Genomic DNA, 57,671 nt, shown 5'->3' on the forward strand with positions numbered 1-57,671 from the left:
AAATACGCCAGGCCGGTCAGCACCAGGCCGAGCGCCAGCTCGCCGCCGAAACGGACGGTCGGTGTCAGGTGGAAGCCCACGGCGTGGGTCAAGAAGCTCAGACCCAGCACCGTGCACAGTCCGAACGTGGTTGTCACGGCGAACACGCCCGCGATGAAGCTCAGCGCGCCCGGAACCGGCGACCGGCGGCTCAACCGGCTGTCGAAAACGACCGCCGAGACCACGCCGACGTTGAGGACGTTCAACGAATCGAGCAGCGCCAGCCCCGCAAGCGCCACCACAAGAGCACCCACGCGCTTGGACCCCGCCCTACCGCGCGAGGTCGCCGGAGGTGGACATCGAGGCGGCGATCATGGTGCAGAGAATACGAGTCGAAGATAGGCGTGTCTGTTCGAGGCGGAGTGAGCCGGGCCCGCCGGGCGCATCACCGGGTCGGCTCGTATCCATCTCGATCCGGTCACACGGCATGGGGCACCACGGGTTTGGCCGGCCCGCGTTTGACAATGCGGGACATGAGCCAGACGCGGGAGCCGGCAATGGCGCGTGAAATATCCCGCCAGACGTTTCTGCGGGGGGCCGCCGGGGCGTTGGCCGCCGGCGCGGTTTTCGGCTCCGCCCGGGCCACCGCCGCGCCGAATCCCACCGGCTGGGAGGGGCTGTCCACCGCCATCGGCGGGCAGGTGCTGTTACCGGACAACGGTGCTTTCGGCTCCGCCAAGCAGGTGTTCAACACCAACTACAACGGCTCGACGCCCGCCGCGATCGTCACGCCGACCTCTCCGGCCGACGTGCAGAAGGCCATGGCGTTCGCCGCGGCCCACAACCTGAAGGTCGCCCCGCGCAGCGGCGGACATTCCTACATCGGCGCGTCCACGGCGAACGGCGTCATGGTGCTCGACCTGCGTCAGCTGCCCGGGGGCGTCAACTACGACGCCGCCTCCGGGCAGGTGACCGTCACGCCCGCGACGAGCCTGTACGCGATGCACCAGACGTTGGCCGGTGCCGGCCGGGGCATCCCGACGGGCACATGCCCGTCCGTCGGGGCCTCCGGGCACGCCCTGGGCGGGGGATTGGGCGCCAACTCCCGGCACGCTGGCCTGCTCTGCGACCAGCTGGTGTCGGCGTCGGTGGTGCTGCCCGGCGGCCAGGCGGTGACGGCGTCCAACGCCAGCAACCCCGACCTGTTCTGGGCGTTGCGCGGTGGCGGCGGCGGTAACTTCGGCGTGACCACGTCGCTGACCTTCGCGACGTTTCCGACCACCGATCTCGACGTGGTCAACGTCAACTTCCCCGCGGAGGCGTTCGCCCAGGTGTTGGTCGGCTGGCAGAACTGGCTGCGCACCGCCGACCGGAGCAGCTGGGCCTTGGCGGACGCCACCGTCGACCCGATGGGAACGCATTGCCGCATCATGGCGACCTGCCCGGTCGGTTCGGGCGCCGGCGTTGGCGCCAACATCGCCAAAGCCGTTGGTGTCCAACCGACGGGGACCGACAACCACACGTTCAACTACCTGGACCTGGTGAGGTATCTGGCCGTCGGGAACCTCAATCCGGCACCGCTCGGATACGTCGGTGGGTCCGACGTGCTACCCGTCGTCGACGCGGCCACCGCCCAGGGAATTGCCCAGGCGGTCAACGCCTTTCCCCGCGGGGCGGGCCGCATGTTGGCGATCATGCACGCGCTTGACGGCGCCCTCGCCGATGTGGCGCCGGGGGCGACCGCCTTCCCGTGGCGCCGGCAGTATGCGCTGGTGCAGTGGTACGTCGAGACCGGTGACGCGGCGGCGGCGACGAACTGGCTCAACACCGCCCACCAAGCCGTGCAACCGCACTCGGTCGGGGGATACGTGAACTACATCGAGGCGAACCAACCGGCTTCGCGGTATTTCAGCTCGAATCTGTCCCGGCTTGCCGCCGTGCGGCAGAAGTACGATCCCGGCCGAATCATGTTCTCGGGGCTCAACTTCTAGTGAATGGCGGGCGCGGCTGACGTCGGCTCGGGATGTGGTCGGCGAGTTCGTCGAGCAAGGCGTGATTCAACCCGAAGGCCAATTTGACCTCGTCGACGACGCGATCGATGTCGCCCGGGCTCGGGCGGAGCGCGTCAAGGCGGGCACGATAGGAGTCTTTGTACGGCTTGGGCCGCACGGGGAACTCGTAGAACGCGAGCCCGGCGCCGCGCAGATCAAAGGTGCGATCGAGGGCGTTGCGGATCAGGCGGCCTCCGGAGAGGTCCCCGAGATAACGCGTGTAGTGGTGGGCCAGCAGGGAGCCGCCCCAAGTCAGCATGGCGATCCGCTCGCCGTATGCCGTCGCCGCGGGAGAGTCGACGTCGCGCGTGCCGTCGGTGCGCCAGTGCCGCAGATCGGCGTCGATGGCGGGAAGACGCTCCAACGCCCGGTCGTACACGGCGGCGACCATGGGGTCCTTGCGGCGGGCCCGCATGGCGTTCTCGAGGGCGGCGTACACCACACGTAACCGAAGCAGGTACTCGGAATAGCCACGAGCGGTCACGCGGCCGGCCAGCAGTTCGGAGATGAAAGAGCTCTGCTCGGCGGCGACATGTTCGGCGGCCGACCCCTGCTTCATGGCGATCGACAAACGGCCGCGTGTTGGACTTTCGATCGGGCGCATGTCCTGCTCAGATTACATTGGCGATGGGCGGCAACGAGGTGACGGAGGGAACCGCAGCGCCTAGGCTCGAGTAATTGACACAGATGAAACTGGTGCGCCGCGAACCGATGGGCGGGCGGCGCCGAATTGGGGACCGGGGGAGGCCGTTTTCGTTGGCATTGCTCGTCGCACCGCAGGCCATTGCGGCTGGAGGGGAAATGGTTTGGGCGCGTTAGGTATTCGGTTTTGATTTTTCTCCGGCCCGGGCTGCCACCCGTCAGCGGACCGACAGAGCTGATTGCGTGAGCGGCGGCGACGCCCATGTCCCACCGTCGACGGTCGGGTGCGCGCCGAGCGACGACCTCCTCCCGGCCGGCACGCCCATCGATCTTGACAACTGTGCCCGCGAGCCGATCCACGTCCCCGGAAGCATTCAGCCGCGCGGCGTGCTCGCGGTGGTGCGCGAATCCGATTTCGAGGTGCGTCAGGTCAGCGCGAACGTCGCAGAGCTGCTGGGCCGCCCGGTTGACGACGTCCTGGGGCGGCATCTCTCGGCGCTGATCGGTCCCGAACAGGCCGCTCGCATCGAGCAGACGGCCAGGACCTACGGCGATTTGCGCCATCGCAACCCGATCGAGTGCTCGGTCGACGTCGGCGGCGAGCTGCGGGCCTTCGACGCCATCGTGCACCATGACGCCGGCGGTGTGCTCCTGGTGGAGCTCGAGATCGCTTACGGCGAGCGGCCGGTCTCCTTTCCGAACACCTACCAGGCGGTGCGCGGCGCGGTGGAGGAGCTGAACCAGGCCACCACGCTGACCGAGCTCTACGACACCGCGGCGCGGGCGGTCCGCGACCTGACCGGGTTCGACCGGGTGATGGTCTACCGCTACGACGCGGACTACAACGGCGAGGTCGTCGCCGAATCCAAGCGGGACGGCCTCAACTCGTTCCTCGGCCTGCACTACCCGTCCACCGACATCCCGGCGCAGGCGCGGGCGCTCTACGAAAAGAATTGGATTCGCCTGATCTCCGATGTCGACTACACGCCGGCACCCCTGGTGCCGGCGGTCGACCCCGCGAGCGGGATGCCGCTGGACCTCACGTACGCCACGCTGCGCAGCGTCTCGCCCGTTCACATCGAGTACCTGCAGAACATGGGGGTGCACGCCTCGATGTCGATCTCGTTGCTGCGGCAGGGGAGGCTGTGGGGGCTCATCGCCTGCCACCATTACGCCGGTGCGCACCTGCCGCCGTTCGGCACCCGGGCGGCGGCGGAGTTCCTCGGCTCCACCCTGTCGCTGCGGCTTGTCGACCGGTTCGAGGACGAACAGTTGCACAAACGGTTGGCCGCGCAGGCGGTGCTGGGCAAACTGACAGCCGCGACGCTCAACGACACCGAATCGTTGACGGTGGCGCTGCTCGGGGCGCCCGACCTGCTCGACCTCGTGCCCGCCGACGGTGTCGTCGTGGATATCCAGGGCGATCGCCGGGTCCGCGGGTCGGTTCCGCCGCCGGAGGTGGTCGCTGCCGTCATGGACTGGGCGCGCGGCGCGGACGACGAGGTCGCAGCGACCGAATGCTTGTCGCGGGAGCTCCCCGAACTCGGCCTCGACCCCCAGTTGGCCGCCGGCGCGCTCGCGATCAACCTGCCCGACGGCCAGCACGCCGTCTGGTTTCGGCGCGAGGTGTTGCGTTCGGTGGACTGGGGAGGCGACCCGCACAACAAGGCGATAGCGGTCAGCGAGGGTGAGGCGGTCAGGCTCAGTCCCCGCAAGTCGTTCGAGCGGTGGCGCGAAGTGGTTCGCCGCCGCAGCGAGCCGTGGACGTCGAACGACACCGAGTCCGCCGGGGCGTTGCGACGCCATCTGGTGGAGTCGTTGTACCGGCGCACGCGGGGCGCGCTGCGGGTGGCCGAGACGCTGCAGCGCAGCCTGCTGCCCAACGCGATCCCCACGCTCGACCGTTGGCACCTGTCCGCCCACTACGAGCCGGCCGCGGGAGACAACGTCGGCGGCGACTGGTACGACGCGTTCGAGCTGCGCGACGGAAGGCTGATCGTGCTTATCGGCGATGTCGCCGGACATGGCATCGCCGCGGCCGGCATCATGGCGGCGTTGCGCAACGCCCTGCGCGCACAGCTGTTCGCCGGGGCGGAACCGGCCGAGGCCCTGGGACAGCTCAATGACTTTTGCTTGCACATGCTGCCCGGCGCATTCGCCACCGTGATCGCGGCGCGGGTCGACCTCTCCTCGGGAGATGTGGAGGCCGCGTCAGCCGGCCACTTGATGCCTTTCCTGACCGACACGGTGCCGCCCGCGGTCGCAGCGCCGATACGGCTGTCGCCCCCGATCGGCATCAAGGGCGTGACGTACGCGCCGAGCACGTTCACGGTGAAACCCGGACACGGGTTGGTCCTGTACTCCGACGGCCTGGTCGAGCGCCGCGGCGAGGCGATCGATGACGGCCTCGACCGGTTGTGCGAGACCCTGAGCCGCGCCGGCCAGCCAAGCGCGTCCCGGATCTGGACGGAGATGGCGTGGGGCCACATCGAAGACGACGTGACCATCGTCGCCCTGCGCCGCCCCTGAGCTTCCCCCCGAAGCCAACCGCTAACGCGCGTCGCCGTCTACCGCTCAGCAAACGGCGAAGCTTAGGATGGCACCGCGGAGCGGTTGCGCACCAAGGGATTTGATGCGCAGAGCTAGCCGGACGCGCTCAGGATCTTGATCGCGAAGACGAGCGAGTCGCCCGGCCGGATTCCGGCGCTGGGCTGACCGTTGGGATAGCCATCCGCCGAGGTCATCGCGACGGCGACCGTGGACCCCACCTTCTGACCCGCGATGGCCTTCTGGAAGCCGGGCACAACCCCGTTGAGCGGGAAGTCGATGGAAGCGCCGCGTTGATAGCTGCTGTCGAACACCGACCCGTCGCGTCCATTGACACCCATGTAGCAGACCGAGACCGTCGCCGTGGGGGAGACCACCGGGCCATCTCCGGCGCGCAACGTGTGCACCTGTGTCTGGGTCACGCTGAACGGTGCCGTCACGTCCACGCGCGGAGCTGTCGTATCGGTGGATCCGGTGACCGCGACACTGCCGGTGGTCCCGGTCAGCGTCCAGTCGGGCGTTCCACCGCTTTGCGGTGGCGCAGTCGGGCATGAGCCGGCCGCGGTTGCGGTGCTCGGCGCGACGAGCGCCAGGACGGTCGCCGCGACACAGGCCGCGACGGAGGAATACACCAGGGAGGACTTCACCGCGGTCACGCTACAGACCGCCGATGGCGTCCCCTGCGAGCGGCCCGTGGCTACCCGCGGAACCCTTCGGGCGCGGGCTCAATTCGGCGCGCCGGCATTCCGGCCTTTCGTTATTCTTCATCCGTGTTGCTCGGAGTCCGCTAACTCTTGGCGGCCCCGCAGAAAGGGAGCGAATCGGATGCCCTCACCACGCTGGCTGGCCGCACTGAGCATTCCCCTGATGGCCGGCGCCGCGCTCGTCGGCAGCGCCGCCATCGCGACGGCGAACACGCCCCAAGACGACGCCTACCTCGCGCAACTGCACGCCGTCGGACTCAGTTGGCCACCGCAGACGGAAGAGGCGCTGATCGGGGAGGCCCACCTGATCTGTTACGACCTCACGTGGGGCTGGACGCCCCAACAGATCGCCGACGACGTGCACGCCCACTTGAACGCGCGGGGGGTCACCCTGCTGGACGTCGGAACCATGGTCGATGCGGCGCACTCGATTTATTGCCCCGGCAATGTGTGCGACGCACCTTCCCTGTGCACGTGACACCTCTTGCGGGACACCGTCCTCCGCGACCGCGGTTCGACGGAGTTCTCATCGAAGTCACGTCCGGACAAACCTCGTCGCCTCGCGCGGCGTGAAGTGCATGGAGTCTGCGCTTCTGCTAGCCGAACCGACTCGACCAAGGGAAGGTGTTCGACGCCGTAATTGCCGAGAAACAGGTGGGCAAATCCGCCGAAGTACGTTCGCGGCGTGTCTTATCCTGCTTGCGAACCGCGCCCGACAGAGTAAGGGGAATGTTGTCACTGACCCGCAGCCGACTGGTGGTGGTCGCGCTGGCAACCGTCGGGCTCATCGTGTTCGCGGCGATGTTTGTCAGCTCGAGCGCCCGGGGCCGGGCGGTGCTCGCGCCGGCGGGCTCGGTCATCGCGGGCGTCGTCGCCATTGCATGTTCGGTCCTTGCCGCCCGCGGTTCTCGAGGCCGCCAGCGCCTGGCGTGGGCCGCCATGGCTACCGGCCTGGTCGGCTGGACCGGCGGCGAGGCAGTGTGGTGCTACGTCGCGGTGGGTGGGGCTCTTCCGGTCGCGGATCTGTCGCCGGCCAACCTGGGCTACCTGATTCTGCCGCTGTGCGCGTTGGCCGCCGCGATCACGATTCCCAGCCGGGACGACGCCCGATTCGGAATCGGCCTGCTCCTCGACGGCATCCTCATCACCGCGTCGCTGCTCGTGGTTCTCGTCATTCTGCCGCTGGGACGGACGGCTCGACTTCCACTGACGTTCAGCATTCCGCAAGTGGTGTTGGCCGCCGCCGGCGGCGTGTATTTGGGGCTGGTCGCCACGGCGTTCATCGTTGTGCGCAAGTCCGAGCCGGGTCGCAAGCTTTCCCCCACGCTGATGATGCTGGGGTGGGGAGTCATCGCCGCGGCCGGGGTGGTCCACGTCTATCAAGATCGGGCGGACCAGGCGCCGAGCGACCTCGTCGTTCTCGGTTGGGTCGTCGGGATGTACTTCTTCACGCTCTCCGGGCTCACTTCTCGGCCGGGACCGGAACCCGACCTCGGTTTCTCGCAACCGTCGTCGCGCACGGCGCTTTGGTTGCCGTACCTGGCGGTCCTGCTGGCCATTACTGTTGGCGCGGTTCACTTTTGGCCGGCATACCGGGGTGAGGCGTTCGTCTTCTCGATCTGCGTGGTGCTCTTCGTCACCACCGTGGCCCGCCACATCTTGCTCCTGGACCGAAAGCAACGTCTGCTCGCGGCGGTTTCCGACGCCGCTTTACGGGACCCGCTGACCGGGTTGGCGAATCACCGCCTGTTCGACGATCGCCTCGCGCACGCGCTCCGCCTACACGTGCAGCACAACGTGCCCGTCAGCGTACTGACGGTAGGTGTCGACGATTTCAAGTTGGTGAACGACACACTCGGCTACGACGTGGGCGACGAATTGTTACGCGACGTTGGCGAGCGGATCCAGGCCAATATCAGCGATAGCCACACCGTCGCGCGGATGGGCGGCGACGAGTTTGCGGTGCTGGTCGAAGACCGTCCGGATGTGGCCGTGCAGGTCGCCAACGGGCTGGCACGGTCGTTCGAGGAGCCCGTGGCCGTCGAGGATCACCGACTGGACGTGCGGCTGAGTATCGGCGTGGCCTCGGCCGGAACAGAAGTGCTGGCGCCGAATGATCTTCTCAAACAGGCCGATGCCGCAAGGTCGTATGCCCGGCTGCCCAGCTCGAGCAACGTGCGGACGTTCACCCCCGAAATGGACGCGCAGCTTGGCCGGTTTCCGGCCCACGCCGGTGCCATCGCGCGGTTGCAACTGCTCGGCGAGCTGAGACGGGCCATCGAGAGCGATTCGCTGACCTTGCTGTACCAGCCGAAATTCGCCATGTCGACGGGGTCGGTGACCGGGGTGGAGGCGCTCGTCCGATGGCAACACCCGCGATTCGGCGTGCTGGGGCCCGACGAATTCTTGCCGCTGGTCCGCGAACACGGGCTGATACATGTGCTCACCGATCTGGTCCTGACACGGGCCGTCTCCGACGCTGCGGCGTGGTACGCCGCCGGCACCCCGGTTCCCGTCGCGATCAACTTGGGGGCGCCGTCCCTCGATGAGGATGCGCTGCCTGACCGCATCATGTCGGTGCTCGCCGAGCGCGGGATGCCGCCCAGTTGCCTCACGATCGAGATCACCGAGGACTTGATGGTCGCCGACTTCGCCAGGGCCCGCACAGTGCTCAATCGTCTTCGGGAGAACGGCATCCGGGTGGCGATTGATGACTTCGGCAGCGGCTACGCCACTCTCACGTATCTGCGCGAGCTGCCGGCCGACGAGGTCAAGCTCGGCCGGGAGTTCATAGCGCCGATCGTCCACGACGACCGCGCCGCGACCATTGCACGTTCGGTCATCGAGCTGGCGTCCGCGTTCGGCATCGCCACCGTTGCCGAAGGCGTCGAGGACAGCGCCACCGCCCAGCGGCTCAAGGAATACGGTTGTGACGCCGTACAAGGGAACTTCTTCTGCAGCCCGTTGCCGGCTTCCGAGATTTCCCGCGTCCCAGCGAATTCGACACTGGCCGCACAGTAGCGGACGGCGCGCTCGGCGGTCAGCTCACGACCGATCGCTCCAGCGAGGCCAGCGACTCAGCGAGGTAATCCTCGGCAAAGATCGGTATCGTGCCCACGCGGTCGCGGAAGTCCTGCGAGGTGCCGCTCCAGTCGTAGGTGAGGGTGACGTCGGTCCCATCGCCATGGGGGACGAGGTCGTAGCGCCAGAACCAACCGCCGGGCGCATGGTTGCCCGCGTCGTCGAGCACGCCCGGCTTCCAGCCAATCGAGCGGCCCTCATCGAAGACATCGACCAGGTTGTGCGTGACGTAGTCGCCGCCGGCCTGGGGGAGATACATGTTCATCGCGAACATCTGCCCCGCGCCGGTGATGGGGGCCGTGTCGACCGCGTCGCGGACCCAGTCCGTCGGCTCGGTGTTCCGGTGCCGGGACGGGTCGGCGAGCACGGCGAAGATGGCCGCCGGGCTAGCGGCGATGGTGCGGGTGACGACGTAACGTTCAGCGGTCATGGTTGTCTCCACGTGCCCCTGGGCCGTAGGCGGCCGCGATGGCGGGGGAGTCGAGCCACCCGGAGTAGGTGGGCCGCGCCGGCCATCCTTCGGGCGAATCGAGCCAATCCTCTTGGCGGCCCCACGGCAGGATGTCGATCAGCCCGAACGTGTGGCTCAGTTGCTCGGTGCCTCGGCCGTTGGTATGCCACGTGCGGTAGACGGTCTCGCCGTCGCGAAGGAAAACGTTGACCCCGAACCCGCCGCCGGGCGGCGCGTCCATGTCGGCGGCGAACGGGCTCTGGGAGGACGAATACCAGTCCATCCGGTTACCGACCTTGTGCTTGTAGGCGAGGGCTTCTTCGATCGGCCCGTTGGTCACAATAACGAACCCGGGCGTCGTAGTTGTCCAAAAATTCCAGCCGGGTGAACTGCGACGTAAATCCTGTGCACCCACTGCACTGCCACTCCGCGCCGTCGGACCACATGTGGTGGTAGACGATCAACTGCGAGCGGCCGTCGAACACATCCACCAGGCGGATGGGCCCGTCGGCACCCGTCAGCGTGTAGCCGGGCAGCTCGACCATCGGCAGCCGGCGGCGTTGGGCAGCGATCGCATCCAACTCGCGGGTGGCGGCCTTCTCGCGCTTGCGCAGTTCGTCGAGCGCCGTGCGCCAGGTGTGGTGATCGACGACGGGCGGCAGGGCCGTGTTTGCGGACATGGGATCCACCTTTGCTCGGAATTCGTTGGTCTTCAAAGGTCTGACTGGTGGAGCGTCCGAAATTCATCGCTGCACGCCGCGGACTTTCCGCCCGCCGGCTCCATCGGCCGTCCCCTCGACCGCCCCGGGCAGCGCCCGGCGATTACCGGGATTGCTCCGCGCGTCGGGCTAAATCCGCTGTCGCCGAACGTAATTGGTCAGCGGACTGCAGCGGTTCCGGGAATCCGATGCGGGCATAAGCCACCCCACGTGGGGTGTGGACCCGCAGGTCGAGCCCGTATCGGTCGATGCCGGCGCATACCGCGGATTCGGCGTCGGGATAGCCGCCGAACGCGCGGGCCATCGCGGTCAAGGCGTCGCGGTGGTCGTCGTTGAGGTGCGCCAGGGCCCTGGGCGCGGCCGGCGCGATCGGATCCGGCGCGGCGGCCGCGTACTGTTCACCGGTGGCCGAGTCCATCCGGCCGTATCCACCCACCCAGCGGACCCTATGTACGTTCAGCACCCAGAGGGCGAAGTCGGTGAAGTCGACATAGAGACGTGCTTCGGGCACCGCGTTGAGGTATGCGGCCCGCGCCGCGTTCCGGTCGTCGGCCAGTGGGCGAGCGACCGTGCCCGCCAACGTGATCCGGGCGCGCGCCAGTGGATCGGCTTCGGCGGCGTCCGCAACGATGGAAAGGCTCGCCCGTGGGTCGGCGGCCAGGTTACGACCATGTTCGGCCAGGTTTGACACGCACAGCACCGGGGCCCCGCCCAGCAAGCCATAGGCCACCAGCGACGCCCAGGGGTCGCCGTCGGGGGTCAACGAGGCCAGCGTGGCGGCGTTCGTGGCGGCCGCAATGGTGCGGGCGTGCTCGGCCGCGGATAAACGCTTCGAGTCGGTCGGGGGTCGAAGTGGCGGTGGCACGGAGGGTGCGCCACCGGGGTCGCCATGGTCGCGAAGTGCCACGCCCGCGAGGCTACTCGCCGACGGGTGGGCGCCTTTAGTTGATCGGCCGCCAACCGCCGAGAACGGCTTCGCGGTACCAGCCCAATCGATTGCGGACCTGGACCCCGAGGCGGTTCTGGGCGTTGACTCGGCTGTCGATGATGTGGCCGTCGTCGACGTAGATGACGACATGCGAGGCGACGCTCGCGTTTGCGTTGGGGTGCAGGTAGATCAGATCGCCGGGCCGGAAAGGACCGTCTTGCGGGAGGCGGCGGCCCATCGGGCCGGCGGTGCCATCGGCCTGCTCGTGGACATTACCGCCGAACTTGATGCCGAGACCGTAGTTGTAGACCCAGGCGGTGAAATTCGAACAGTCCAGACCGCGGCCGGGATCCCACGCCGTCAGCCCCTGCGCGCCGTCGGGGTCGGGATTCTCTGCGATCGCGCCGGCATAGGTCGATGTGGGCGGCTGCCAGCCGGGGATGTGATGGTGGCGGTATTGCAGGCCGAGGGGGTTGTCGGGGGAGTAGACGTAGCGCATGGCCACGGCGAGGATGCGTTCCCGTTTCCAGGTGGCGGCATCACAACCCGCGTCTTGCGGGGTCTCCGGCGGCGGCAGGGCGACGGACCGCGGGCCCCACCCGCGGTTGAGGTAATGGCCCTCGGAATCGGTGCGATACCAGTCGGCCGGCGGATCCTGGGTTTGCGGCAGCGCGTCGCGGTTGGCGAAATCCCCTGTCAGGGAGCTGAAGTTGCACGAGAACGGGTAGGAAAACTCGCCGTTGTCGGCGCGAGATCGCCCGTCTACCAAGGGAACAGCGAGCGCGGGAGCCGCTATGCAGAGCACGCAGAGCAGCGCCCGGGAACACCTCACGGGGTCACGCTACCGAACGAGGTATGCGGCCGGTAGCTTTCGGGGCATGAGCGACTCCGTTGTCGTGCGGGTCAAGCCCGGGAGTCGCCGGGGACCCCTCGTCGAGGTGGGCCCCCAAGGTGAGCTGACGATTCACGTCAGGGAACCGGCCGTTGACGGCAAGGCCAACGACGCCGCCATCAGGCTGCTGGCGGCCCATCTCGAATTGCCCAGGAGCCGGGTCGAATTGATTTCCGGAGCGACCTCACGACTCAAGCGTTTCCGCGTGCATCGCTGAGGGCGCGTGACCGCGCGTCACATATCGCTGTCCCGTCCCGTCTAGCGACCAGAGAGTTGGACGGATTAGTGGGAAAGGACGGCACGATGAATCGCTTGAGTACGCCCGCGCAGGTCTTCCTGATCGCGGTCACGGTTGCCTTGGGGGCGGTCACGGCCGGGATCGGGATCTGGTGCCTGGTCGATCCGAGTGGCTTCGCTGATGTCGTTGGCTTTGCGGCGCACCGGCACTTCTTGCATGACGTGGGCGCGTTCCAGCTGGGTCTGGGCGTCACACTGCTACTCGCCCTCATTTGGGCGGACGCGCTGGCGACGGCGCTCGCCGGGTTTCTCGTGGCGAACACCGTGCACACGGTCAACCACATTGTCGACCTCGACGTCGGTGGTTCCGCCACGCAAGCGTGGCTGCTCGGTGGGGTGTCGGTTGCTCTGGTGGTGGCGTTCGTGCTGCGGTTGCGCCAACTCGGCTACGTGCTGGGCTCCGTGGGCACGGCAACCAGTCCGGTGCTGGCGCCGTTCGTGCGCCAAAAGACCATCAGCCTCACCACCTTTCGCAAGGACGGCAGGCCAGGCTCCAGCCCGGTCAGCATCGTGGTGGACGGGGATCGCGCTTACTTTCGCAGTTTCGAACGCGCGGTCAAAGTGCGCCGCATTCGCCGTAACGCGAGTGTCGAATTCGGCCCGGCGACCGCATCGGGCAAGCCGACGGGCTCTGCGTTGCCTGGCCGCGTGCGTCTGCTGGAAGGGGCTGAATACCAGCGGGCGGGGCGTCTGCTCCGGCGGAAATATCCATTCCTGCACGGCGTGCTGGTGCCCTCGGCGCACCGGCTGATGCGCTCCAAGTTCGGCCGAACGATCCATGCGGAGTTGACTCCGATTCCTGATCCCGCCGCTGGCCGATAAGTTCGGGCGTCAATAGCGCTGTCGACTACCGAATGCGCTGTACCAGCGGACGTCTGGCGGTGCGCTGACATTTTCCCGCTGCGTCTCATCGACGAGGCTAGGTCGAATCGCGCTCTTGCCCAGACGCTTGGGATACCGTTCGGTGCAGCGCACCTCTCGGCTCAGCGCGCCGATATCGCTTTGTCGCTGAATTGTCTGACGAGCAGCTCGAGGCGTTCCGCGTCGTGCCCAGGGCGCAGTCGTCCGGTACGCGTGAGCGTGACCAGTCCGTGCAGCGCAGCCCACAACACTTCGGTGAGCGCGTCCGCATCCTGCTCGTCGGCGACCAGGCGCACCGCTTGGCGTAGTTCCGCGAAGCCTGCCGTCAGCTCCGGGGGAGTGTCTTGCTCGGCGAAGCGCAGGGTGGTCGCGCGGGTGAACATGGCGTCGTACACCGCCGGGTTGTCGCGAGCGAAGTCGAGGTATGCCTGCGCAATTCGGGCGAGGACCTCATCGGCGGCGCCGGCACCCAACCGGGCGGCCCGAATCGCGTCGGCGAGCTCGCCAAATCCGTCGACGGCGACAGCGTCGGCGATTTGTTCCATGCCGGCGAAGTGCTTGTAGAGCACAGGCTGGCTGTATTCGATCTCGGTCGACAATCGACGAGTGGTGACGGCGTCCCACCCTTCGGCCTCGGCCAACCTGCGCGCCGTTGTCACGATCAGCGTCCGCCGAGCGGCCCGCTCCCGCTCCCGACGATCTTCAATAGCCATACCCGACAGTAGCACGACTAGAAAATCTAGCGCCGCTATTGACACGGTAGGTCGCGGGGGTTAGCGTTGCTAGCGCTACGAGGGAGGAGCCAGACATGGCCCTGGAAGCCACACCGCCGGAGGGCGCACCGCCCGCAGCAGGTGGAGTCCGGACCGGCCGCCTAATACGAGCACAAGGAGAATCGATGTTTCAGCTCAGGATCTACACCCTGCGATCACCGGACGTGCTGCAGCAGTATGCAACGGTGCATTGGGCTCGTCACCTGGCGACCTTCGAGACGTTCGGGGTCACCACCCACGGTGTGTGGACCGAGCGGACCGGTGCCGCTAACCGACTCGTCGCACTGATCCGCTACCCACCGGGCGACGACCCCCAGCAGCTCGCGCAACGCATCATGCGCAGCCCAGAATTCGCCGCCGACATGGCCGGCTTCGACGTCGGCGACATCGTTGATGTCGAGACGAAGTTCCTTGAAGCAACGCAGTTTTCACCGATCCATTAAGGAGTGCTCGACATGACTGTCACCATCATCGGCTATACGCTCGCCGGACTGCTCGCCGCGGCCATCATCTTCATCGGCGCGCGCTTTCTGCTCGCACCGCGCGTCGCCGCCGCCGGCTACGGGGTACAGCCGGATCTCAACCAGCCGGGCGCGGACGCCTACTTGAGCGTCAAGGGCGTGCGCGACATGGCGACAGGGCTGTTCGTCGTCATCCTGATGGTCGCGGGTGCGACGCACCTGATTGGCTGGGTTATGTTGGCTGCCACCATCATTCCGTTAGCCGATGGGGCCATCGTGTTGCGCAGCGGCGGGTCGAAGTCAATCGCCTGGGGCGTCCACGTCGGCACCGCCGCCATCATGCTCGTCACGACCGCGCTGTTGCTCCTGTCCTAGAAGCTCACCATATCGACAGCGACGGGCGTCTCCGGGAGGGCGGGGGAGAGGAGGGCGGCCTAATCGTGCCCTCTCTGCCCCAACGAAATTCGCCGACGCCACGGGTTCGCCAGATGGCCCTGCCGTTCGAGCTTTACCCCGCCGCGACCCCAAGGGGTGGCCCCACGGTCGCCGCCGGGACGCATGCGGTCGCTGTCACTGCGGTGAATGCGAGGATCACCGCGACGACGACCTTCGTGACTAGACGTGACATGACGGCCTCCGTTCATCCGACCCCCTTGTCAGGACTATAGGTCGATTCGGATCATATTTCAATCACTGTTGAAATTTTCTCGTTTCCCGGGCATAGTTTGACGCGCACCGGTCCACCGGTTCACCGCACGAGCGCTGAGTGAACGAGTTCGACTGCTCTATCGTGGCTTTGCTGACGCACGAGAGCAGTCGGCGCACGTCGATTTATGGCGAAGAGCAACGAGAAGGGCAGTCACTTGGCGTCGAAAGTTCCGCCCGTCAGGGTCGCGCGAGCCGTCGAACACCTCCGCTACCAGTTGTCCCGGCTGCGCCAGCGCTCCGCTCCGCCCGCGGCGGCGATGATGGAGCTGATCCTGAACGCTTGGGTCGCTCAAGCGATCACGTCGGCGGCCGATCTTGGCGTGGCGGATGCCCTGGCGAGTGGCCCGCTGTCCGGCGAGCAGCTAGCAGACCGCATCGGCGCTAACGCCGACGCTCTGAGGCGACTCATGCGCGCGTTGATCGGCATCGGAATTTTCCGGCAACGCAGTGATGGGCGCTACGCACTCACCCCGCTGGGTGAAACGCTGCGCACCGACGCGCCCGTGTCAATGGCCGGGATGGCGCGGTGGGTTGGGTCGCCGCAACATCGCGAGCACTGGAGTCACCTCACCGATGCGATCCGGACCGGGAAAGCGGTCATCCCGGCGCTCCGCGGCAAACCGGCCTTTGAATACCTGGCCGACGAAGCGGAGCTAGCGGGGATTTTCAACACCGCCATGACCAACGTGTCCGAATTCGCGACCGTGCCCTTGACGGCCGCCTACGACTTCGGGGCGTTCGCCACGATCGTCGATGTCGGCGGGGGACACGGTCGGCTGTTGGCGGCGATCCTGGAGACGGCCCCGCAGTCGCGCGGGGTGCTCTTTGATCTTCCGGAGGTGGTGGCGGGCGCCCCGGCGCTGCTTCGCAAGCACGGTGTCGACGGCCGCGTCCGGATCGAAGAGGGCTCGTTCTTCGATTCCGCGCCGGAGGGTGGTGATGCGTATGTGCTCAAAAACGTCATTCACGACTGGCCCGAGGAAGACGCGGTGCGCATCCTCAGCAATGTCCGCGCGTCAGCTCGTGCCGGTGCACGCTTGTTGCTCTGCGAGTTCGTCATTCCCGAGCACGACCGCGACTTCCACGGCAAGTGGGTGGACCTCGAGATGCTGGTCGTCGCCGGCGCCCGCGAGCGCACCGCGGACGAATATGAGCGGCTGTTCGACCAGGCCGGCTTTCGCTTGAATCGCGTCGTCGAGACCGTATCTCCGCTCAGCATCATCGAGGGAATCGCGGTATAGCCCGCCCGACGATGCTGGACGCGGATGCGGCACCCCCCCGGACCACGCGGGCACGGATCCGTCTCGCGCCAGTGCGACGCACGGACCGAGTTCGTGGCGTTGGCCATGCCCGGCCAATCAGGCGATCTTGCCTCACCTTTGCTGCGAACGCCTTGAGGTTTCCCTGGCATAAGCGATAACGGTCCCAGTGCCGCCCCGTTCTGCCAAGATCTACACGTCATACCGCGGGCTGGAGGGGGCGCGTTGCGGTTTCTGAGCCGCCGCATGGGTTATGCGTTGTCTGCAGTCGTCGTTGCTGCGGCAGGGTTCAACGCGCTCGGACTGTGGGGGGTGGCGGCGGCGCAGCGGGCGCAGTTCGTTCTCGAAGCGGTGCTGTGCGTTGTGGCGCTGCTCGCCGGGCTGCTTGTCGTTCGGCGGGTAGCCGCCCCTGCACGGTGGTGGCGCGTGACCCTGCTGGCAGCCATCGCCACCTTCCTCGCCGCTGAGGCCCTCTCTCAGCCAGTCCGCACAACCGATAGCGGCGCGACGGCCCCAGCGTCTGCGGTCATCGGCTATTTCGTTGCCGGACTGCTCTTCGGTGCGGCGATACTTCTGCTGGTACGGTCCGGCCGCCCAGGGCAGGCGCGAACGTGGATCGGGGGACGGCAGAGCGTCATCACCACCGCCCTTGATGGATTGTTGGCGACTCTGGCGTTCTTCCACCTGGTCTATGTCGCCCGGCTGGGGGCCGTGCACGGAGCCGCGTTGCCAAGGTCGACCAACACCGCAGTCGTGACCGGTATCGCGGTAGTCGAGCTCGTCGTGGTGGTGAGCGCCCTGCTGCTGGCGATGTGGTATCCGCCGTACCGGCCGGGCCGGACGAATTACATGCTGCTTGCCGCCGCGGTGATCACCCTGACGTCTTCCGACCGGCTGCTGGCTTACCTTCGCAGCGTCGGAGTGAGGCAGCTGGACTTGTGGGTGGGCACCGGGTTCGTGATGGCTCCACTGCTGATCGCATGGAGTTTGTTGGATTTTCCACCACGCGCCCGGCCCGAACACGAGGACGAAATGCCGACCAACTGGGCGCAGCTCACCCTGCCCTACGTGGGTTTCATGGGTAGCACCGCTCTCGTCACCTTCCACGAGCTCATCGGACGCCATGTCGACCCCATCTTCATCGGCACGTACGTTGCGATGGCCGTGCTCGTCTCGACCCGCTACCTGGTGGCGATGCGCGTGCAGCGGACTCTCACCGAAGAGCTCATCGACGCCAAAAGCCGCCTCGCTCATCAGGCTCATCACGATCCGTTGACCCACCTGCCCAATCGATTGTTCTTGGCGCAGCGGCTGGACGAAGCGATAAGCCATGGACCGTTCGTACTGATCTTCGTCGACATCGACGATTTCAAAGAGGTCAACGATCGCTTCGGGCACGCGGCCGGTGATGAGCTGCTATGCGCGATCAGCGGGCGGCTCAGGGATTGCCTTGACCCCGAGGACACACTGGCTCGTGTCGGCGGAGACGAGTTCGCCATCCTCATCACGGGTGTCGTGGAGTCACCCGAACTCGTCGCCGATCAGCTGCGGCTTGCGCTTCGCAGCCCGTTCTCGGTGCACGGCACGTCGGTTCGGGTGCGCGCCAGCATGGGCCTGGTCAGTCCCGGATGTGACGGTCTGCCTCGGACCTCCGATGATCTCCTGAGGCAGGCCGACATCTCGATGTACACCGGAAAGCGCCTAGGCAAGGACACCGCGGTGGTCTACCGGCCGGCGTTCACCGTGGCCGAGGATTTCCCGACGGCGCTTCGGCAAGCGAATGGCGCTGCTCCACAAGGCTTTCGGCTGAAGTACCAACCCATCGTCGGCCTTCCGCAGGGCAACCCGGTCGCCCTCGAGGCGCTTGCCCGCTGGACCACACCGAGCGGCATTCAGATTCCTCCCCAGACCTTCGTGTCCCTGGCCGAGGCCAACGGCATGGGGGCAGAACTCGACGCCCTGGTACTCGATCGAGCTTGCGCGGACATCAAATCGTCTGGCCTCGAACTGGACGTTCATATCAACATCGGCGCGGCGCGATTGGGCAGCGTCGAATTCGAACGGGTGATCAGCCGCACGCTCGCCCGGCACGGGTTGCCGCCACAACGCGTCGTCCTGGAGATCACCGAGACGGTGCCCATTGTGGATCTCGCCGACGCCGCGGCGGCCATCAGGCGCCTCAACGGCCTGGGCCTCAGAGTGGCCCTGGACGACTTCGGCGCCGGATACAACTCGCTGACCTATTGGCACGAGTTGCCGGTGCAGATCGTGAAACTCGACCGCGGGCTGGCGACAGGCGTCGAGCCGGGACGTAACCTCACGCTGTATCGCTCAGTCATCGGGCTCTGTGAAGCCCTGGGCCTCAAGGTTATTGCTGAGGGAATCGAAACCGCCGAGCAGGCTGAGACAGTCTTCATGGCCGGATGTGGCCTGGCGCAAGGCCATCTGTTCGGTCGGGCCGCCGACCTGACTGATTTCGTCGCGTCTTAGCCGCTTCGACTCGGGTGCGTCGGTCCGAGCTCGCAAGCGGTCGCTGGTCAGGACGCGATGAACGCGAGCAGGTCCGGGTTGAGGACATCCGCGTGCGTGGTCAGCATGCCGTGCGGGTAGCCGGCATAGGTCTTCAACGAGCCGTCCTGAAGGAGGTCGACCGCTCGGGGCACCGCGCTGGCGAACGGAACGATCTGATCGTCGTCGCCGTGCATCACCAGGACGGGAACGGTGATCGTCCGCAGATCTTCGCTGTAATCCCGCAGCCAGGACGCCACGGTCTCGTAGTGAGCGTGGGCGCTACCGGACATGCCTTGGCGCCACCAGTTCGCGATGACCGCCTCGGACGCCTTCGCACCTGGGCGGTTGAATCCGTAGAACGGCCCCTCTGGCACCGCGCGGAAGAACTCCGATCGATTGCCCAAAACACCCGCACGCACCGCGTCGAACCACTCCTGGGGTTGCCCGCCCGGATTGCTCTCGGTCTGCGCCATGCTCGGCGTTGGGGAGGACACCAGCACCGCCTTGGCGACCCGCTCCTGGTGGCGAGCCACATAGCAGGCCACTTCAGCACCGCCGGTGGAGTGTCCGATATGGACCGCGTCGCGCAGGTCGAGGTGGTCGGTCAGCGCGGCCAGATCGGCCACCCAATGCTCGATGTCATTGCCGGTCCCGGCCTGCTCCGATCGGCCATGCCCACGCCGGTCGTGAGCAATCACCCGATAGCCGTGGTGTAGGAAGAACATCGTCTGCGCGTCCCAGTCGTCGGCCGTCAGCGGCCAGCCATGGCTGAAAACGATCGGTTGGCCAGCGCCCCAGTCCTTATAGAAGATCTCGACACCGTCCGAGGTAGTAATGGTGGGCACAGACGTTCCTCTCGCAGTCGACTCGCCGCTATCGAATGACAGTCAACCGCAAGCCAAATCTTTTTGCCTGCTAGGTCTGCGACAGTTTGGCCGCTGCGACCTGTCGCGTGTCTTCACACCGCTTTGCGTGGGAACTACGCACATCGATGTTGCTGCGAAATGGATTGGTGCACATTGTGGAGACGGCTATGACCGCGTGCGTGGGGTCACGGCGGCAACGTCAGCGGCGCCGCTGGGGGCGCCAGGACGCGGGTTGTACTGTATCCAAGCGACTTTCGGAGGTTCACGATGACACCACCCAACGACGACACCTGGGGTCCGGCCACCGGAGTGGGAACCACGGCCACGATGGCGGCGGCGGCGAGAGCCATCGCCACCAGGGATGGGGATATCGATGATCCTTTTGCCGAGAAGTTGGTGCGCGCGGTCGGTGTGAGCTTCCTGACCCGCTGGGCTACCGGCGAGCTCGTCGCCTCGGATATCGACGTCGCGGGCAGCTCATGGGGCCTGGCGCAGATGCCCGCATCCATTGCGGCCCGCACGCGGTACTTCGACGAGTTGTGTGCCGATGCCGCAGGAGCGGGCATCCGTCAAGCCGTGATCCTCGCCTCGGGCCTCGACGCCCGCGCCTACCGGCTGGATTGGCCTCCAGGGATGACGGTGTTCGAGGTCGATCAACCGGCCGTCATCGAGTTCAAATCCACCACACTGGCCAAGCTCGGTGCCGTGCCAAAAGTTGACCTACGCACGGTCGCCATCGACCTGCGCGACGACTGGTCGACGGCACTGGTTACAACGGGTTTGGACGTCAACAAGCCCACGGTATGGATTGCCGAAGGCCTATTCGGCTATCTGACACCAGCGGCCCAGGATCGGCTGCTCGATATGGTCACCGCCCTGAGCGCGCCGGGCAGCCGACTCGGGAGTGAGGCCGTGCCGAATACCGCCGACATGGACCCCGACGCGGCGCGCCAACGGATGCGCGAGGCCACTGCCAAGTGGCGCGAGCACGGCTTCGAACCCGACTTCGACGTGGTCCAGTTCGAAGGCGAGCGCCACGACGTCGGGGCGTACCTGGATGCGCTCGGGTGGGCGTCGGCCGCGACGCCGATGGCCCGGCTGCTCGCCGGCTACGGGTTGGAGGCGATCGCACGGGCCGGCGATGATCGACAAACGATGAACGGCGTCAACTACTACACGTCGACGCTGGGCGTCGACCGTTAGAGGCATCGCGGGGAGCGGGACTCGCCGGGCGCTCAGCTGGGGCAGGCGCGTGCCAGGGCGGCCATCTCGTCGCCGAACTCCTGGTTGACGCGGGCCACTGCTTTCGCCGACGGCGGCAGTTCCGTTTTCATGGGGTCTTGTTTGCCTAGGTCATCGTTCATCTGGTTGGCGTCTTTCATGAATTCTCGGGCCAGCGCCGCGGCTCGTTGCGCGTGGGCCGACAGGCCGGGCGCGGTCACCTGATCGGCCCGTCGCTGGAGTCCGTCGAGCCACGCCTGGTAGTCGGCATCAGTGGGTACCGAGTTCTGTTCGTAGGAGCCCGGCGGCGCGAACCGCGTCTTGGCCTTCAACGAGGCCTGCATGTCGCGGTTGAAATCGATGAATTGCCGCACACTCCAACAAGGTTGCGCCCGCTGATCGATGCGCCACGCGACGAACAGACCCGCGGCGGCGACGGCCACGCACCATACCGTCAGCAATCGCCGGGCGGCCTTGCGTGAACGGAGACTGTTTGTGGCCACTCGATCAACCTAATCGAGGATCGGGCCGATCAGCGCATAGCGGCCCGCGCCGTCACGCGTGGGGGCAGAAGATGCCCAGGATCTGTTGGCAGTTGTCCCGATTGATGAGTGCCGGCGGGGCCGGGGGAGGAGGTGGCGGCGGGTTGTCGCCGTCCCAAATGTTTTGGGCGACATTGCCCTGCCCGAAGTAGACGTAGTAGTAGGTGTGGCAGATGTTGTTGTCCCAAATGACCGGATTGGTGACGTGGTTACCGGTCGGCGGCAGCGGCTCGCCCGGGCACCAGCGGTGGGGGCCGCCATCGGCGTTGGCGGTGCCCGCGCTGAGACCGAGACCCGCAATTCCCAACCCGCCGGCCACCAGGGCCGTGGTCGCCAGTCGCACGATTCGTCGCAACATCATGGTCCTATTCCGTTCGGTGGCGGCCTGAAGTATGAGCCGCTCTCAAGCGGAAGTAAATAGCGCGGCAGCCGCTACCGATCCCAAACTTGTCCAGCGGTCGCGGTGGCCGCTGGACGGCGGTGTCGTCCTCGCCGCGGTCGCACCGCGTGGGGGCTCGGCGCGCCCGCCCCGGTCGAACTGCCGTCCCGCCCGGCGCGGGCGAGGTGGGGCACTGGCGCGGAGCGCGACTCCGTGCTGTGAACGTTAAGGATCGTTACCGCAATCGTGATTTTCGCGTTCGTATCATTGATTTCACGAGAATCGGAGCAACGCCGATCGGCGTCCGCGAGTCTGGGGGCTGATATGACGATCGCAATCGCCGCGCGCGAGCCAGTCGAGTACGACGTGTCCCAAGCGCATGACGACGTCACTTCGGCGATCGCCAGGGTCAACGCCATGCCCTGGCGGGGGGACATCGTTCTCGCCGAATTGAAGCCGCGCTGGCGACCCACCGAAGAGGAGATCGTCCGCGCGGCGATCACGGTGATTCTGGTAGCTCTCGTGGCAATGATCGGCGTCGCCGCAGTCGCGATCTTGACAATGGGGTAGTAGTGGAAAGTCGGGGGCGGCCCCGCCTCGTTGTTCGCGGTACATCCGTTATGCTGCCGGTGCTTCCGAAATGTCGGTGCGCAGTTCACTCGCGAATGGCTCTTGCAGAGGACAGCTCTCAGCCTTGCCCAGATCAATGTCTGCCAGCGGGGCTGCGGTTGCGGTCATCGTCCTCGCCGCCAGCACGCCGACCACGGCCTGCAGCCATCGGCCGCCATCTAAAGCGGGCGCCTCGGTCACCTCAACAACCACACCCGCCGGTGCCGCGGCGGCGCAAAGCGACTCACTGACGTTGGCCGGCAGAGTTTTCGCGCTCCACGACGTCCAATGCCGCGGCATGGGTGCCTCGGTGCTCGTCACGGCCAAAACGCAGTCCGGCGACAGTGTCATCGTCGACGCCGCGGGCGGCAAGGTCGAAACTCTCGACTTCAGCGCCGACGGTGTCGACTACTTCTGGGAGCCGACTTCGACCGGAGGAGCACCGACCCCGACGCTGACGCAAGACGGTGACAAGTACACGGTGACTGGCAAGATCAAACAGCTTCACGACTACACCAAGCTCAGTGATTTCACGTTTAGAGCAGCCTGCCCGCATTGAGCATTCTCGCCCGACGCGCATTGCCTGCCACGGACCGGGATCGACTTGCGCCAAGGCCGGCCGTCGGAGATGCGGCGGCCGGGTAAAAACCTGACACCAGCATGATTGCCTGGGCACAATGTTGGATCAGAAGCGCTCGGGGTCGCTTCGCACTTAGCGAATATTGAAGTTGGGCGGCTAACGGGACCGATGCGAAGGACAAGGGGAGGGGGCGGGCTGACAGGCCGGCACGCATTAGCGGTTCTGGCGCTGTCCGCGCTGACGACCGGGTGCACGGTGACCGTGGGCGGGACGGTGGTCGCGGCTCCGACGATGGGTCATGCGCCTCAACCGCTTCCAACGAGTGCGCTGTCTGGATTGCTGCTCAGCCCGACGGAAATTGGCTCGATCATGTCCGCCCGGATGGAGGTGGTCGATTCCGGCGACACCATGTACACCAATCGCCCCCTCGCCGATGGATGTTTGGTTTGGGCCGAGGCGCAGGACTACTCCTACCAAGGCAGCGGCTGGACGGGTGTGCGCGTGCAGCAACTGAAGGACCGCCGCGAGAACGCAGACCATATTGCCTACCAGGCGGTGGTGGCGTTCCCGGCGGGCTTAGCCGCCCATGACTTCTACGCCGGCCAGGTGACGGGCTGGGCGAACTGCGATGACCGGCGCATCGATCTGCATGACCCCGGAGATCCCGTCGCGCACTACTGGACGCTGAGTAAGGCCCGCGTCGAGGACGGCGTTTTGACGATCACGCGGGTTCAGGAAGAAGGTGGAGGATCCTGGGCGTGCCAGCGAGCGTTGACGGCCTCCAATAACGTGGTCGTCGATATCAGCGCCTGCGCCGAAAATGTCGGCGACCGCGGTGTTCAGATCGCCAAAGAAATCGCAAAGAAGATCCTCTGAGCGTTGTCGACGCGCCGGGTCGCCCGGCCGCGTAATAGAGCGGCGCGTTCGATGCCCGACAGCGCCAGAAAGAACTCGGTGGACGCGGTGACCCGGTTAGGAAACCGGTACCGTGGGTATCACCTATCGTGAGCCACGCTGCTAGGGGGGTCTGTCACGCCGATGAATAGCTATTCCGCTACCCCAGTGGTAGACGCCGGCGCGCCACACCACGTGCTTCGCAATGGCGAACGCCTTATCGACCCCGACGAGGACCCGTTCTACCGGGCGCCGGTCGACTATGAGCACGCCGAACCCGGTACCGTTCTCCGCTCACGCGACGTGGAGATCGGGTTTCTCGGCCGTATTCGCCAACCCGTGACTGCCACGCAACTGCTGTACCGCACCACCAACCTGCATGCGCAGCCCGAGGTCGCCGTCACGACTGTGCTTCTCCCGGCGCAACGCGATTCCCAGCGGGATTGCCCTGTCCTCTCTTACCAGTGCGCGATCGACGCCATCACGCCGCGTTGTTTTCCCTCGTACGCGATGCGGCAGGGCGCCGGCACGATCGGCGCGTTCACGCAAGCCGAGTATCTCTTGGTCAGTGCGGCTTTGGCCAATGGGTGGGCGGTCTCTGTACCTGACCATGAAGGCTGCCACGGCATGTGGGGCGCGCCCGTCGAGCCGGGATACCGGATATTGGACGGTCTGCGTGCCGCGATGCGCTGCCAGCGTCTGGCATTGTCACCGTCGGCACCGCTCGCTCTCTGGGGGTATTCCGGTGGCGGCCTGGCGTCGGCGTGGGCCGCTGAAGTGTGTCAGCGCTATGCACCGGAGCTGAATATCGTTGGCGCCGTTCTTGGTTCGCCCGTCGGAGACCCGGAAAGCGTGGCGCGCCGGCTCAACCACGGTTTCTTCGCCGGTCTGGCGGCGCTGATGATTTCGGCGTTGATCCAGGTCTTCCCGGACGCACAGAGAGTCGTTGACGAACACGCGAACGACGACGGCAAAGCGCTGCTCGACGAATTGCAGACGATGACGACGGCCCAGGCGGTGTGGCGGCTTCGCAACGCGGATATCGGCTCCTACGTCGACATGACCGCCGACGACCTCTGGGACTTACCGGAAGTGCGCCACATCTTTGAGGAAACGAAGCTTGGCAAGTCCAAACCCGAACCGCCAGTGTTGGTAGTTCAGGCGGTGCACGACGGGATAATCAGCGTCGATGATGTTGATGCACTGGTCGCGGAGTACGAACGCCTCGGCGCAGCAGTCACCTACCACCGCGACCGGTTCTGCGGTCACCTACTGTTGCACCCACTTTCAGCGCCGATGACCTTGCGCTGGCTCGACGACCGATTTACCGCCCGGCCGACCAGTGAGCACAAGACACGTACCGTCTGGCCGACGATCTTCAACCCGTCGACGTATCTGGGCATGGCGAAGCTCGGCGTCATCACGGCTAAAGTCATTCTCGGACGGTCTGTCTAACGTCAACCGATGCGCGGAATTAACCGCGGTTAAGGGAATCGCGCGTTCATCGGCATCTGGTTGGGCGAAATTCGACAATGCCTGCGTTGAGCCACCCACTCGGCGGCTGGGTTGAGAAGCGTCACGCACGGGGGTAGAGGATTCCTCCCATGCAGACGCGTACTTTACTTGACATAATGTCGCTTATCGGCACAACGGAATAGGCCGGTCGTGAACAAGAGTGGCTCCTTGCGGGTTCCGACCTGCGACTACCTGGTCGAGCCGGCCGCCGGCCAACGTGCGCGCCCATACCCCTCGGTTACCTAATCGGGTGTGCGTTCAGGGCATCGAGTGTGCGTCTACGGCGGCGACACGCCGATCGGCGCCACCATAGGCGCACACTCGACGAGCGCCGAGTTGCAGAAGTTTTGGAGCCGACACCCCCGATCCCGGCTTCCGCCTACCCGGCCCCAAAACGTCACCGTGACGAAATCACATGGGGCTCAGCGGTATTGCGTCACTCACCGGCACGAAGCATGCATGAAAGCATCCGGCCGGCCCGCGAACCGCGCACCGGTGAGAGGGCTTCGAGCGTGCACTCACGGCGACGACACGCCGACAAGTGCCGCCATGGGCGCACGCTCAATGGCGTGAAGCGACGAACCCCGGATCCCCGCTTCCCCGCCAAGGACCTCCCCAATGCGTCACCGTGACGAATTACCCCATCCCACCCGTCGGGAGGTCAGTTCGATTTGTGACCCCAGCGCTTGCGGGCCGCGTTGCGATGCGTGTCGGTCGACCAGAGATGGCCGCAATCCGAGCACTGCAGATGAACCAGCGTGCCCCTGTTGCTCAGGAGATACTGCCAGTGCGTATCGCAGTTGCGGGTGCTTCGACAATCGCCACACCTGGTGCGGTGATCGCAGCGCGGACACGGCAGCCATGCACGCCGGCCACGGTCGGCCGTCGGATCAATCGGTAGCACGAGCAATCGTCCGTTCGGGCAACACGCCGGCGCGGACCAACTCGTCGTAGACCCGCTGCTGCTCCTCATCGAGATTCGAATACAGCATTTCGTATGCCTTTTGTTCCCCTTCAAGCACCGCGACAGGGTCCCAGTCGTCACCCGTCGCTTCGAGCATTGCGCTGCGTCTGCGCGCCTCGTCGAGGGTCAGGTCGTAGCCAAAGTCGAGGTCGGCCATCGCGCTCCCAGCCATTAGATATGCAAACGAACGGTAAGGATGGCCTAATTAGCGGCCCTCAGGCTATGAACTGGGTCACCATTGTCGCTTGACGTTGGTCACACCGACTCCGGCGCGTGCGGCACCGAGAACCCGACAAGCCACGCCGTGACGACGCGGCCGTCGGGCTGCCACCGGTCCCGGAGCCGGCCCTCGGACCCCTGTCCCCCACATCCGGCCCGTCACGGGCAATACGTCACCGTGACGAATGTTGCTGCAGTGCAGGATGATTGACGAGTTATCCCTCGTCGGCAGGCCACGATCTCGAGCGGATTCAGGCGGATCGTTTCTCACGCACTCAGGCGCAGGTAGCGGTCAAGCCGCCGCAGGGCCTGTGCCGACGCCCGCCCCGGGGCAGGCTGCAGCGCGCTGTCGACTCGCGCACGGACAGCATCGACGTCGAGATCCATTCCGATCGCGACAAGGCGATTGGCGGTGACCCCCCGCGGCGCAGGCCCGATGTGGATTGCGCTTCCTACCAGATTGACGACATAGCCATGGACGGTCGCGCGGTGGCGCACGGCCACGATCCCTTTCAGCCTGAACACCTGTGGCGGCGGATCTTCGAGAAGGTCGAACAGGGCATCGGGGTCGACGCATCCCGAGCTGCGGACGGCGACGGCGTCGGCATGGACGTGGTCATGGTCATGCTCGGGCTCCAGATCCAGGAACGAGAGTTGCCCAACTTGGCCGGACGTGGCGGACGCATCGAAGAGTAGCTCCGGGGCTATCCGGCCACCCGTCGTCGCCACGACATGTACGCGCGGGTTGCGTTGCGCGGCACGCTGTGTGACGCGTTGCACCATCGCCGCCCGCTCGCCCTCGGGCACCTGGTCGAGCTTGTTGACGACGATCAGCGACGCCGCGCCGTAGCGCACCGGCGGCAGGGCGCCGCAGTCGACGGTGTCGAAGTGGTTCACGGCGTCGACGACGTCGACAAGCCCGCCCGGGCGAATCCCGCGGATCTCACTGAAACCGATGATCCGCGCGATAGCCACTGGGTCGGCTAGTCCGCTCGCCTCGACGACGATGGCATCGAGGCGCCGAGCCGGGTTAGCCAGCTTGATGAGTGCGTCGTCGAGCCCACCGCCGTCGGGTAGGCAACAAATGCATCCTCCGGCGATCGACGCCGGCTCGTCGACCTGGCCGGCCACCAAGGCGGCGTCGATGTTGATGTCGCCGAAGTCGTTGACCACCACACCGATTCGCGTGCGAGGATGACGTAACAGGTGGTTGAGCAACGTCGTCTTGCCGGCTCCGAGATGACCAGTGAGCGCGATGACGGGTACCGCGGCCACGCTTCACCCTCCACATCGACGTCCGGACACCCGATGCTAACCGGGGCAGCTTGATCGGTGTGCTCGGCGCCGAATCGTAGTCCAGCGTTGCCGGCAAATACGTTCGAGACGGCGAGGCTGACATCGACGCCTAGCCGGTCGTCCGGTCAGCCGCCGGGCGCCGACCAGTGCACCACCTTCATGGCGGTCATCTCGTCGAGTAGCTCCGGCCCAAAGCCGAAGCCCGTGCCGCTCGCGCGGCCGGGTTCGGAGGCTCCGCCCGGCGCGCCGCCGAAGACGTCGTTGATCTTGACGGTGCCGACGGGAAGGCTGCGCCACGCCTCCTGGGCGTGCGCCATGCTGCCGGTCAGAACGGTGGCCGCCAGGCCGTACCGGTCATCGGCGGCTTCGGCCAACGCGGCGGCGAAGTCCGGCACCACGCGTACCGGCGCGATCGGACCGAACGTTTCCTCCCGCATGACGAGCATGTCGGGCGTGCAGTCGGTCAACACCGTCGGCGGGTAGAACGTACCCGGACCGGGTCGCGGCTCGCCGCCGACCAGAACGTGGGCCCCAGCGCGGGTGGCGTCTTCGACATGCCCATGCACATGCTCGCGATGGCGATCGTCGACCAGCGGTCCGATGCGGTCGGCCCACGCGATCGCCTCGTCGATCAGCGCGTTGAGGAACGCATCGGCGATCGATTGCACGACATAGACCCGCTCCACCGAAACGCAGATCTGCCCGGCGTTCGCGAAGGCACCCAATGCCGTCTGGCCGGCCGCCCAAGCCGGATCCACGTCGCCGTCGACGATCAAGGGATCGTTTCCGCCGTTCTCCAGCAGGGCCTTGGCACCCCGCTCGGCGCACGCCCGCGCGATCTCTCGGCCAGTCGCGCTGCTGCCCACGTGCGCGACGACATCGACCAGCTCCGCGCCCGCCAACCGTTCCCCGACGGTGCCGTCGCCGTCCACGATCTCGAGGACGCCGGCGGGCAGCCTGGCCGCCAGCAGTTCCGCGAACCGCCGCCCGGTCTGGGGGCTGCGCTCGCTGGGCTTGTGCACCACGGTGTTTCCGGTCACCAGGGCCGCGCCGAGCAGTCCGGCCGCGACCGCCACCGGATCGTTCCATGGCGTGATCACCGCAACCACGCCGCGCGGCTGGGGAACCATCACGTCGGTTGCCGACCAGCCACCCTGCAGGGTGTGGCCGCGGTGCAGCGGGCCGAGTTGGGCGTACTGAAGAAGCGTGTCGATGCCCGCGTCCGCCCCGCCGCGCGCGTCGGCGGCCAGCTTGCCGGTCTCCCGCTCGTTCAGTTCGGCGAGTTCGTCGGCCGCGGCCCGGACGTCGGCCGCCGCGGCCGCGACGGCGGCGGCACGTTCCGCCGGCGATGTGCGGGCCCAGTCGTTGGCGGCGGCCGCCGCGCGACTGACCGCTTCATCACAGTCGGCCGGCTCGGTGATCGGCACCTGGGTGACGGTGTCGCCGGTGCGGGGATCCAGGACGCTGATGATTTTGGTAAGGGTCGAAGCCACGCCAGCGGATACCCTGTCGCCGGCCCGATCAATCAGCCGCCGTCAAGAATCGCTGGTCAGCGCGGTGAAGAAGCCTCGGAACACTGTGCCGATCCGGTATGGTCGGCGTGTCCGCCGGCGAAAGGGATAACAGGCTTCGATGGCAAAACGGTTACCCGACAACGCCTTTACGTCCTCGCGGGCGGTGGACCCCGGCCTGCGCAAAGCTGCCCGATTCCTTCCGCGTGGGTATTCGCTCCAGCGTGGGCTGAAAGTCCAGCGGGCGATCATGAACTTCATCGGGGCCCAGGGGCGGCTGCGCGACGTGCCCGAAGCGGCGGTCAACGAGCACGTCACGGTTCGTCTGCATCGTCCGGTCGATCTTCCCGACCGCGCGCCGGCCATGTTGTGGGTGCACGGCGGCGGGACGATCATGGGTCGCGCCGCGCAGGACGACAAGTTTCTGCGCAAGCTGTCGACTCGCACCGGTGTCGCGATCGCGGCGGTGGAACATCGCGTGGCCCCCGAGAATCCGTATCCGGTTCCGGTCGAGGACTGTTACGCGGCGCTGCGGTGGCTCGCGCGCCAACCGTGGGTGGACCCGGACCGACTCGCCATCGGCGGGGCCAGCGCCGGCGGGCTGTTCGCGGCCGCGGTGGCGCAATTGGCTCACGACCGCGGCGAAGTCGAACTCGCCTTTCAGATGCTCGTGTATCCCATGCTCGACGATCGAACGGGCGCCGAACCCAGCGGTCAGCGGCGCATCATGTGGGCCGAGACCGACAACCAATTGGCGTGGCGCTGGTATCTCGGCGGCGCCGACGCCCAGGAGGCGGCCCCGGCGCGACGGGACGATTTGTCCGGACTGCCGCCGGCATGGATCGGGGTCGGAACGTTGGACCTGTTCTACGAGGAGTGCCTGCAATACGCGCGGCGCTTGCGTGAGGCGGGGGTCGCCGTGCACGAGGAGATCGCCCCCGGCGCCTTTCACGCCTTCGACCAGATCGTAGAAAAGGCGCCCGTGTCGGTGAAGTTCTTCGCCAGCCAGTGCGATCACCTTCGGGACGCCCTCGCCGCGTCCGTGGCATAGTCCGCGCGGTTGCGAATGCCGGAGAGGCTGTCTACGAACACATTTCACCCAGGCGTCTAGCGGGCGACGCAACGTCCGCACGTGCTCGGGCGAGCCAATGCCGCACTTTTGACTGCAAAATGTGCAGAATGTGCAACTATGGACGCCGTGGTCGTCAACCAGATGGGTCTACGCGAGCGCCGTCGCCGCCAAACGAGCGCGGACATCCGCGACGCCGCGGTGCGCCTCACGGTGGAACGCGGCTACGACAAGGTCACCATCGACGAGATCTGCGCCGAAGCCGGTATCTCGACGCGCACCTTCTTCAATTACTTCCCGAACAAAGAGTCGGCGATCGCCTACGGTCCGTCCGACATACCCCCCGAACTGGTAGCGGATTTCGTCGCCGCGGGCCCGGCCCCGTACTCGGTTGTGCTTGCGGAGCTGATCACGCTCGCCGCCCACCATCTTCGCGACGTGCCTCCGCGCCGCGAACACGCGGCGCATATGCTCGAGCTCGCCAAAACCTCGCCGGCGGTGTTGGCTGCATTCCTCGCCGATCTGGAACGGTTTCAAACTCACTTGACCGACGTCATCGCCCGCCGCCAGGGCATGCGACCCGACGACGAGATCGTCGCGCTGATCGCCGCACTGGCGCTGACCGCGGTGCGCTCCGGCATCGAGCGGTGGTCGAGGGGCGAGGGAGATCCCGACGACACGCCGATGCCCTACGTGGAGCGCGCCGCCGCGCTCGTCAACAGCATCTTCACCGAGTGACCTGAAACACCGAGCGCAATCGTTGCATGGTGTGCAACAAATGCACAGTATGTACTATGCTCTCTTTGCGGTACTCGAGAACGCTTTCGCGTCACACGGCACGTGTCGCACCGGGGCGAGTCTTCGGGATGCCGCACCTGAAGACCATCGAACCTGTACGAACCGAGGCGACCGCCGAAACCGTTGCGGCGCAACGTAAGCCGTCGCGCACGACTGACCACATCACGATCGGGTGATGAGGAAGGGAATTCCCTAGGTGCAGATCTCGAAGGTTGTGCGTAACGCATGGTTGCCGCTGCTGATCGTCGCGGTCCTGGTGGTCGGTGGCTTCGCCGTGACCCGGGTCAAGTCGTTCTTCGGCGCCCACGACACGGGCATCATGACGAGCCCACGGCTGGACGATTCCAAGCCGTTCAAACCGAAGGTCGTCAAGTATGAGGTGTTCGGCACGGCCAGCACAGCCAACGTGAACTACTTGGACTTGTCCGCCGACCCGAAGCGGGTCGACGGCGCGCCCTTGCCCTGGACGCTGGTGCTCAGCACGACTGCCCCATCGGTCTTCCCGAACCTGTCGGCCCAAAGCGACGGTAATTCTTTGGGTTGTCGCATCACCATCGACGACGAAGTCAAGGCCGAAAACCAAACCAACGGCGTGCACGCCCTGACCTTCTGCTTGGTGAAATCCGCATGAGCGCACACTTCGATGACGCCCGCACCGACACGATTCCCGTGGCCGACGAACCGGTGCGGGAAAAGATTCCACGGATCATCCGAACGTTCGCCGTGCCGATCATTCTGGGCTGGATCGCCCTCATCGCGGTGCTCAACGTCGTCGTCCCCCAGCTGGACGAGGTCGGCAAGATGCGCTCGGTGGAGATGACTCCCGACGACGCGCAGTCGGTCGTCGCGACCAAGCGCATGGGCGCGATCTTCAACGAGTACAAGTCGAACAGCTCGGTGATGATCGTGCTCGAGGGACAGAATCCCCTCGGCGCCGATGCCCACACCTACTACGACGAGATTGTCAGGAAGCTCGACGCGGACAAGAAGCATGTCGAGCACGTTCAGGACATGTGGAGTGATCCGCTGACCGGGGCGGGCGCCCAGAGCAACGATGGCAAGGCCGCCTACGTCCAGGTGTATTTGGCCGGTAATCAGGGTGAAGCCCTCGCCAACGAATCGGTCGAGTCGGTGCAGAGCATCGTCAAGAGCGTTACTCCGCCGCACGGGGTGAAGGCGTACGTCACGGGGCCCGCGGCGCTGTCGGCGGATCAGCACACGGCAGGCGACCGTAGCCTGCAGCTCATCACGGCGGCGACGTTCACGGTGATCATCGGCATGCTGCTACTGGTCTACCGGTCGGTCGTCACCGTGCTGCTCACACTGGTGATGGTGGTCCTCGAGCTCTCGGCCGCGCGAGGAATGGTCGCGTTCTTGGGTTACTACAAGATCATTGGACTCTCCACGTTCGCCACGAACCTATTGGTCACGTTGGCGATCGCGGCCGCCACCGACTATGCGATCTTCTTAATCGGGCGATATCAAGAGGCCCGCGCGGTCGGCGAGTCGCGTGAAGACGCGTACTACACGATGTACAAGGGCACCGCGCACGTGGTGCTCGGGTCGGGTCTGACTATTGCCGGCGCGACCTTCTGCCTGCACTTCACCAACCTGCCCTACTTCCAGACGCTCGGCATACCACTGGCGATCGGCATGGTGGTCGTCGTGGCCGCGGCGCTCACGCTTGGGCCCGCGGTGATTTCGGTGGCGACCCGCTTCCGTAGGACGCTCGAACCCCGCCGCACACAACGCATTCGCGGCTGGCGCAAGATCGGCGCCATCGTGGTCCGTTGGCCCGGACCGATCCTGGTCCTGACTATCGGGATCGCCCTCGTGGGCTTGCTGACGCTGCCCGGATACCGCACCAACTACAACGACCGCAACTACCTGCCGGCCGATCTGCCGGCCAACGAGGGTTACGCGGCCGCGGATCGGCACTTCTCGCAGGCGCGGATGAACCCCGAAGTGCTGATGATCGAAAGCGACCACGATCTGCGCAACTCCGCCGACTTCCTGGTGATCGACAAGATCGCCAAGACGGTCTTCCGCGTGCCCGGAATCGGCCGCGTGCAGGCCATCACCCGGCCGCAGGGCACGCCGATCGAGCACACCTCGATCCCGTTCCAAATCAGCATGCAGGGCGTCACCCAGCAGATGAACCAGAAGTACCAGGAAGATCAGATGGCCGACATGCTGCACCAGGCCGACATGATGCAGACGACCATCGACAGCATGACCAAGATGCAAAGCATCACCGTGCAAATGTCCGAGGACATGCATCAGATGGTCAAGAAGATGCACGACATGACCATCGACATCAACGAATTGCGCCAGCACATGGCCGATTTCGAGGACTTCTTCCGGCCGATCCGCAGCTACCTCTACTGGGAACGGCACTGCTACGACATCCCGGTCTGCTGGTCGCTTCGTTCGGTTTTCGACGGCTTGGACGGCATCGACATCATGACCGACGACATCGAGAGCCTGCTGCCGATCATGGACCATCTGGACACGCTGATGCCCCAGATGGTGGCGCTGATGCCGTCGATGATCGAAAACATGAAGGCCATGAAAACGACGATGCTGACCATGTATTCGACCCAGAAGGGTTTGCAGGACCAGCAGAACGAGGCGCAGAAGAACTCCAACGCCATGGGTAAGGCGTTCGATGCGTCCAAGAACGACGACTCGTTCTACCTGCCGCCGGAGACCTTCAACAACGCCGAGTTCAAGAAGGGGATGAAGAACTTTATCTCCCCCGACGGCCACGCCGTGCGCTTCATCATCAGCCATGACGGCGATCCGATGTCGCAGGAAGGCATTTCGCACATCGGTGCCATCAAGAAGGCCGCCTACGAAGCGCTCAAGGGCACGCCGCTCGAGGGCTCGAAGATCTATCTCGCGGGCACGGCGTCGATCTACAAAGACCTCAGTGACGGCAACACCTACGACCTGCTGATCGCCGGAATCTCTTCCCTGTGCTTGATTTTCATCATCATGCTGCTCATCACCAGGGGCGTGGTGGCGTCGGCGGTCATCGTGGGCACCGTCCTGCTCTCGCTGGGCGCATCGTTCGGCCTGTCGGTGCTGATCTGGCAACACCTCATCGGCATCGAGCTGCACTGGATGGTGCTCGCAATGTCGGTCATCATCCTGCTGGCCGTCGGCGCGGACTACAACCTGCTGTTGGTGGCGCGGTTCAAGGAGGAGATCTACGCCGGCCTGAACACCGGGATCATCCGATCGATGGGCGGCACGGGTTCGGTCGTCACCTCGGCGGGACTGGTGTTCGCCTTCACGATGATGACGATGGCGGTCAGTGAGCTGACGGTCATCGGCCAGGTCGGTACCACCATCGGATTGGGTCTACTGTTCGACACCCTGGTCGTACGGTCTCTCATGACGCCGTCCATCGCCGCGTTGCTGGGCAAGTGGTTCTGGTGGCCGCAACGGGTGCGGCAACGCCCGGTTCCGTCGCCGTGGCCCAAGCCGAGTGACCAGAAGGCAGCCGAGGAGACCGAATCATTGGCTCCCGCTAGGTAACCCACTCCGGTTGCCCGCCGGTGTCGACCGCGGAGAAGTCCTTGTGGCCCAGGCCGGCGGTGGTGCCGCCGTCGACGACGAACTCCGATCCGGTCGAATAGCTCGACTCGTCGCTGGCCAGGTAGACGACGAGGTTGGAGACCTCTTTGGGTTGGGCGATCCGGCCCAACGCGGTCTGGAAGATGTCTTCGGGGACCCACTCGGTCATCGGCGTCTTGATCAGCCCCGGATGGATCGAGTTCACCCGGATTCCGCTGGGCCCGAGCTCAAGTGCGGCCGACTTGGTCAGCCCGCGGACGGCGAACTTCGTTGCGGTGTAGCCGTGGCAGGCGATGGTGCCGGCGATGCCCTCGATGGAGGAGATGTTGATGATCGACCCGCGCCCGGCTTCCTTCATCGGCTTCACCACGGCGCGGATGCCCAGGAACACACCCGTCAGGTTGATGTCGAGGATGCGCTGCCACTCCGAGAGCGCGTAGTCCTCGAACGTGCCGATGTTGATGATGCCCGCGTTGTTGACGAGCACGTCGAGATGGCCGAACTCGCTGAGCGCGGTGGCCACCGCCGCGTCCCAGTCCTCGGGCTTCGTCACGTCGAGGTGCAGATAGCGGGCCGCGTCACCGACCTCGTCCGCCACCGCCTTGCCCTCGTCGTCGAGGATGTCACCGAACACCACCTTGGCCCCCTCGGCCACCAGTGTTCGCACGTGTGAGGCCCCCATCCCCCGCGCGCCGCCGCTGATCAACGCGACCTTGCCCGCCAACCGTTCTGCCACTGCGATTCTCCTGTCGTGTGAGTCCTAAGCACCATACGTACAGGAGTCAACGTATGGCCATTGGCCTATTTTTTGTCCGACCACCGGAAAACCATCAGGCAGGCGATCAGCCCGCCCACGCTCCACGCGGTCAGCACGACAAACGTCGGCCAGTGCTCCCAGCTGCCGGCCGGCTCGAAGGCAGCCATGTTGGGCGGCAGGAGCACCGATCGGAACCCTTGGGCCATCCACTTCACCGGGAAAATGGAGCCTAGGGTCAACATCCACGCCGGCAACGCGGCCAGCGGAACGTACGTGCCCGACACGAATTGCAGGGCAACCCCCGGTCCGTTGGTTATCACCGCCGCTGAAACCGCGGTGCTTGCGAAATTGCTGACGAAAATGCCTAGCAACGAACAGCTGACGATGCCCATGAGGAATACCCAGGTCAGGGTGAACCATCCGAAGGCATCCGTCGGCAGATGAAGTTTGAAGACGAGCACACCCACCGATAGCAGAACGACGGCCTCGGCCAGGCTGGCGACGGCAACCAGGGCGATCTTTCCGACGAAATACGACGACGCGGTCGTTGGCGTCCCCCGGAGCCGTCGCAGTGCGCCGCTCTCACGGTCGGCGGCAACGCTGATACCGAGGTTGATGAAGGAGGTGGACAGGATCCCGTATGCGAGAATGCTCGCCGCGAGAACGGCGCCGGTGCTGGTGTCGCTATGCGGCATCTTCGTCGAGAAGATCGAACCCAACAGGATGCCGATCACAGCAGGCATCGAAAACGTGAGAACCAATTGCTCCGGCCGCCGGTAGAACATTTTCAGCTCGGGCACGATCCTCGACACCCCGATGCGAAGCGGACTCGGGAGCGCCGCCTCACCGTGGCGCTGCGGTGCTGGACTGCGCACTTGGTCGATGCCCATCACGTCTCGCCGATCAGCTGCAGGTAGGCGTCTTCGAGCGTCGGGCGAGAAACCGTCAGCTGGGCCAGTTCTGCCCCGTCCTTCGACCGCTGCCTGATCAAGTCGGTCGGGCGGTCCGTCTGCTGCACGTGGACACGGCCCGCCTCCACCCACCGGACCGTAGCGGCGGAACTGACGTACTCGGTCAGTTTTGCCGGTGAGTCGACCGCCACCACCCTGCCGCCGGCCAGGACTGCGACCCGGTCCGCCAGTGCGGCGGCCTCTTCCAGGTAGTGGGTCGTCAACAGGATGGTCGTGCCATCGCTCGCCAGCAATCTGATGAGATCCCAGAATCGTCGCCGGGCGTCGGGATCGAAACCGGTCGTCGGTTCGTCCAGGAAGAGCAATTCGGGCATGCCGATGATGCCGAGCGCGACGTCCAGGCGACGACGCTGCCCACCCGACAGCGTCCTCACCCTAGAATCGGCCACCGAGGACAGCCCGACGAGTTCAAGGGTCTCCCCCGGATTACGCGCCCTCCCATAGCATTTCGTCAGCATCCCGACGGTTTCCGCCACGGTCAGCATCCCCGCGTCGCTGACTTCTTGCAACACGATGCCGATCTTGGCGCGCCAGCTGCGGCCGGCGGTTCCCGGATCCTCACCCAACACCCGCACGTAGCCGGCGTCCCGTTGTCGATGGCCCTCGAGGATTTCGATCGTCGTCGACTTTCCCGCGCCGTTGGGGCCGAGGATGGCGAAGATCTCGCCATGGCCGACGTCCAGGTCCACATCGCGCACCGCCGACAAGTGCCCGTAGGCCTTTGACAAACCTCGAACGTGCACGGCGGCAGACGGCTCCGGAGCCATCTCCGCGGTTGGCTCAGGCTTCTCAGCCAGCCGCTCGGGTCGCGCCGACGGCGCCCGCCCAGGAGAACTCACGCCCGCGATCCCCCCGAATCCCGCTCGTCGACCGGCGTTTCGAGGTCGACCAGAAGTGCCCGCAGTTCCTCCTCGGACAACTGCTCCACCAAGCGGTCGATCTCGCCCGCTGCGGGGTGTTCCGGCCGGTGTTCGGTGACGGCGGATGGGCCGGTGAGTTGAAGCCGGCTAAGTATCCGAGCGGCCAGCTCGTTGACGCTCACGCCCCTGAGCAGTTCCAGGACGGGAAGATCGACGGCGAACTGTGCGTGGATCCGGGCTCTGAAGTCCATTGCCATCATGGAGTCCAGGCCGAGGTCGTCGAGGGCGTCGTCGGGTCCGATGTCGGCCGGGGCGAGGTCGAAGACAGCGGCGCCGATTTGTCGAACAATGCGAGCGACCATGTCCACCCGGTCGGCTTCCGGGCATGCCGCGAGGGAATCCAATACGGACGTCTCACCATCGGTTTCGGCGGGCGACGGTTCCGCCTCCCCCAGCTCGGAGAACATCGCCGGCAACTGTCCGACGAGGCCGACGCGACGGGCCCGTGTCCAGTCGGCGGTGATGGCGACGACGTTGGCAACTTGCTGATTGATCAGCCGGTCGAGGATCTGGGCACCCGCGGCTGGCGTGATCAGCTCGATCCCCCGTTGTGCGTAGATCTTTTCGAGCTTGAGCTCTTCGACCATGCCGACCGACCATGGACCCCAACCGATGGTCAGCGCCGGCAGTCCCGCGGCCCGTCGATGATGCGCGAAGGCGTCGAGGAACGCGTTGGCGGCGGCGTAGTTGCCCTGACCGGGTGATGCGATGACCGACCCCGCGGACCCGAACATCACGAAGAAGTCCAGCTGCTGCCCCTTGAAAGCGTTGTGCAACACGCGGGTACCGACGACTTTGGGCGCCATCACCTTGGCGAAGTCCGCTTCGGTCATGTTGACCAAGAGTTGGTCGTGGACAGAGCCTGCGGCGTGAACGATTCCACGCACCGGCCGGCCGTCGTCTCGGATGTGCTCACTCAACCAAGCCTGCACCTGGTCGGCGTCGGTGATGTCGACGCCGGCGGTCGCTACTCGGGCGCCGAGGCGCTCGATCTGCCGGATCGCGTCGACGGTTGACCGGTGCTTGTCGTCTTGGGGCAGCGACGCCCAGCAGCTCCTTGGCGGCAGGACACTTCGGCTTAGCAGGGCGATATGCCGCGCTCCCCGCTCGGCAAGGTAGGTCGCGACGACGCGACCGAGCGCTCCCGCTCCACCCGTGACAACGTAGGTGGCATCGGGTGCGAGTTTGGTCGGGAAGGCTTTCGAGAGGCTGCTGGTCGAGCGAAGGCGCGGGACGAACGTGGTGTGCCCGCGGATGGCGATCTGATCCTCGGCGTCGTCGTCGAGAATGTGGTCACAGATGCGCGTTGCAGCCTCGAGGTGATCATCGGCGGTGGCGATATCGATCAGCCCGCCCCATTGCTTGACCAATTCCTGGTGGCCCACGACGCGGCCGAGCCCCCAAATGGCCGCTTGGTCGACCGCGAGCGCTTCGGTTCCCAGTGCCGGTTGCGCGTTTGCGGTGATCAAGTAGAGGCGGGGCTGGACGGTGTCTTGCTCCGCGAGGAATTTCACGATATGCAGGACCGTGAAAACGCCTATGCGGTCGGCGCTTTCGACCGAGTCATGTTGATCCGGTTCGGCGTCCGGATGTGCGGGCATATCCAGCGGCCAACAGTCGATGATCCCGGCAAGGTTGCCTTCTTTGCCGCAGTGGGTTTCGAGCAACTGACGTAACTGGCGCGGCTGTCTGGGATCGACCGCGTACCCGCCGTCGAATGCGGCGAGCGCTTCGACGGGCCGGTGCTCGACCACGCGGACGTGGTGCCCCTTGCGGCGCAGCTGCTCCGCGAGCGCTGAGCCGACACCACCCGCATCGACGAAGATGAGCCACGACATGCTCTCTGCGGCGATCGAGTTCTCCCGCTCATCGTGTGGAACACCGGTGTGCGCAACCCACTGGAGCTCGTAGAGCCCCTTGTCCACCCGCTCGGGCGACATGTGAGACGACGCAGCGAGCGATTGCACGGTGAAGCCGTTGAAGACAGCGAGCGGCTGCCCGCCGGTGAAGGTGACGGTGATGTCGCTCTCGATCTCGTCGGCGGTGGCCGACACGACCCGTACATGGACGGTCATGTCTTCCTGCGCTGAGCCGTATACGGCGATTCGCCGGATTCGAACGGGGAGGTAGGGATTTTCGCTGGCCTCGCGCCCCAAAATCGGCGCACCAAGGAGTGTCTGGAAGGCGCCGTCGATGAGGGCCGGATGGAATCGGTATCGGTCGACTTCGCCGCGCAACACTGCCGGAACGACGATTCGCGCCCTCGCCCAACCATTTCCGGCAGTCGCCCCGGAAATGGTCTGGAACGCCTCGCCATACGTCAAGCCGACGGCTTGGGTACGGGCGTAGAACTCCTCGCCGCCGATCGTGGTGGTCTCGCCCCCGCCGATGAGGCTGTCGCAACGCTCAGGCGATCTCGGAAGTATGTTGAGTTCAGCGGTCGCCGTCAGCGTCCACTTCAGTTCCCCGCCCGCGGTCGCAGTGAAGGCGGTGAATTCCAGTGCGCCAGTGTCCTGGTCGAGGGTCGTCCTGAGTATGGGGTCACAAGTGTCGTCGAGAACGAGAGCCCGTCTCAGCGTCAGGTTCTCAACGCTGTGGTCCGCCGTACCGTAGGTTTCCTGCCCGGCCGCCAGGGCCATTTCGATGAATACCGCTCCGGGTACCAGAACACTGCCCTGAACCCGGTGATCCGCGAGGAAAGGCAACATCGCGGTGCTCAACTCCACTTCCCAGGTGGGATGCACCGCGCCGCCCACCGGTTGCCCGAGCAGGGGATGCACCGGGTTGTAGTGCAGGTCCTCCGCGGCTTCCTGGGTCTCGTTCCAATACCGTTTGGACTGCCAGGGATACAGCGGGAGTTTGAGCGGCCGCCCCGCGTCCCGGGGGTACAGCGCTTCCCACCTGAGCGGGCGACCCTCGCAATGCAGCGCGCCAACGCAATTCATCAGCGAGCGGCCATCGTCGGCGTCGCGCCGCTGCGTTGGCAACACCACCACGTCGGCCTTGTGGGCTGAGGCGATCTCGATGATGGATGTCGCGAGTACGGGATGCGGCCCGAGTTCGACGAAATGGGTGTATCCATCGGCAAGCATTCGGCTGACCGCGGCCTCGAAAAGTACTGTGGCGCGCGTGTTCTGCCACCAGTACGCGTCGCCGGCGGCGTAGCCGTCCAGGCGCTCGCCCGTCACGGTGGAGTACAGCGGGATGGCCGCAGGGCCCGCAGAAAGCCCGTGCAACGCGATGCGGAGGTCGTCTCTGACCATATCCATGTAGTGCGTGTGATACGGCACGTGCACGTCGAGAAACCGGTTGAAGATTCTGAGCTCGTCGAGTTGGCGCGCGATACGGTCCAGGGCGTCACCATCACCTGCGATCGTGACCGCCGAGGGGCTGTTGACCGCCGCGATGGATACACCGGTCCCGAGGCCATCGACCGCCCCGCTTTCCATGAGCGATTCGGCACCCAGACCGACGGCCAGCATGCGGCCCAATCCTCGGGTGCGCTGTTGCAAGCGGCTTCGGTGGAAGATGACGCGGATCGCCTGTTCGAAGGTGAGAACACCGGCCAGATAGTGGGCGGCCACCTCACCGGCGCTGTGCCCCACCACGGCGTCGGGGGTGATGCCGAATTCTTTGAGCTGCTCGGAAAGCGCGACCTGGATCGCGAAGTTGGCGGGCTGGGCAACGTCCGTTTCCGCCATGCGGGATCGTGTTTCGTCCGCGCGGAGTTCGTCGATCAAAGACCAATGGGTATAACGGGATAGCTCGCGATCGCTTCGCGCGATGCTGTCGGCGAAGGCGGGATAGCTGTCGAGCAACCCCCGGCACATCTTCCACCACTGGGGCCCCATGCCGGTACAGACGAACGCCAACTTCGGCGCGGCCGGAGGCGTGCGGCCGACCGGGCTTTGTCCCTCGGCCAGGGCTTGGAGTTGACTCAGGGCATCGGCGACACCGTCCGCGACGATCGCGCGGCGATGCGTCAGGTGGGTGCGGCGCCGGCTGAGCGTGTAACCGAGGTCGCGCAGAGAGATGTCAGGGTGGGCGGTGACGTGCTCCGCGAGCCGATGGGCCGTCGCCGCTAACGCCTCTTGGGACCGCGCCGAGATCGGCAGCAGGGCCAACGGCAACTGTTGAGACAGTGTCCGGTCGTCTCGCGCGGGAACGGGCGGCTCGGCAAGCACGACGTGAGCGTTGGTGCCGCCGAAGCCGAAGGAGTTCACCCCCGCGACGCGTCGCCGGCTGCCGGGAAACGGACGACCGGTCGCCGGTATCTCGATGCCCGAATTGGCAAGCGGTATCGGGTCATTGAGGTGCAGACTCGCCGGGATGTACCCGTGTTTGAGCACCAGCGCCGCCTTGATCAATCCGGCGACCCCCGCACCGGCCTCCAGGTGGCCGATATTGGTCTTGACCGAGCCGATCAGCAGCGGATCGGCCGGCGAGCGGTCCGCGGCCAGCACGTGGCCTAGCGCCCCAGCCTCGACCGGATCGCCGACGGGGGTGCCGGTGCCGTGCGCCTCCACGTAGCCGACCTCATCCGGACGGATACCCGCTCGGCGCAGCGCCGTGAGGATGGCCGCCTCCTGCGCCGCAGCGCGGGGCACGGTGATGCCGTCGGTGCGGCCATCCTGCGACACCGCCGACCCGAGGATCTGAGCGTAGATCTCATCACCGTCGGCCAGCGCCCGTTCGAGCGGCTTGATGACGACCACCGCGCCACCTTCTCCGCGCGCGTAGCCGTCGGCGGAGCGGTCGAAGGCCTTGCAGCGCCCGTCCGGACTGAGGAATCCGCTCTTCGACTCGGCGATGGCGGTGTTCGGTCCGATCATGACATTGACCCCACCGGCCAGCGCGAGATCACATTCACCGTTCCAAATGCTCAGCGCCGCAAGGTGGACGGCGACCAGTGAGCTCGAGCACGCCGTGTCGATCGTCATACTGGGTCCCCGGAAATCAAAGGCGAACGAGATCCGGTTGGCCAGCATGGTCATCATCATTCCGGTGGCCGAATGGGCTTTGAAGCGGTACCGGCTGGCGCGACCCTGATTCTGCAGAAGTTGGTAGTCGAGGGTGAAACCGCCGACGAAAACGCCTACTTCGGTTCCTGCGAGGCTGTCCGCGGATATTCCGCCGTCTTCCAGCGCCTCCCATGTGGTCCGCAACAAGAGGCGTTGCTGCGGATCGATCAGGTGCGCCTCACGGGGAGAGATCCCGAAGAATTGAGGGTCGAATTGGTCTATCTCACTGAGGAACCCGCCTCGACGGGTGACCATCTTGCCGACCTTGGCGGGGTTCGGGTCGTAGTATTTCGCGGCGTTCCAACGTGATTCGGGAACGATCCCGGTGGCGTCGGTTTCGCTGCAGATCAACCGCCAGTAGCTCTCCGGGTCCTCGGCACCGCCTGGAAACTGACACCCGATTCCGACTATCGCCAAGGGATCGCGGATCCCGGTTGCGGCGCGCATGCTCATCCTTTCGACCTCAGACGTTGCACCGGACCACGCGCCCTCGAGGAGCGCGTTGCGTACGCAGTCCGTGCCCGGTGTGCGCGCCGATGGGTAGCTCGTCCTCTTGCCCACGCGGGCGCTGGCCCGTTGCCGGCGAGTCCACTGATCTCAACCGTGAGAACCGGGTCGTGCGCGAATCGTTTTCGGATCAACGTGCTTCTAGTACGGGTGCGGCGCCGAGAATCCACTCCCGGCTGATCGGATTGATTTCCTGCTCGCGGCGGTAGATGGATCGCAGTTCCCGCAGAAAAGAGTCGCGTTGCCACGTCTGTACCTGCTGCATGACCCCGTCGTCGGAGAACCGGTCGCACTTCTGTGAAACCACCGTCTCCGCGAGCTGGCCTGCCAGCTGGTGTAACAGCCTGGTGTTCGCCTCGAACTGTGCGGCGAAGTCCGGACTTTCTCCGATCATCGCGGTGTGCAGGCTGACCATGAAGTTCAACGGTGAGTACAAATCGACGAACCCCGCCGATGGAGGCGCCCCCTCGATTGCGGCCCATTCTCGGAAGAACATCTGCATACGATTGCTGAGCTTGATCAACCCTTCCAGGTGAGGCACGACCTGTGGATCGTCGGCGACCGTGACGAATCGCCCGTTCCGGTAAAGCAATCCGATGAAACCCCAGTAGAAGGCGATATCCCAAATCACCTTGGCCGACATCACGGCGGGCGAGCCCATGAGGGTGTACTGATCGCAGTACACGGCGAGCCACATGTCGGTCAGGGATCGGAATAGCGAGTCGCTGATTCCCGACCGCGCGACGACATCATCACCGTCGAGTTCGCGGACGATCATGTCGGTGATGAGGCCATTACCGATCGCCACGAGGTCCAGCCCCGACGAGTACAACGGATCCAGGAAGATCCCCGAATCTCCGGTGAGACACCACCGGTCGCGGCCGTCGTACACCTTGGTGACGCCGTGACTGTAGTTCTTCATCACCCTGAAGTCCTTGATCAAGTGTTCGTTCTCCGCCAGGACCGCGGCGCACTGCGGCTCGTACTCGGCGAGCCACGACCGAGCTTTGGTGAGGGTGTTGAATCGGTCGAACCGGTGAGACGCCGGGTCGGCGACGATGCCGACGCTCGTGGATCCGGACGCGAGCCGGATCAGCCAAACCCAGTAGCCCTCCCCCATCAGATGATTCGTGGAGAGTGCGCGATCGCCTTCTACGATGCGGGCCTGCCAGGCCGGGTCGTCGCTCCACCGGCCGATGTCGATTTCAGCGGCGACACGCAACCACACCGCATTGCAGTTGTGTTCGTTGTTGCGCCGTAAGCCCAGTTGGCGGGCCAGTGCACGATTCCGTCCGGACGAGTCCACCACCCAACGCGTGGTCGTCCGGGTGATGGTGTCACCGTTCTGGATGGAAACGGTGTGCGGGTGTCCCCCAGCGCCGCACTCGACCGTTACCGCGCGGCCGCGGCGGATCTCGATGCCCGCCGATCGGCAACGTCGGTAGAGCTCGTTCTCCAGCCTGCCGCGGTCGATTTGATATGTCACCTGAGGGATGAAAGAGGAACTGCCGAGTTCCAACCGCTCGGTGATATCGGTGTTGGCACCGTGGGAGAAGAACATTCGCAAGCCCATTTTGCGGATCTGTGAGGTGTGCAGGTGGTCAGCCAACCCGATGCGTTCGCGGAGGTAGTGGGCGGAAACCTCGACCGTCGACTCGCCGACCGTGTGGGTGATCTCGGGCACTGGATGTGAGTGGGGCGAGATGACGGCGATTCGGGTCCTGGGCCTGACGGTGCGAATCTCGAGCGCCAGGGTCAGTCCGGCCGCACCACCTCCGACGATCGTGACGTCATGGTCAGGGCGACTCTGGTCGGCATCCAATCGGGTCTTGAGCCTTCGCAACAGAGAGTCGCGCGCCTCGGGGCTCAACTGCGACAGTTGCGCGCGCACGTCCACACGTCCACCTCTTGCAAACCCGGAGAGATTAAGTTACTTAATAGTTAAGTACGTTACACGAAATGAGGACTCTCGCAAGCCTGGAAGCACAGGGCGCCGACAGGTCGGTCCACTGACGGGCTTGAGGCCAGATGCGCTGCGGCAAAGACGATCTCAACGGCTAGTCAAGCTTCATGCGGGACGAAGCCGACACGGGCGCCATGCGACGAAAGGCCGACAATTAGGCAGGGAGGTGGTTCGGCCGCGAGACGCCCGCGATGGCCAAAGCGCAAGTCAACCGGTGCCGCGGATCGGGCACGTCCACGCGACAACGCTCCGAGGAACCATCGAAAACCTGACCTCAGGACCTCATCATGCCTGCAGCAACTGCCGTACATTTCTTCCTCGAATTGGCCGTCATTCTCGGAACATGCCGGTTCGTCGGGCTGGTCGCCCAACGCATGGGACAACCGCAAGTCGTCGGCGAGATGATTGCCGGGGTTCTTCTCGGCCCCTCACTCCTCGGCCGGCTCGCGCCCGGTGTGCAACACGCCTTGTTTCCGCCGGGGCAGGCGAACGTGGTGCTGTACACCGCAGCGCAGATCGGCCTGGTGCTTTACATGTTCCTCGTTGGGCTCAGCTTCGACGTCAACCTGATCAGACACCGCGCCGGAACCGCGGCGGCCGTGTCGGCTGCGGGCATCCTCACACCGCTTGCGCTGGGAGCCCTTGTCGCCCTACCTCTGTTGAAAAGCGGAGTGCTGTTCGGAAAAGGCGTCTCGCTCGGGTTGGCGATGATGTTTTTGGGAGCATCGATCGCGACCACCGCGTTTCCCATGCTCGCGCGCATCATCTTCGAACAGCGCCTGTCCGGAACCGCACTGGGGACGCTCGCCCTGATCTGCGGGACGATCGACGATGCGCTCTCTTGGTGCATCCTCGCGGTGGTGCTTGCCATCCATCGAGGCACTCCGACTACTGCCGCGACGGCAATTGTCGGGGGCGTCTTGTACACCGCATTGTTCCTGACGATCGGCCGGAAAGCCCTGGCCGCCCTCGGCGCGAGATCCGAACGCCGCAACGCTGTCAGCGCATCGACCTTCAGCGTGGTTTTGGTGTTGCTCATGACGTGCGCATGGTTCACCGACGCCATCGGCATCTACGCGATATTCGGCGCTTTCGTTGTGGGGGCGGCAACGCCGTCCGGCTTTTTCGCCCACCAACTCACCGCCAGGCTCGAGCCTTTGGTGACCACGTTGTTGCTTCCGCTGTTCTTTGTCTACTCGGGCCTGAACACCCAGATCGGCCTGGTCAACACGCCGAAGCTGTGGGCGGTGACCTTGGGAATGCTCCTGCTGTCGATTCTGGGCAAGGGCGTTTCATGCACCGTGGTCGCGTGGCTACGGAAAGTCCCTTTTCGTGAATCCGTTGCACTCGGTTCACTGATGAACGCCCGCGGATTGATCGAACTCATTCTGCTCAACATCGGACTTCAGGCCGGCATCATCACCCCGACGCTCTTCAGCATCCTGGTGTTGGTAGCCGTCGTCACGACCCTCATGGCCACACCGATATTCGAGTTCGTCTATGGGCGGCACCGGGCGGGCGAGGCATCCGCCACCCCTCGGTCAACGATCCACGACGTCGAAGACCGCCGCGGCGGAGGTGACGGCCTTGTCCCCGTTCCCCTCGTCGTGGAGCAACATGCGCACACCGACACGGCCGGTCCCGCCGCGGTGCGCAACTCCCTCGACCCGGAAGGGGCCCACTTTGCCCCGCGACATGAACATGACATGCCAGCTGACCACCTGGAGCTTTCGGGTCCCCGCGACGCCGGCGGCGAGATCGATCGCCGCCGTTTCTAGGACGACGTGCTGCGGGCCGATGTGCAGCGCGGCGTCCGGGGAAGCGAGTTCGGTGCTGAGCTCGGGCAGCACCCAATGGCCGTCGTCGCGCCTGCTGGCCCCGAAGGCCTGCCACAGCGGCGGCAGGTCCGGCGAATCCTCGATCACGAGCTCTGTGCCCGAAACGTCCATCCGGCCCAGGCCTTCCGGCGGAGTGCCGATGATCGCTCCTTGTCCCTCGTTGAAGGCGATCACCCGGTCCGGGTTGTCGGCGTCGACGATCTTGCACCGTCCGTATCCCATCGTGCGGCCCTGGTGGACGATGCCGGAGCCGACGATCTCGACTCGCTCGACGTCGTAGCCGGGGTCGACGATCTGCACCGACGCGATGACCGGGTTCGGCACCGCGACCATGTCGGTCTGGCACCCCTCGGGGGACGAAATGGCCAACGGCGCCACCATGATTCCCCCGGCCTCGTTGCGCATGTCGCGACGGATGATGACGGTGTCGTCGGCCTCCCCGAGGTCCATCGAGGAGTGTTTGCGGCCGATGTAGCGGTAGCTGAGCAGGCCCGTCCAGCGTCGATAGAGTTCGTCCCGGTAGGCCTCGGAGTCTCCCGCCAACTCCCGGATGTCACGAAGCTGGTCGTTCAATTCGGGCCTCCTTCAGGCTTTTCCGTGCCGCACCTGGTTGAATGGCACGCCCCGGTCGGCGGCAAACTCACGCGGAAAGTTCAGGACCCGCTCGCCGATCACGTTGCGCGCCATCTCCGTGGTTCCGCCACCGATGCTGGCGATCTGACGGCCCAGGTAGCGGGTGCCGATGTCGAGCAACCCAGAAGCGTCATCGACCGCGGCCGCGGTTCCCGCGACGGCCAAGGCGGTGTCGGTTTCGACGTCGTGCACCTCGGCCATGTCGAGCCGGATGATCGATCCCGCGGCGGGCGGCAGCGAACCACCGGCCACGGCGTGGAAGACGTGCTCGCTGAGTTGTCCGTGCACGGCCCGGTGCACCAGCGCCCGGCCCACCATCTCTTGAACACGTTGGCTCCCAGCCTGCTTCGACTTCTCTAACACCGAAAGCAGGTCGACAGAGACATCTTCGGCTTCGGCGATGCCAGGCCCGCTGGTGTACTCCGATCCGTCGCCCATACTGCGGCGTTCGTGGTAGAGCTGGCGCGACGCGACGTCCCATCCTTTACCCGGCTCACCGACGACGGCATCGTCACCAACGTCGACGTCGTCGAAGAACTCCTCGCAGAACTCGACGGAGCCGTTGACCTGCTTGATGCGGTTGATCGTGACACCGGGATGCCGCAGCGGAACCAGGAACATCGTCAGGCCTTCGTGTTTGGGCGCGTTCCAGTCCGTCCGCGCCAGGCACAAGCCGTAGTCGGCAGCGAACGCCCACGTGCTCCACGTCTTGGCGCCGTTGATGATCCATCGTCCGTCCCTGCCGTCGGCGCGGGTGAGGACGCCGGCAAGGTCCGATCCTCCACTGGGTTCCGACAGCAGCTGCACCAGCACTTCGTCGCCGCGGAGCGCAGCGGCGATGTGGCTGCGCTTCTGTTCCTCGCTGCCCATGTCGAGGATCGTCGCGCAGCAGATGGCGAAGGACGGGACGTTGAGCATGAGCGGCGTCTCGTAGGCCAGGGCCTCGGCATCGAACGCCTTCTTGTATTCGTAGCCCAAACCGAGGCCGCCGTACTCGCGCGGGAAGCAGATGCCGGCGAATCCGCCGTCGTACAGCTTTCTCTGCAGTTCACGCGCGCGCCGCCAGGAGGCAAGCTCGTCGCGCTGCAGGTCCATCGCATCTTCGGAATCAAGCCGAGGGAGGTTCGCGGCCAGCCACGCCCTGGCCCGGCTCCGGAATTCTGCGACCGACTCGGAAGTCACCGGATGGCCTCTCGTTCGCGCGTCGACCTTGTGCTGGGCGACTGTACAGCACCGTTACCGCGGCTGTATAGCTTCGCGCCGGCCCCGCGGCGCCGCGACCCCGTGTCCGACGCCGGGGTCACTGGCACGTAATCTGCGGTACTCAACATGACCGCGACGCATCCCTTCGACGACGCCATCCGCCTGGACACCGTCGACGCCAACTCCAGGCGCGGCCGGACCCATCCGGAATGGGCCAACATGGTGGGGCCCTTCGGGGGCATCACCGCCGCGACGATGCTGCACGCCGTCGAGTCGCACCCGGATCGGATCGGCGAGCCGCTGGCGTTGACGGTCAACTACGCCGCGCCCATCGCCGACGGCGATTTCGACATCGCACTGCGACCCGCACGCACCAACCGCAGCAACCAGCACTGGATCGCCGAACTCAGCCAGGACGGTGACGTCAAGACAACGGCGACCGCGTTGTTCGCCCTGCGCCGCGACGGATGGGCCGACACCGAAAGCCAGCCACCCAGCGCCCCGGACCCCGAGCGGCTGCCGTCGACCGACCCCGGCCTGGTCCGCTGGACCAGCCTCTACGACATGCGGTTCGTCGAGGGTCCGATGCCCGGCAAAGACGGGCAACCCAGCCCCTCGTCGACCACCACCTTGTGGGTGCGCGACGGCGCGCAACGCCCCGCCGACTACCCGGCGCTCGCCGCGCTGTGCGACATCTTCTACCCGCGGGTGTTCCTGCGACGCGGCGGCTTCGTTCCATCCGGGACGATCTCGTTGACGACCTATTTCCACGCCGACCAGCACCAACTCGATGCCCTCGGTGATGACTTCGTCCTGTGCACCGCCCACGCCAACCGCTTCGCTCTGGGCTACTTCGACCAGAGCGCGCAGGTGTGGACGCGGGCGGGCACGCTGCTGGCGACCACCCATCAGGTCGTCTACTACAAAGGCTGACAGGTTTACACTTCGCCAGTGAAACGTCACGCTGGGACGCACACCGAAGGAATCGAGCCGCAATGACACAGCGCGCGCAGGACGCAGTCGCCGACGCGGCCACACTGCTCGAGATCGAATCCATCAAGCAGCTCAAGGCTCGCTACTGCCGACACCTCGACACCAAGGACTGGGCCGCGTGGCGCACCGTCTTCACCGATGACTTCGTCAGCGACACGGCCGAGGCGGGCGGCAAGGTCATCGAGGGCGCGGACGAGTTCGTGGCATTCACCCGCAAGGCCCTGGGGCGGCCGGCCCAGGCCACCGCGCACCAGGTGCACGCCCCCGAAATCATGCTCACGTCGCCGACCACCGCGCGCGGCGTGTGGGCGTTGCAAGACGTCGTTCGCTTCGGAGCCGGCGTGACGTTGGTGGGTTACGGGCACTACCACGAGACCTACCAGAATGTCGCCGGGCAGTGGTTCATCAAGACTTCCAAGCTAACTCGGTTGCGAGAGGATATCGTCACCCCCGTGTTTTCGCTCTACGTCTCCGACCGAATCCGCCGCGCGATCGGCAGAGCCGCCGACCGACTGATCGGACAGTGATAACGCCGTGACTGCCTCTACCGTTTTGGTCACCGGCGCGTTCGGACAAGTCGGCAAGCGTTGCACCCAGATCCTGCTCGAGCGGGGACGCACCGTCATCGCCATGGATCTGCGGAACGACAACACCGTCGCCGTCGAGCGCGAGCTGGCTGCCGGCCGGTACCCCGGGACGCTCGTTCCGGCCTACACCGATCTGCTGGACGCCGACGCGGTGCGCGAGCTCGTCGCGACGCGTCAGCCCGATGCGGTCGTCCACCTAGCCGCGGTCGTGTCCCCGCTGTCGTATCGCAAGCCCGCAATGGCCCGCAAGGTGAATGTCGGCGGCACTGAGAATCTCTTGGCCGCGTGCGCCGCGCTCCCCCGCCCGCCGTTGTTCCTGATGGCGTCCAGTGCTGCGGTATACGGGTCGCGCAATCCCTACCGCCAGCCGGAGCGAATCACCCCGGACACGCCGGTAAACCCCATCGATCAATACGGCCAGGACAAGGTTCTCGCCGAGGCGGCGATCCGCGCCAGCGGCTTGCCGTATGCGCTGTTCCGCCTGGGCGGGGTCATCTCGCCGGATACCCACACGACGGTCAACAGCGACTCCCTGCTCCTGATGCGGTCGATGCCCGGCGACAACCGCATGCACGCCGTGGATGCGCGCGACGTGGCGCTCGCCTTCGCCAACGGCGTCGACCGGGAGTCGACGATCGCGGGCAAGGTGATACTCATCGGCGGCAACGAGTCGTATGTGCTCACCCAACGCGAGCTCGAGGACGGACTCATGGAGGCCGTCGGTCTGGGTGGCTTGGGCCCGTCCGCCAGCCTGCCCGGCGATCCCGCCGACGATCGCGGTTGGAGCTTCACCGGCTGGTACGACACCACCGAAGCGCAGGCGCTGCTCAATTTCCAGGAGCACGACTGGTCCGACACCCTGGCCTGGATCGCCGAAACGCAGGGCCGCATGCGGACCGTGGTGCGAATGCTGAGCCCGATATTGCGCCCGGTGCTGCGTGCCGTTCTTATGGTGCAACGCCGCCTCGAGGGCCGCGGGCCATACGCCGACCCGTGGGCGCTGATCGAAAAGAAATATGGGACCGCCGCGCTGGCCGCGGTCGACTAGCGGGTCGCCACCTTCGGTCTACCTGAGTGACGCGAAGAAGACCGCGGCCTTGCGGATCGAGTCCTCGACGGGTTCCGGCTTCCACCCGAGTTCGCGTTCGGCCTTGCCGTGGTCGAGCGGGGACATCAGTTCGGCCATGCGGATTCCGGCGTAGGCGAACGGCAGGTCCCGGCGCAGCAGCACCGCCGCCGCGTCGTTGACCCGCGCACCGGCGCGCAGCACGGACATCGGGATGCCGATGCGCGGGGGGCGCCTGCCGACGGCCCTGGCCGCGATCGCGTGCAGCTCCCGGATGCTCATATAGCGGTCGGAGACGATGTAGCGCTCGCCGTTCCGTCCCCGTTCCGCCCCGAGAAGCATTGCCCTCGCGGCATCTTCGATGCCCACCACCTCGGCCGAATATCCGAAATAAAACGGGAACCTTCCGGTGGCGACCAGCGCAAGCAAGGAGCCGTGTGGGGTGGGCGCCCAGTCGCCGGGGCCATAGGTGGTGGATATGCACATCGCCACGGCGGGCAACCCCTTGTCCCGCGCGTACGACAGCAACAGGTCTTCGCCTGCCACCCGCGCCTCGATGTACGGGCCGCCCTGGTCCCAATTGTGCGGATCTTCCTCGGTGACCGGCCGATCCTCGCTGATCGCCAAAGTGCCTGTGGTGCTGGTGTAGACGAACCTTTTCAGGTCGGCGCCCAGCGCCGCATCGAGCACATGTCGCAGCCCTTCGACGTTTGTGCGGAACAATTGCGTCGGGTCCCGCAGCCACATTCGGGCGTCGACGACGCAGTAGTAGACGACGTCACAACCGGACATGGCCATGCGCAGCGCCTGGTCGTCGAAGACGTCCCCATAACAGCGCTCTACATTGAGATCATCGATCCCCTTGGTAGAGCTGTTGCGCCGCAACATGACTCGCACGTCGGCGCCCGAGACGACGAGTTGCCGGGTGACGTGCGAACCCAGGAAGCCGCTCGCCCCGATGACCAGTTTCTTCGCGGCAACCACTAACGGTCTATCCACTTCATCTGGGCTTCGGCGTGATGGCCCCCGACGGCGGGGGTGAGTCGGTCGAGGCGCGACAGCTGGTCCGCCGTCAGTTCGACATCGTCCGCACCGACGTTTTCTTCGAGTCGCGCCACTCGCTTCGTTCCCGGAATCGGCACGATGTCGGGGCCTTTCGCCAACAGCCAGGCGAGGGCCACCTGAGCGGGGGTGGCACCGATGTCAGCGCTGATGTCGCGCAATTCGTCCGCGCTGTTCAAGTTGTGCTGGAAGTTCTCGTCGAAGAAACGCGGATTGGTCTTGCGGTAGTCGCTGTCCGGCAACCCTTCGGTTGAGCGGATGGCACCGGTCAGGAAGCCACGCCCCAACGGAGAGTAGGCTACGAACCCGATCCCCAGTTCGCGCAGCAGCGGCAGGATCTCGGCTTCTTGATCGCGCGTCCACAACGAGTATTCCGATTGCACGGCGGTGATGGGGTGCACCGCATGCGCGCGCCGGATTGTGTTCACGCCGACCTCTGAAAGGCCGATATGCCGGATCTTCCCGGCCGCGACCAGTTCCGCCAATGCTCCGACCGTGTCTTCGATCGGAGTCTCCCGGTCGAGGCGGTGCTGATAGTAGAGATCGATGCGATCGGTTCCGAGCCTCTGCAGCGAACCGTCCACCGCGATGCGGATGTTGGCGGGACTGCTGTCCAGCCCGGCGCGCCCCGTGTGGGAGATCATGCCGAACTTGGTAGCCAACTTCACCTGGTCCCGTCGCCCCTGCAACGCGCGGGCAAGCAATTCCTCGTTGGCATAAGGACCGTAGACCTCGGCGGTGTCGATCAGCGTCACGCCCAGATCGATGGCGCGCTGAACCGTGCGGATCGACTCGGCGTCATCGGTGCCGGCGCCGGCGTACGCCACGGACATTCCCATCGCGCCCAGGCCCAGGCGGCCGACCTCCAGGTCGGCGAGGCGAGCTTGTTTCATGGGGTCATTGTGCGCCCGGCGACTTCACGAGACGGGACGGGTACCGTTGCGCGAGTGCACCGCATCGATCTCGCCGCGATCCGATGGACGACGTAGAGACCGGGCGACCGGCCCGCAATCTGGCGGTCGACTACTACCGCGCGTCGGGCGTGGTGCTCATCGTGCTGGGCCACTGGCTGGCCGGTTCGGTGACCTACCACGACGGGCAATTCGGCCGCGAGAACCCGCTGCTCGACATGCCATGGACCCAGTGGCTGACCTGGATTTTCCAGGCGGTTCCGGTGTTTTTCTTCGTGGCCGGCTATGCCGGGGCGGTGTCGTGGGCTCACCGCCGCGACGCCGAAAGCTTCTCGCGCCAGGCCTGGATCCGGCACCGCCTCGCTCGGGTGCTGGGGCCCACCACGGTCTACGTTGCGCTGGTTTCGGTGATCGTGGTGATCCTCCAGGTCCGACGTCTTCCCGGCACGGTGTTGGAATACGCGGGTTGGGCGGTGGCCATGCACCTGTGGTTCCTCGCCGTATATGTGCTTGTCGTGTCATTGACGCCGATTGCCGTTGCGGCGCATAAACGTTGGGGCCTACTGGTCCCGTTGGCACTGGCCGCGGGAGTCGTGCTGGTCGACGCCGTCTCGCTCGCGGGCCACGTCCCGTACATCGGAACGCTGAACTATCTGCTGTGCTGGGGCCTGCTCTACCAGCTCGGGATCGCCTGGCAGGGTGGCCTGTTGTCCGGCCGCCGGCCGGTGCTGCTCGCTGCCGGTTCGGCCGTCGCTCTGGTGCTGTTGATCCGGGTGGGGCCTTATCCGGTGAGCATGATCGGCGTTCCGGGCGAAGCGATTGAGAATACGACCCCGCCGACCGTGGCGATGATGGCCTTCGGGTGCACGCAAGCGGGCCTGGCGATGGCGTTGGCGGCGGCACTGGATCGGGTCCTGCACCATCGATCGGCGCACCGCGTGTTGTCCACCGCCAACGCCAACGTGATGGCCCTTTACCTGTGGCACATGATCCCGGTGGTCATCGTCGCGATCGTCGCCTATCCGGCGGGACTGATCCCGCAACCACCCGAGGGTTCGGTGGCGTGGTGGCTGGTGCGACTGGAGTGGATCACGATCCTCGGCGTGGTGACCGCAGCCGAACTACTGCTGCTCTGGTGGCAGCGGCGGGTCTTCGCGGTTCCGCTGCCCACGATCGGGCTGCCGCTCGGCGACCGCTTTGCCGAGGCGATCATGTTGACCGGCGCCCTCCTGGCCGCCGCCGGGTTGCATTTGTTGGCGCAGGGCGGCTTCGCGCCGAACGGGCGATTCTCCTGGCCGACCGCGGCCCTGTTCGCCGCAGGCGTCGTGTTGGTGGCGGTGCGGCCCAGAACCCGGGACACGCTCCCTTCGGGTAAGCGACTTACGACCCCTTGAGATGGGCCCTAGTGCCCTGGTCGGCTCCGTGATCGGAGAGAAACGTTTCCGCCAAGGCTCGCCGGTACTGAAGCAGTTGAGCCTAGGCTAAAGGGAGACATCCTCGCTAAGGGAGTACACCGATGTCACACGCCACGCTCCACACCAGCCAGGTCCCCCAGCACCGCGCGGAAGACGCCGAGCTACTACGGAACTCGGGAGTGCACAAGCTCGTCGTCGCGGACCGCGACGGCAACTGCTTGGCCTTCCTATTGGCCTGGGACAGCTTCGACTACGACGCCGAGACCGACACCTACGTGTGCGTCGTCGATAGCGATGGCAGAGACCTCATGACCGTGTACACCGCCGGTGAGATCAAGCCGGCAGCCAAGGCGAACACCTATGTCGTCACCGCACCCGATAGGTTGAATGGCCACAGGGCGCTGTAGACGCCCCGCCCTACGGACCGAGCGGGTCCCGGCGCGCCAGTTTTCGACGCGTCGCGCAACGCTTGTCGCCGCGGTAGCGCGAATGGCGGGTTCTTGACATCGCCGAGCTTATGATAGACCGTTCGTACGGTTAGTTTGAGCCGAAGGATGGAGATGCCTCGACCTGGTAGGCGTGGCGAGATCTTCGACGCGTTTGTCCGCTATGTAGCCGAACGCGGCTACGACAGAACGAATATGGGCGACATCGCCGACGAGCTCGGCATGTCGAAGGGCACCATCGTTCATCACTTCGGCACCAAGGCGCAGATGTTGCGCGAGCTCGAGGAAACCCACCTGGCGCGCCAACTCGATGCGGTGCAGATGGCGTGGTCGCGGCTCGAAACACCGCAGGAACGCATCGCCGCAATCATCTACACCTCCGCACTGCTACAGGTGGTCGCCCGTGAAGCGACGGTGGCAAGCCAGCGCGAGGTGGTTCAGTTGTCCGACGACCCGGCGATGCAGCAAGTCCGCAAGTTGCGGATCCAGTTGCAAAATTTGGCAATTGACGAGATCCGCAGCGGGATCGACAGCGGAGTCTTCCGAACCGTCGACGTCGAACTGGCGGCACTGCAGCTGTGGGGATCGCTCGAGTGGATGTGGGTGTGGTTCGGCCCCGCCGATTCCCGCACTCCAGAACAGGTCGGGGCCGCCTTCGTCGATGTATTCCTCGGCGGGTTGCTGCTCGACCGCCTCGGGTTGGGTAAATGGGCAAGCCCGTCCGCAGAGGTCGTCTCGGTGGTGCGTGAATGCCTCGTCGCGGTCACGGGCGCGGCTGAGTAACCGCGAACGCCATTGCACCGGGCCGTAATTGGCCCTTTGCCAATACTCCCCTTGGCACTCCCCCGGGCGCCGATTCGGCGTCGGCCGACGCGCGAAGAGCAACCACCCATACTGTACGCCAGGTCGGTTTAGATGGGAGCGCTTTTCGGTGGCCGTGCCCTATCGGTCTTGTGGTGGTCAAACCGATAACCCTCAAAGTCCCTGGTATCCATAAGATGACGGCTAATCGACGCCGCGCCATGCGCGTGTCCGCGAGCGACGAGAATCCGCCGCGCGCGTCGGTTATTGACTGACCGTACGGTCTAATGCCATAGTGGTGCGTGGCGCAAACACGGGCGGCATGCAGCCGAAGGGTGGGATCTGAGAGGGTCGGGCGGCGGGATCGCCGGTTCGACTGGCGCCGACAAGCAGCCGACGCGGCACGCTATCTGTGGCACCAACCGTTGACGCATCACGACCCGGGGCGAAGAAGTCAGGAACACTGCCCTGCCCCGTCGCATTCGAAACCCTTTGCAGTATCGCGTTTTGCGGATGACGGCCGCGCACCGAACCGGCCCGCTAACCGGGAACACGGTCACCATCGCGATGGCTTGCCTGTGACTGCGCCTCGCCGGCCTGACGACGCAGCGGAACGGGGACGCCTCGCTGCGCGGTCACGTCCGGGACGGCACGCATGACTACCACACAGCTGACTGCCAGCAAATTGGGCAGGCGGATTCGGCCCGGGACGGAAGTCGCCGGCGGCTTCTTCCGCATGTGCGTGCTGACCGGGAAAGCGCTGAGACAGCCGTTCGAATGGCGCGAGTTCATCTGGAATGGCTGGTTTCTCATGCGGGTGTCGCTGCTGCCCACCATCGCCGTGTCCATCCCGGAAACCGTGCTGCTGATCTTCACCCTCAACCTCCTGCTGGCAGAGATCGGCGCCGCCGACGTATCCGGCGCCGGTGCCGCGATCGGCGCGGTCACCCAACTCGGCCCGATCGTGACGGTGCTGGTGGTCGCCGGCGCGGGTGGCACCGCCATCTGCGCCGACCTCGGCGCGCGCACCATCCGCGAGGAAATCGACGCGCTCGAGGTGCTCGGCATCGACCCGATCCACCGTTTGGTGGTGCCCCGGGTCGTCGCCTCCACCCTGGTCGCGGTGCTGCTCAACGGCCTCGTGGTCGCCGTCGGCCTCGGGGGCGGCTACCTGTTCAGCGTTTACCTGCAGAACGTCTCGAGCGGTGCCTACCTCTCCACGCTGACGGCGCTCACCGGCCTGCCCGAGGTGTTGATCGCTTTCATCAAAGCCGCGACCTTCGGACTGATCGCCGGCCTGGTCGGCTGTTACCGCGGCCTGATCGTCCGCGGCGGATCGAAGGGCCTGGGCACGGCCGTCAACGAGACGGTGGTGCTGTGCTTCATCGCGCTGTTCGCGGTGAACGCGGCGCTGACCACCATCGGCGTCCGGTTCGGGACGGGACGCTGACGTGTCCACCGCTGCAGCCCTCCGCGTCCGCTTTCCGCGGACGAGCGCCTTCGTCATCCGATACGGGGATGTCCCGTCCCGGCCACTGGTCGAGATCGGGCAGATGGTCTGGTTCGCACTGAGCGCCGTCGGGCAGATCCCATTCGCCGTGCACCGCTACCGCAAGGAGCTGCTCCGCATGGTGGCCCAGATGGGAATGGGCACCGGCGCGATGGCGG

50 protein-coding genes and 2 pseudogenes (2 of these 52 only partly in view) are annotated in these 57,671 nt (G+C 65.7%); 28 read left to right on the plus strand and 24 right to left on the minus strand.

All coding sequences use genetic code 11. The annotated features are described in order from the left end of the window. Positions 1-293: the beginning of a GAP family protein gene (locus tag A5681_RS19120; protein ID WP_067278541.1), read on the minus strand. It extends 391 nt beyond the left edge of the window; only the first 293 of its 684 coding nucleotides appear in the window; its start codon is at positions 291-293; its stop codon lies off the left edge, out of view. 243 nt (positions 294-536) lie between these two features. Here A5681_RS19120 and A5681_RS19125 point away from each other — a divergent pair, with 243 nt between their 5' ends. Beyond that, entirely contained in the window at positions 537-1,970 is a 1,434-nt protein-coding gene (locus A5681_RS19125; RefSeq protein ID WP_067278545.1) for an FAD-binding oxidoreductase, read from the plus strand. Here the strand turns inward: A5681_RS19125 and A5681_RS19130 are convergent. Then, positions 1,960-2,634, minus strand: coding sequence for a heme oxygenase (biliverdin-producing) (locus A5681_RS19130; protein ID WP_067278548.1), 675 nt, complete (start codon positions 2,632-2,634; stop codon positions 1,960-1,962). The two genes, A5681_RS19125 and A5681_RS19130, sit on opposite strands and share 11 nt — an antisense overlap. Positions 2,635-2,915: 281 nt before the next feature. On the opposite strand from A5681_RS19130, the gene A5681_RS19135 reads away from it, so the two are divergent. Continuing rightward, positions 2,916-5,201, plus strand: coding sequence for a SpoIIE family protein phosphatase (locus A5681_RS19135; RefSeq protein ID WP_067278551.1), 2,286 nt, complete (start codon positions 2,916-2,918; stop codon positions 5,199-5,201). A 113-nt stretch (positions 5,202-5,314) separates the two neighbouring features. On the opposite strand, the gene A5681_RS19140 is transcribed toward A5681_RS19135, so the two are convergent. Then, positions 5,315-5,875: an FKBP-type peptidyl-prolyl cis-trans isomerase gene (locus A5681_RS19140; RefSeq protein ID WP_067278555.1), complete on the minus strand. Its 561-nt coding sequence runs from the start codon at positions 5,873-5,875 to the stop codon at positions 5,315-5,317. A 169-nt stretch (positions 5,876-6,044) separates the two neighbouring features. On the opposite strand from A5681_RS19140, the gene A5681_RS19145 reads away from it, so the two are divergent. Together A5681_RS19145 and A5681_RS19150 are read left to right on the plus strand one after the other, a co-directional pair. Beyond that, entirely contained in the window at positions 6,045-6,401 is a 357-nt protein-coding gene (locus A5681_RS19145; protein ID WP_067278558.1) for a DUF732 domain-containing protein, read from the plus strand. Between the two features lie 251 nt (positions 6,402-6,652). After that, entirely contained in the window at positions 6,653-8,944 is a 2,292-nt protein-coding gene (locus A5681_RS19150) for a putative bifunctional diguanylate cyclase/phosphodiesterase (RefSeq protein ID WP_067278561.1), read from the plus strand. A 19-nt stretch (positions 8,945-8,963) separates the two neighbouring features. On the opposite strand, the gene A5681_RS19155 is transcribed toward A5681_RS19150, so the two are convergent. The 4 genes and pseudogenes from A5681_RS19155 to A5681_RS19170 form a co-directional block, all read right to left on the minus strand. Further along, positions 8,964-9,434: an SRPBCC family protein gene (locus tag A5681_RS19155; RefSeq protein ID WP_067278564.1), complete on the minus strand. Its 471-nt coding sequence runs from the start codon at positions 9,432-9,434 to the stop codon at positions 8,964-8,966. Then, positions 9,424-10,135: pseudogene (locus A5681_RS19160) on the minus strand (DUF899 domain-containing protein). The gene A5681_RS19155 and the pseudogene A5681_RS19160 overlap by 11 nt, the downstream one beginning before the upstream one ends. 142 nt (positions 10,136-10,277) lie before the next feature. Further along, on the minus strand, positions 10,278-11,081 hold the full coding sequence (locus tag A5681_RS19165) for a HugZ family protein (protein WP_067278568.1): 804 nt from the start codon (positions 11,079-11,081) through the stop codon (positions 10,278-10,280). Positions 11,082-11,115: 34 nt separating this feature from the next. Then, positions 11,116-11,934, minus strand: a complete 819-nt coding sequence (locus A5681_RS19170; RefSeq protein ID WP_156738059.1) for an NlpC/P60 family protein — start codon at positions 11,932-11,934, stop codon at positions 11,116-11,118. 46 nt (positions 11,935-11,980) lie between these two features. Between A5681_RS19170 and A5681_RS19175 the strand changes: the two genes are divergently transcribed. Both A5681_RS19175 and A5681_RS19180 read left to right on the plus strand, forming a co-directional pair. Next, positions 11,981-12,211 (plus strand): DUF167 domain-containing protein, encoded by a 231-nt coding sequence (locus A5681_RS19175; RefSeq protein WP_067278574.1) that lies wholly within the window; start codon positions 11,981-11,983, stop codon positions 12,209-12,211. 86 nt (positions 12,212-12,297) lie between these two features. Next, positions 12,298-13,113 (plus strand): PPOX class F420-dependent oxidoreductase, encoded by an 816-nt coding sequence (locus tag A5681_RS19180; protein ID WP_067278905.1) that lies wholly within the window; start codon positions 12,298-12,300, stop codon positions 13,111-13,113. A gap of 161 nt (positions 13,114-13,274) precedes the next feature. On the opposite strand, the gene A5681_RS19185 is transcribed toward A5681_RS19180, so the two are convergent. Then, positions 13,275-13,865 carry a TetR/AcrR family transcriptional regulator gene (locus A5681_RS19185; RefSeq protein WP_067278577.1) on the minus strand — a complete coding sequence of 197 codons (591 nt, stop codon included), beginning with the start codon at positions 13,863-13,865 and terminating at the stop codon, positions 13,275-13,277. Positions 13,866-14,050: 185 nt separating this feature from the next. Between A5681_RS19185 and A5681_RS19190 the strand changes: the two genes are divergently transcribed. From A5681_RS19190 to A5681_RS19205, 4 genes are all read left to right on the plus strand, one after another. Continuing rightward, positions 14,051-14,368 (plus strand): NIPSNAP family protein, encoded by a 318-nt coding sequence (locus tag A5681_RS19190; protein ID WP_067278581.1) that lies wholly within the window; start codon positions 14,051-14,053, stop codon positions 14,366-14,368. Positions 14,369-14,380: 12 nt separating this feature from the next. Continuing rightward, positions 14,381-14,761 (plus strand): DUF4267 domain-containing protein, encoded by a 381-nt coding sequence (locus A5681_RS19195; RefSeq protein ID WP_067278909.1) that lies wholly within the window; start codon positions 14,381-14,383, stop codon positions 14,759-14,761. Positions 14,762-15,219: 458 nt separating this feature from the next. Continuing rightward, positions 15,220-16,335: a methyltransferase gene (locus tag A5681_RS19200; protein WP_067278585.1), complete on the plus strand. Its 1,116-nt coding sequence runs from the start codon at positions 15,220-15,222 to the stop codon at positions 16,333-16,335. A gap of 243 nt (positions 16,336-16,578) precedes the next feature. Beyond that, positions 16,579-18,843 carry a putative bifunctional diguanylate cyclase/phosphodiesterase gene (locus A5681_RS19205; RefSeq protein WP_156738060.1) on the plus strand — a complete coding sequence of 755 codons (2,265 nt, stop codon included), beginning with the start codon at positions 16,579-16,581 and terminating at the stop codon, positions 18,841-18,843. Between the two features lie 47 nt (positions 18,844-18,890). Here A5681_RS19205 and A5681_RS19210 read toward each other — a convergent pair whose 3' ends face one another. Further along, positions 18,891-19,709, minus strand: a complete 819-nt coding sequence (locus A5681_RS19210; RefSeq protein WP_067278592.1) for an alpha/beta fold hydrolase — start codon at positions 19,707-19,709, stop codon at positions 18,891-18,893. A 288-nt stretch (positions 19,710-19,997) separates the two neighbouring features. On the opposite strand from A5681_RS19210, the gene A5681_RS19215 reads away from it, so the two are divergent. After that, complete coding sequence (locus A5681_RS19215; RefSeq protein ID WP_067278596.1) at positions 19,998-20,933, plus strand: SAM-dependent methyltransferase; 936 nt, start codon at positions 19,998-20,000, stop codon at positions 20,931-20,933. Positions 20,934-20,965: 32 nt separating this feature from the next. On the opposite strand, the gene A5681_RS19220 is transcribed toward A5681_RS19215, so the two are convergent. After that, positions 20,966-21,454 (minus strand): hypothetical protein, encoded by a 489-nt coding sequence (locus tag A5681_RS19220; RefSeq protein ID WP_231996359.1) that lies wholly within the window; start codon positions 21,452-21,454, stop codon positions 20,966-20,968. Between the two features lie 52 nt (positions 21,455-21,506). Then, entirely contained in the window at positions 21,507-21,854 is a 348-nt protein-coding gene (locus A5681_RS19225) for a hypothetical protein (protein ID WP_067278601.1), read from the minus strand. Between the two features lie 264 nt (positions 21,855-22,118). Between A5681_RS19225 and A5681_RS19230 the strand changes: the two genes are divergently transcribed. Then, positions 22,119-22,442, plus strand: a complete 324-nt coding sequence (locus tag A5681_RS19230) for a hypothetical protein (protein WP_231996360.1) — start codon at positions 22,119-22,121, stop codon at positions 22,440-22,442. Between the two features lie 48 nt (positions 22,443-22,490). Here the strand turns inward: A5681_RS19230 and A5681_RS27825 are convergent, their stop codons facing one another. Continuing rightward, entirely contained in the window at positions 22,491-22,802 is a 312-nt protein-coding gene (locus A5681_RS27825; RefSeq protein WP_231996374.1) for a hypothetical protein, read from the minus strand. Here A5681_RS27825 and A5681_RS26695 point away from each other — a divergent pair. From A5681_RS26695 to A5681_RS19245, 3 genes are all read left to right on the plus strand, one after another. Continuing rightward, positions 22,735-23,040, plus strand: a complete 306-nt coding sequence (locus A5681_RS26695) for a lipoprotein LpqH (RefSeq protein WP_231996370.1) — start codon at positions 22,735-22,737, stop codon at positions 23,038-23,040. The genes A5681_RS27825 and A5681_RS26695 overlap by 68 nt on opposite strands. A gap of 312 nt (positions 23,041-23,352) precedes the next feature. Continuing rightward, positions 23,353-23,937, plus strand: coding sequence for a sensor domain-containing protein (locus A5681_RS19240; protein ID WP_269454970.1), 585 nt, complete (start codon positions 23,353-23,355; stop codon positions 23,935-23,937). A gap of 162 nt (positions 23,938-24,099) precedes the next feature. Then, a complete protein-coding gene (locus A5681_RS19245) occupies positions 24,100-25,410 on the plus strand; it encodes a lipase family protein (RefSeq protein WP_067278610.1) in 1,311 nt (436 codons plus the stop codon). A 950-nt stretch (positions 25,411-26,360) separates the two neighbouring features. Here the strand turns inward: A5681_RS19245 and A5681_RS19250 are convergent. The 3 genes from A5681_RS19250 to A5681_RS19260 form a co-directional block, all read right to left on the minus strand. Beyond that, a complete protein-coding gene (locus tag A5681_RS19250; protein WP_231996362.1) occupies positions 26,361-26,591 on the minus strand; it encodes a DUF6400 family protein in 231 nt (76 codons plus the stop codon). A 329-nt stretch (positions 26,592-26,920) separates the two neighbouring features. Beyond that, complete coding sequence (locus A5681_RS19255) at positions 26,921-27,928, minus strand: CobW family GTP-binding protein (RefSeq protein WP_067278615.1); 1,008 nt, start codon at positions 27,926-27,928, stop codon at positions 26,921-26,923. A gap of 146 nt (positions 27,929-28,074) precedes the next feature. Beyond that, positions 28,075-29,442: an aldehyde dehydrogenase family protein gene (locus tag A5681_RS19260; protein ID WP_419866339.1), complete on the minus strand. Its 1,368-nt coding sequence runs from the start codon at positions 29,440-29,442 to the stop codon at positions 28,075-28,077. A gap of 139 nt (positions 29,443-29,581) precedes the next feature. On the opposite strand from A5681_RS19260, the gene A5681_RS19265 reads away from it, so the two are divergent. The 4 genes from A5681_RS19265 (at position 29,582) to A5681_RS19280 (ending at position 34,870) form a co-directional block, all read left to right on the plus strand. After that, a complete protein-coding gene (locus A5681_RS19265; protein WP_067278618.1) occupies positions 29,582-30,511 on the plus strand; it encodes an alpha/beta hydrolase in 930 nt (309 codons plus the stop codon). A gap of 138 nt (positions 30,512-30,649) precedes the next feature. Further along, positions 30,650-31,267 (plus strand): TetR/AcrR family transcriptional regulator, encoded by a 618-nt coding sequence (locus tag A5681_RS19270; RefSeq protein ID WP_067278621.1) that lies wholly within the window; start codon positions 30,650-30,652, stop codon positions 31,265-31,267. A 256-nt stretch (positions 31,268-31,523) separates the two neighbouring features. Further along, positions 31,524-31,958, plus strand: coding sequence for an MmpS family transport accessory protein (locus tag A5681_RS19275; RefSeq protein WP_197498653.1), 435 nt, complete (start codon positions 31,524-31,526; stop codon positions 31,956-31,958). After that, positions 31,955-34,870: an RND family transporter gene (locus A5681_RS19280; protein ID WP_067278625.1), complete on the plus strand. Its 2,916-nt coding sequence runs from the start codon at positions 31,955-31,957 to the stop codon at positions 34,868-34,870. The genes A5681_RS19275 and A5681_RS19280 overlap by 4 nt, the downstream gene beginning before the upstream one ends. Here the strand turns inward: A5681_RS19280 and A5681_RS19285 are convergent. The 5 genes from A5681_RS19285 to A5681_RS19305 all read right to left on the minus strand — a co-directional run bounded on the left by A5681_RS19285 (position 34,863) and on the right by A5681_RS19305 (position 44,982). Then, positions 34,863-35,645 carry an SDR family oxidoreductase gene (locus A5681_RS19285; RefSeq protein ID WP_067278629.1) on the minus strand — a complete coding sequence of 261 codons (783 nt, stop codon included), beginning with the start codon at positions 35,643-35,645 and terminating at the stop codon, positions 34,863-34,865. The two genes, A5681_RS19280 and A5681_RS19285, sit on opposite strands and share 8 nt — an antisense overlap. Positions 35,646-35,710: 65 nt before the next feature. Then, positions 35,711-36,556, minus strand: coding sequence for an ABC transporter permease (locus A5681_RS19290; RefSeq protein ID WP_067278633.1), 846 nt, complete (start codon positions 36,554-36,556; stop codon positions 35,711-35,713). Further along, complete coding sequence (locus tag A5681_RS19295) at positions 36,556-37,404, minus strand: ABC transporter ATP-binding protein (RefSeq protein WP_067278637.1); 849 nt, start codon at positions 37,402-37,404, stop codon at positions 36,556-36,558. Before A5681_RS19295 ends, A5681_RS19290 begins: the two co-directional genes overlap by 1 nt. A 68-nt stretch (positions 37,405-37,472) precedes the next feature. Further along, positions 37,473-43,025: a type I polyketide synthase gene (locus tag A5681_RS19300; protein WP_156738061.1), complete on the minus strand. Its 5,553-nt coding sequence runs from the start codon at positions 43,023-43,025 to the stop codon at positions 37,473-37,475. 190 nt (positions 43,026-43,215) lie between these two features. Then, positions 43,216-44,982, minus strand: coding sequence for an NAD(P)/FAD-dependent oxidoreductase (locus A5681_RS19305; RefSeq protein WP_156738062.1), 1,767 nt, complete (start codon positions 44,980-44,982; stop codon positions 43,216-43,218). A gap of 353 nt (positions 44,983-45,335) precedes the next feature. On the opposite strand from A5681_RS19305, the pseudogene A5681_RS26705 reads away from it, so the two are divergent. Continuing rightward, positions 45,336-46,526 (plus strand): annotated as a pseudogene (locus A5681_RS26705) (cation:proton antiporter); the annotation flags it as partial. A gap of 63 nt (positions 46,527-46,589) precedes the next feature. On the opposite strand, the gene A5681_RS19310 reads toward A5681_RS26705, so the two are convergent. Beyond that, positions 46,590-47,459: a hypothetical protein gene (locus A5681_RS19310; protein ID WP_067278643.1), complete on the minus strand. Its 870-nt coding sequence runs from the start codon at positions 47,457-47,459 to the stop codon at positions 46,590-46,592. A gap of 12 nt (positions 47,460-47,471) precedes the next feature. Then, positions 47,472-48,701 (minus strand): acyl-CoA dehydrogenase family protein, encoded by a 1,230-nt coding sequence (locus A5681_RS19315; RefSeq protein ID WP_067278646.1) that lies wholly within the window; start codon positions 48,699-48,701, stop codon positions 47,472-47,474. Positions 48,702-48,848: 147 nt separating this feature from the next. On the opposite strand from A5681_RS19315, the gene A5681_RS19320 reads away from it, so the two are divergent. The 3 genes from A5681_RS19320 (at position 48,849) to A5681_RS19330 (ending at position 51,350) form a co-directional block, all read left to right on the plus strand. Further along, positions 48,849-49,655, plus strand: coding sequence for an acyl-CoA thioesterase (locus A5681_RS19320; RefSeq protein ID WP_067278649.1), 807 nt, complete (start codon positions 48,849-48,851; stop codon positions 49,653-49,655). Positions 49,656-49,717: 62 nt separating this feature from the next. Further along, the gene (locus A5681_RS19325; RefSeq protein WP_067278652.1) at positions 49,718-50,242 is read left to right on the plus strand and encodes a nuclear transport factor 2 family protein; all 525 of its coding nucleotides are present in this window, start codon (positions 49,718-49,720) and stop codon (positions 50,240-50,242) included. 7 nt (positions 50,243-50,249) lie between these two features. Next, a complete protein-coding gene (locus A5681_RS19330; protein WP_067278655.1) occupies positions 50,250-51,350 on the plus strand; it encodes an NAD-dependent epimerase/dehydratase family protein in 1,101 nt (366 codons plus the stop codon). 18 nt (positions 51,351-51,368) lie between these two features. Here A5681_RS19330 and A5681_RS19335 read toward each other — a convergent pair whose 3' ends face one another. Both A5681_RS19335 and A5681_RS19340 read right to left on the minus strand, forming a co-directional pair. After that, the gene (locus A5681_RS19335; RefSeq protein WP_067278658.1) at positions 51,369-52,352 is read right to left on the minus strand and encodes an NAD-dependent epimerase/dehydratase family protein; all 984 of its coding nucleotides are present in this window, start codon (positions 52,350-52,352) and stop codon (positions 51,369-51,371) included. Next, entirely contained in the window at positions 52,352-53,323 is a 972-nt protein-coding gene (locus A5681_RS19340; protein WP_067278660.1) for an aldo/keto reductase, read from the minus strand. Before A5681_RS19340 ends, A5681_RS19335 begins: the two co-directional genes overlap by 1 nt. An 83-nt stretch (positions 53,324-53,406) precedes the next feature. Between A5681_RS19340 and A5681_RS19345 the strand changes: the two genes are divergently transcribed. From A5681_RS19345 to A5681_RS19365, 5 genes are all read left to right on the plus strand, one after another. Continuing rightward, a complete protein-coding gene (locus A5681_RS19345; protein ID WP_067278662.1) occupies positions 53,407-54,735 on the plus strand; it encodes an acyltransferase family protein in 1,329 nt (442 codons plus the stop codon). A gap of 122 nt (positions 54,736-54,857) precedes the next feature. Next, on the plus strand, positions 54,858-55,163 hold the full coding sequence (locus A5681_RS19350; RefSeq protein WP_067278665.1) for a hypothetical protein: 306 nt from the start codon (positions 54,858-54,860) through the stop codon (positions 55,161-55,163). 153 nt (positions 55,164-55,316) lie between these two features. After that, the gene (locus A5681_RS19355; RefSeq protein ID WP_067278926.1) at positions 55,317-55,985 is read left to right on the plus strand and encodes a TetR/AcrR family transcriptional regulator; all 669 of its coding nucleotides are present in this window, start codon (positions 55,317-55,319) and stop codon (positions 55,983-55,985) included. 754 nt (positions 55,986-56,739) lie between these two features. Beyond that, on the plus strand, positions 56,740-57,453 hold the full coding sequence (locus A5681_RS19360; protein WP_369830318.1) for an MlaE family ABC transporter permease: 714 nt from the start codon (positions 56,740-56,742) through the stop codon (positions 57,451-57,453). A gap of 1 nt (position 57,454) precedes the next feature. Beyond that, on the plus strand, positions 57,455-57,671 hold the start of the coding sequence (locus A5681_RS19365) for an ABC transporter permease (protein ID WP_067278674.1). 653 nt of this gene lie beyond the right edge of the window; only the first 217 of its 870 coding nucleotides appear in the window; its start codon is at positions 57,455-57,457; its stop codon lies off the right edge, out of view.

Source organism: Mycobacterium scrofulaceum, from assembly GCF_001667885.1.
Lineage (GTDB): Bacteria > Actinomycetota > Actinomycetes > Mycobacteriales > Mycobacteriaceae > Mycobacterium > Mycobacterium scrofulaceum_C.

Excerpts from the sequence above, each read along its gene's own strand:
- A5681_RS19340 (WP_067278660.1), bottom strand. The coding sequence starts at position 53,323 with ATGAAACAAGCTCGCCTCGCCGACCTGGAGGTCGGCCGCCTGGGCCTG.
- A5681_RS19280 (WP_067278625.1), top strand. The coding sequence starts at position 31,955 with ATGAGCGCACACTTCGATGACGCCCGCACCGACACGATTCCCGTGGCC.
- A5681_RS19155 (WP_067278564.1), bottom strand. The coding sequence starts at position 9,434 with ATGACCGCTGAACGTTACGTCGTCACCCGCACCATCGCCGCTAGCCCG.
- A5681_RS19270 (WP_067278621.1), top strand. The coding sequence starts at position 30,650 with ATGGACGCCGTGGTCGTCAACCAGATGGGTCTACGCGAGCGCCGTCGC.
- A5681_RS19175 (WP_067278574.1), top strand. The coding sequence starts at position 11,981 with ATGAGCGACTCCGTTGTCGTGCGGGTCAAGCCCGGGAGTCGCCGGGGA.
- A5681_RS19360 (WP_369830318.1), top strand. The coding sequence starts at position 56,740 with ATGTGCGTGCTGACCGGGAAAGCGCTGAGACAGCCGTTCGAATGGCGC.
- A5681_RS19290 (WP_067278633.1), bottom strand. The coding sequence starts at position 36,556 with ATGGGCATCGACCAAGTGCGCAGTCCAGCACCGCAGCGCCACGGTGAG.
- A5681_RS19130 (WP_067278548.1), bottom strand. The coding sequence starts at position 2,634 with ATGCGCCCGATCGAAAGTCCAACACGCGGCCGTTTGTCGATCGCCATG.
- A5681_RS19185 (WP_067278577.1), bottom strand. The coding sequence starts at position 13,865 with ATGGCTATTGAAGATCGTCGGGAGCGGGAGCGGGCCGCTCGGCGGACG.
- A5681_RS19145 (WP_067278558.1), top strand. The coding sequence starts at position 6,045 with ATGCCCTCACCACGCTGGCTGGCCGCACTGAGCATTCCCCTGATGGCC.
- A5681_RS19250 (WP_231996362.1), bottom strand. The coding sequence starts at position 26,591 with ATGGCCGACCTCGACTTTGGCTACGACCTGACCCTCGACGAGGCGCGC.
- A5681_RS19180 (WP_067278905.1), top strand. The coding sequence starts at position 12,298 with ATGAATCGCTTGAGTACGCCCGCGCAGGTCTTCCTGATCGCGGTCACG.
- A5681_RS19265 (WP_067278618.1), top strand. The coding sequence starts at position 29,582 with ATGGCAAAACGGTTACCCGACAACGCCTTTACGTCCTCGCGGGCGGTG.
- A5681_RS19200 (WP_067278585.1), top strand. The coding sequence starts at position 15,220 with ATGGCGAAGAGCAACGAGAAGGGCAGTCACTTGGCGTCGAAAGTTCCG.
- A5681_RS19350 (WP_067278665.1), top strand. The coding sequence starts at position 54,858 with ATGTCACACGCCACGCTCCACACCAGCCAGGTCCCCCAGCACCGCGCG.
- A5681_RS19195 (WP_067278909.1), top strand. The coding sequence starts at position 14,381 with ATGACTGTCACCATCATCGGCTATACGCTCGCCGGACTGCTCGCCGCG.
- A5681_RS19325 (WP_067278652.1), top strand. The coding sequence starts at position 49,718 with ATGACACAGCGCGCGCAGGACGCAGTCGCCGACGCGGCCACACTGCTC.
- A5681_RS19300 (WP_156738061.1), bottom strand. The coding sequence starts at position 43,025 with ATGCGCGCCGCAACCGGGATCCGCGATCCCTTGGCGATAGTCGGAATC.
- A5681_RS19215 (WP_067278596.1), top strand. The coding sequence starts at position 19,998 with ATGACACCACCCAACGACGACACCTGGGGTCCGGCCACCGGAGTGGGA.
- A5681_RS19125 (WP_067278545.1), top strand. The coding sequence starts at position 537 with ATGGCGCGTGAAATATCCCGCCAGACGTTTCTGCGGGGGGCCGCCGGG.
- A5681_RS19190 (WP_067278581.1), top strand. The coding sequence starts at position 14,051 with ATGTTTCAGCTCAGGATCTACACCCTGCGATCACCGGACGTGCTGCAG.
- A5681_RS19240 (WP_269454970.1), top strand. The coding sequence starts at position 23,353 with ATGGGTCATGCGCCTCAACCGCTTCCAACGAGTGCGCTGTCTGGATTG.
- A5681_RS19355 (WP_067278926.1), top strand. The coding sequence starts at position 55,317 with ATGCCTCGACCTGGTAGGCGTGGCGAGATCTTCGACGCGTTTGTCCGC.
- A5681_RS19345 (WP_067278662.1), top strand. The coding sequence starts at position 53,407 with ATGGACGACGTAGAGACCGGGCGACCGGCCCGCAATCTGGCGGTCGAC.
- A5681_RS19320 (WP_067278649.1), top strand. The coding sequence starts at position 48,849 with ATGACCGCGACGCATCCCTTCGACGACGCCATCCGCCTGGACACCGTC.
- A5681_RS19295 (WP_067278637.1), bottom strand. The coding sequence starts at position 37,404 with ATGGCTCCGGAGCCGTCTGCCGCCGTGCACGTTCGAGGTTTGTCAAAG.
- A5681_RS19225 (WP_067278601.1), bottom strand. The coding sequence starts at position 21,854 with ATGATGTTGCGACGAATCGTGCGACTGGCGACCACGGCCCTGGTGGCC.
- A5681_RS19150 (WP_067278561.1), top strand. The coding sequence starts at position 6,653 with ATGTTGTCACTGACCCGCAGCCGACTGGTGGTGGTCGCGCTGGCAACC.
- A5681_RS19245 (WP_067278610.1), top strand. The coding sequence starts at position 24,100 with ATGAATAGCTATTCCGCTACCCCAGTGGTAGACGCCGGCGCGCCACAC.